This is a genomic window from Aureimonas glaciei (assembly GCF_014643375.1).
GTDB classification, from domain to species: Bacteria; Pseudomonadota; Alphaproteobacteria; order Rhizobiales; family Rhizobiaceae; genus Plantimonas; species Plantimonas glaciei.
Genome location: NZ_BMJJ01000008.1, coordinates 56154 through 111823, shown reverse-complemented (window position 1 = coordinate 111823; position 55670 = coordinate 56154). Strand labels below are relative to the sequence as shown.

Genomic DNA, 55670 nt, shown 5'->3' with positions numbered 1-55670 from the left:
CTTGCCTGCGGGCGGCTCGCCGGCTTACTCGACATCGTTCAGCACCATCTTCAGCGTGTCGACGATCTCGCCGATCTGGTCCTCGGAAATGATCAGCGGCGGCGACAAAGCGATGATGTCGCCCGTGGTGCGGATCAGGAGGCCCTTCTCATAAGCTTTCAGGAAGGCCGAGAAAGCGCGCTTGGTCGGCTGTCCCGGGATCGGCTCGAGCTCCACCGCGCCGATGAGGCCGGTGGTGCGGATATCGATGACGTGGCGCGTTCCCTTCAGCGACTGGATGGCGTCGGCCCAGACCGGCGTCAGCGCCTTGGCCCGCTCGAACAGGCCCTCTTCCCGGTAGGTGTCGAGCGTCGCCAGCGCCGCGGCGGAGGCGATCGGATTGCCGGAATAGGTGTAGCCGTGGGCGAATTCGATCATGTGCTCGGGGCCCTGCATGAAGGCCTCGTAGATCGTGTCGCGCACGAAGACGGCGCCCATCGGAATGACGCCGTTCGACAGGCCCTTGGCCGAGACGATGATGTCGGGCGTCACGCCAAAGTGGTCGGCGGCGAAGGCCGCGCCCATGCGGCCGTAGCCGGTGATCACCTCGTCGAAGATCAGGAGAATGCCGTGCTGGTCGCAGATCTCGCGCAGGCGCTTGAGGTAGCCCTTCGGCGGCGGCAGCACGCCGGTGGAGCCCGCGACCGGCTCGACGATGACGGCGGCGATGGTCGAGGGATCGTGCAGCGTCGCGATGCGCGAGAGGTCCTCGGCGAGTTCCACGCCGTGCTCGGCCTCGCCATCGGAATAGGGATTGCGGACGGGGTCGTGGGTGTGGCGCATGTGGTCGACGCCGGTGAGCAGCGTGCCGAACATCTTGCGGTTGCCGACGATGCCGCCGACCGAGATGCCGCCGAAATTGACGCCGTGATAGCCGCGCTCGCGGCCGATCAGCCGGAAGCGTGCGCCTTCGCCCTTCACCCGGTGGTAGGCGAGCGCGATCTTCAGCGCCGTCTCCACCGATTCCGAGCCGGAATTGGTGAAGAACACGTGGTCCAGTCCGGTGGGCGCGAGGGCAGCCAGGCGCGAGGCGAGCTCGAAGGCCTTGGGATGACCCATCTGGAAGGCCGGGGCATAGTCGAGCTCGGCCGCCTGTTTCGCGATGGCCTCGGTGATCTTCGGCCGGCAATGCCCGGCGTTGACGCACCAGAGCCCCGCGGTGCCGTCCAGCACCTGCCGCCCGTCGGCGGTGGTGTAGTGCATGTCCTTCGCGCCGATGAACATGCGCGGCGCCTCCTTGAACTGCCGGTTGGCGCTGAAGGGCATCCAAAAGGCTTCGAGGTTGTTCGTCGGAACGACGTTGCCCCCCCGGATCGGCGCGCTCTCGTTCATGGCAGGAACTCCCGGTTCGGCGGCGACCCTGGGCCGGCGCGGCCGAATTCTTGACTGTATGGTCAAAATGAAGGCTAGAAGGGCGCTCGGAGCGGGTCAAGCCGCTTCACCGCGGCGCCGCCCCTCTCGTCGGGAATTCCGCGCGGCGCGGGCGACGAAAGACGGTGGGACGATGGACGTCAAGACCGAGACGGCGGTGGACAGCCTGGCGGAGGACGAACGCCAGCCGACACGCATTCAGGCGATCAACCGCGGCATCATTCTCGACGCGGCGCTCGACGTGTTCTCGGTCCATGGCTTCAAGGGCTCGACCGTCGACCAGATCGCCGAGCGGGCGGGCATGTCGAAGCCGAACCTCCTCTACTATTACAGGCGCAAGCGCGACATCTACGCCGCCGTGCTGGAACTGACCCTCGACGCCTGGCTGGCGCCGCTGGAATCACTGGATCCGGACGGCGACCCGATCGAGGAACTCAGGCGCTACATTTCGAAGAAGCTCGAACTGTCGGCGGAGAGACCGGAGGCGTCGCGGCTGTTCGCCAACGAGATCCTGGCCGGCGCCCCGGCGATCGGCGGCTTCCTGTCCACCCGCCTGAAACGTCTCGTCCAGGCCAAGGCGGCGGTGATCGGGCAGTGGGTGAGCGAAGGGCGTCTGGCGCCGGTCGATCCCCATCACCTCATCTTCATGATCTGGGCGACAACGCAGCACTATGCCGATTTCGACGTGCAGGTCAGGGCCATCCTCGGCGAACAGGTCGGCAAACCAGGCTTTCGCGAGCAGACGGCCCAGGCGGTGCTCTCGATCATCCTGAACGGCATCCGACCGCGCCCCTGAGGAGCTCGCGCCCCCCCCCCCGCCGGGTCGCCGCCGGAGGGCGACAGGCGCGTCAGGCGAGGCTGAGCCTGCGCGGCCGGGCGGGGAGCGTCTCCTCCGTCAGCATCGGCCAGTCGAGCGGGATCCGCATCAGCAGGGTCGGCAAGGCGGAAGCCGGCTGCGGCTTGCTGAACAGGTAACCCTGCATCTCGCGGCACCCTTCCCGGTGCAGCAGCTGGTACTGCGCCGGTGTTTCGACGCCCTCGGCGATCACGGCCATCTTCATCGAATGGCTGAGCCCGATGACCGCGCGGATGACGGCCAGGCTCTCGGGCTTGTCGATGTCCCGCACGAAGGACTGATCGATCTTGATCTTGTCGAAGGGAAAGCGGGTGAGGTAGCCGAGCGAGGAATAGCCGGTGCCGAAATCGTCCATCGAGATGCGGGTGCCGAGGCGCCGCAGGGCGGTCAGCGTCGCCAGCACGTCCTCCGCCTGGTCGATGAACAGCGATTCCGTCACCTCCAGCTGCAGCCGCCGCGGGGAAAGGCCGGCATCGCGCAGCGCCGCCGTCACGTCGTCGACCAGCGTCTTGCTCTTGAACTGGACCGGCGAGAGGTTGACCGAAATGGCGAGATCGCCCGGCCATCCCGCGGCTTCGGCACAGGCCGTCTTCAGCGCCCACAGGCCGATTTCTGTGATGAGGCCGATGCTTTCCGCGATCGGAATGAACTGGTTGGGCGGGATCATCCCTTTGACCGGATGGCGCCAGCGCAAAAGCGCCTCGAAGCCCGACACCGCCGCCCTGTCGGCATCGACGAAGGGCTGATAGGCCAGTTCGAGCTCGCCGCGCTTGAGCGCGTGCCGGAGATCGCCCTCCATGGCCCGTCGCTGCAGCAGCTGCTCGCGCAGATGCGGCGCGTAGAAGCGATAGTCGCTGTCCTCGCTGCCCCTGACCTTGGCGTCGTGCAATGCCAGGTCGCAGTTCTGCATCACCGTATCGGCGGTCGCCGCAGCGTCCTGGACACCGCGTGCGTTGACCGAAATGCCCATGCTCAGGCCGATCGTCACCTGCCGCCCGTCGACCTCGAAAGGGATTTCGAAGGCCTTGAGGATAGCGGCGGCCAGATCCTCCGCCGCTTCCGGCTGTACACCGCTGTTCTGGATGATCGCGAACTCGTCCCCCCCGAGCCGGGCCACGCCGTCGCCCAGCGGGACGATGTCGACGAGGCGGCGGCCGACGGCCTGGAGCAGGGCATCGCCGACGAGGTGGCCGAAGATGTCGTTGATCGACTTGAATCCGTTCAGGTCGAGATAGACGACGGCGAGCTGGCCGGAAGCCGCCTTGTCGCCGAGCGCCTCCTGAAGGTTGTCGCGGAAGCGCCGGCGGTTGGCGAGGCCCGTCAGGGCGTCGTGACCGGCGAGGTGCTCGAGCCGCTGGGATGTCTTGTGCTGCTCGGTCACGTCGTCGAAGGTGATCACCAGTCCGCCGCCGCGCACGCCGCGCCGCTTGACCTGGAGCAGCTGCCCGCTCGGCATCTCGTGGACGAACATGCCGGTCTCGTGCGGTGCCAGGAAGTGATGGAACCGCGGATCGGCCAGAACCTCCTGTGCCGGCGCGCCGAGCTTGAAGTTCGAGAACAGGCGCGAGAACGGTTCGTTGAAGACGATGAGGTTCAGCCCGGCATCCAGCATGCACAGACCCTGGGTCATGTTGTTGAGGGCGGCGCCGAACTGGTTCTGGTGGGTCTCGAGGGTGGTGCCGAACGACGTCGCCTGGCTGAGCAGCAGCCGTTCCTGGCTCTGGCTCTGCTGGACGATGCCGGTGCGAAGCGTCTCCAGCGCCGCATGGAGGGCCGCAAATTCCCGCGTCGAATCCGTCGTGCGCTGCCGCGCGAGGTTGCCGCCCGCCATGGCGGCGATCATCGCCGTGGCCTGGCGCACGCGATGCACGAGCGACCGCGACAGAAAGAAGGCCAGGGCCATTACGCCCGCCAGGGTGGCGCCGAGGAAGACGATCTCGTCGCGGCTGGCGGCCTCGAGCCGGGCCGCAAACTGGTCCTGTCGCTCCTCGAGATCCTGGCTGGTCCGGGCGGTAGCAGCGTCGAAGGCCTCTGTGAGCTTGGCCGTCTCGCGCAGCGCCAGGCGCAGCGTCATGTCCCCTCCTGTCGCCTGGAGACGCAGCAAGGCATTGACGATCGTATCCCGCATCGGGGAGGCCTTGCCGTCGACCGCAGCGCCGCCGGCCGCCTGGGCGCTGGCGAGCATGTCCTTCACCGCGTCGTCAACCAGCGCACGGTCGGCATCGGACAGGGCCTGGTCCGGCCCGGTCGCCGCGCCGCGGGAAAGAACGGCCTCGAGGAGGGCCGCCCGTCGCTGTCCGTCCTGCAGATCACGGATCGACTGCTGCCGCGGCGCCAGATCCTGCGCGAAGGATGAATGCAGGTCGACATGGGCGCGCTGGCTGACCACCGCGAACGCAATGGTGAACAGCGCGAAGGCCATGCAACCGAGGATGAGCTTCAGATTGATCGACATCGAGGCCCCTGATGACGCTCGGCAACGATCCTTCATCGGGGCACGCTGCGACCGGTCTCGCCCCAGACCTTAGACTTCAGGCTTTTCCAGAAGGTTAAGTTACGGTCTTCGTACCCGCGCCGAGGCGCCGGATCATTCGGCGGCGAGCTTGGCCATGGGATTGTTGGGATGCATCGTCCAGTTGGCATAGGCGGGCTCGATGGGCTTGCCGGTGCGGGGGTCGATCCCGGCGATCGCTTCCATGGTGATGCAGTCCTCCACCGGGCAGACACTGACACAGAGGTTGCAGCCGACGCATTCCGCATCGATCACCTCGAACCGCCTGATGCCGTCGACGCGGCTGGTGATCGCCTGGTGCGAGGTATCCTCGCAGACGATGTGGCAGCGGCCGCAGGAGATGCATTTGTCTTGGTCGATCCGCGCCTTGGTGACGTAGTTGAGGTTGAGATACTGCCAGTCGGTGACGTTCGGCACGGCGCGGCCGCGAAAATCCTCGATCGTGGCGTAACCCTTCTCGTCCATCCAGTCGGAGAGACCGGAGATCATTTCCTGGACGATCTTGAAACCGTAGGTCATGGCGGCGGTGCAGACCTGCACCGTGCCGCAGCCGAGCGCGATGTATTCGGCCGCGTCGCGCCAGGTGGTGATGCCGCCGATGCCCGAGATCGGCATGCCGCGCGTCGCCACGTCCCGGGCGATCTCGGCGACCATGTTGAGCGCGATCGGCTTCACCGCCGGGCCGCAATAGCCGCCATGGCTGCCCTTGCCGTCGATGGTCGGCGTCGGCGCGAAATTGTCGAGGTCGATGGAGACGATCGAGGAGATGGTGTTGATGAGGGACACCGCGTCGGCGCCGCCGGCTCTCGCCGCGCGGGCGGGATAGCGGATGTCGGTGATGTTGGGCGTCAGCTTGACGATGACGGGCAAGCGCGAATGCTCTTTGCACCAACGCGCCACCATTTCGATGTATTCCGGCACCTGGCCGACGGCCGAGCCCATGCCGCGCTCGCTCATGCCATGCGGACAGCCGAAATTGAGCTCGACGCCGTCGGCGCCGGTCTCCTCGACGACAGCGAGGATCTGCTGCCAGCTCTTCTCCTCGCAAGGGACCATCAGGGAGACGATCATCGCCCGGTCCGGCCAGTTGCGCTTGACCCGGGCGATCTCCTCGAGATTGAGGTCGAGCGCGCGGTCGGTGATCAGCTCGATGTTGTTGAAGCCGAGGAGGCGCCGGTCCGGCCCGTGAATGGCGCCGTAGCGCGGGCCGTTGACGTTGACGACGGGATCGCCCTCGCCGAGCGTCTTCCACACGACGCCGCCCCAGCCGGCCTCGAAGGCGCGCTGGACGTTGTATTCCTTGTCCGTCGGCGGCGCCGAGGCGAGCCAGAACGGATTGGGCGAGGAGATGCCGAGAAAGCGCGTCGAAAGATCGGCCATCGCCATGCTCCTCAGGAAGGTTCTGCGGGGGTGAGACGCGCGACGGCCGACGACAGCGCGCGGCCGAGACTGGCGGCGAGACCCGGCTTCTGGCGGAGCGCCGCATCGATATCGAGCGCGGCGCGCTTGCCATGAGCCACGGCGACGACCGTCAGATCCTCGCCGCCCGTGACGCAGTCGCCGCCGGCCCAGACACCGGCGAGGCTGGTGCGCCCGTCGGCATCGACCTTGATGCGGCCCTTCTCCAGCGCCACCGAGGCCCCGGTCTCGCCGACGGGATCGGCGACGAACAGCTGGCCGACGGCCTTGAACACCTGATCGGCGGCGATGACGAGCGTCTCGCCGGTGCCGACGAGCGTGTCGCCCAGCGTCGTCGTGCGCTCGAATTCGACGCCTTGGACAGAGCCGCCGGTGGTCGCGATCCGCACCGGCCTGATGTTGCAGCGGATCGACACGCCGCGGGTCTGCGCCAGCTCCTGCTCGAAGGCCGAGGCGTTCATCGCCGCCTGGTCGCGCCGATAGGCGACAGTGACCGTCTCCGCGCCGAGCCCCTTGGCCTGCACGGCCGCGTCGATCGCGGTCATGCCGCCGCCGATGACGAGGACATGCCGGCCGATCGGCAGACCGGCGAGATCGTCCGCCTGTCGCAGGCCGGCGATCCAGTCGACCGCATCCTGCATGCCGGACACGTCCTCTTCCGCGATCCCCAGCGCGTTGACGCCGGCAAGGCCGAGGGCGAGAAACACCGCGTCGAATTCCTGGCTGAGATCGGCGAGCGAGAAATCGCGGCCGAGCGCCTTGCCGGTCTCGATGGCGATGCCGCCGATCCCGAGCAGGAAGGCCACCTCGGCCTGCGCGAAATCGTCGACCGCCTTGTAGGTAGCGATACCATACTCGTTGAGGCCGCCGGCCTTGGGGCGGGCGTCGTAGATGGTCACGTCATGCCCCAGCATGGCGAGGCGGTGGGCGCAGGAAAGGCCCGCCGGCCCGGCGCCGACGACGGCGACCCGCTTGCCGGTCACCGCGGCCCGCGTGAAGGGATGGTCGCCCCGCGCCATCAGGTGGTCGGTAGCATAGCGCTGCAGCATGCCGATCTTCACCGGCTTGCCCTCCGCCACCTGGCGCACGCAGACCTCCTCGCACAGCGTCTCGGTCGGGCAGACGCGGGCGCACATACCACCCAGTATGTTAGCATCCAGGATGGTCTTTGCCGCGCCGAGAGGATTGCCGGCCTGGATCTCGCGGATGAACAGCGGCACGTCGATCGAAGTCGGGCAGGCCGTCATGCAGGGCGCGTCGTAGCAGAAATAGCAGCGATCCGCCTCGACGGCCGCCTCGTGCCGGTCGAGCGGCGGATGGAGATCGGCGAAATGCCGCGCGAGCGTTTCGTCATCGAGGCGATGGGCTGAAATATCGGGCCGCGGCAGCGATGCTTCGTTCATCCGAAAACGCCTTTCTTGCCCGGCACGAAACCGGCCGACGGGCTCTCAGATTAGAATGATCGCAAATTTCGCGACCGTCAAATTTTTTGATCATCTGGTCAAGAATGCTTCGATCCAATCCGAACGACGACGGCAGACGATCGATGCCCAGGAACCGTTCCGATGCCGCCGGGCGATTGGCATTTCCCGGCAATGATGGGATGGAACGACAGGGCGTCGTTCGATGTGACCGCCTCGGAGCTCGGCGCGGGACCGATCGTCGACGGGGACCGGAATGAATCAGGAAATGCTCCGCCAATTCGCAGAGCGCGCCGAGGCGATCGGCCGCGATCTGCTCGACTTCTTCCACGAGCCCTCCTCGCTGTTCCAGATGGCGGTCGTCGCCGTCTGCTTCATCCTCGCCACCATATTCGACAGGCTGAGCCGCGGTGCCATCGAGGATCAGGCCCGCCGGATCAAGGGGGCGCCCCGGGTGCTCCGGCTGGTCGCCGCCATCCGGCGGCGCATGCGGCTGGTCTATTTCGTCTTGCTGGTCTGGATGGCCAGCCTCGTCGATGCCGCGGCCGGCGGGCCGGCGTCCGAGATCATCGCCGTCGTCCTCAAGCTGGCGCTGGCCTTTCTCGTTATCGCCGTGGCCTCGCGGATCATCCGCAACCGCCTGCTCGCCCGGCTGATCACCCTCGTCGCCTGGACCTTCGCCGCTTTGTCGATCCTGCATTGGCTGGAGCCGGTCGCCGTCACCCTCGATGGCGCTGCCGTCACCTTCGGCGCCACCCGCATCTCGCTGCTGCTGGCGATCAAGACCGTCGCCCTCCTCGCCGGGACGCTGTGGCTCGCCTCCGTCATCGGCCAGTTTCTCGACGCGCGAGTCCGGCGCAGCGAGGAGCTGACGCCGACGCTGCGCGTCCTCATCGGCAAATTCCTGCGCATCGGCCTCATCCTCCTGTCGCTCACCGTGGCGCTCGCAGTGGCCGGCGTCGACCTGACGGCCCTGACGGTGCTGTCGGGCGCGATCGGCGTCGGCCTCGGCTTCGGCCTGCAGAAGGTCGTCTCTAACTTCATCTCCGGCATCATCATCCTGCTCGACCGCTCGATCAAACCCGGCGACACCATTTCGCTCGGCGAGACCTTCGGCTGGATCCGCGAGCTGCGCGCCCGCTTCGTCTCGGTGGTGACGCGCGACGGCCGCGAGTTCCTGATCCCCAATGAGGATTTCATCACCAATCAGGTGATCAACTGGTCCTTCACCAACGAGTTGGTGCGCATCGACGTCAAATTCGGCGTCGCCTACGACAGCGACCCGCACGCGGTGATCGCGCTTGCCAAAGCGGCGGTCGCCAGCGTGCCGCGCGTCGTCGAGGCCAATCCGGTGGTCTGCTGGATCACGGGGTTCGGGGATTCCTCGATCGACTTCGTGCTGCGTTTCTGGATCCGCGATCCGCAGGCCGGTCTCACCAACGTCAAGGGCGCGGTCTTTCTGGCGCTGTGGGATGCGTTCAAGGCGAACGGCGTCACCCTGCCGTTTCCGCAGCGCGACGTCACGCTCTACGATGCGCGGATGCCCAAGCCCCGCGCGGAGGAGGCTCCCGGCGGCCCCGCTCCGGCTTTTGCGGGCGACGCCCCGCCAGTCGGCGCAAACGACTGACCGGCGCCGGCGATCGTCGGCGCAGCAGTTTAGGCCGCCGGCCCGTCAGCGGGACGAGAGCGTAGAGCAGTACGCCAGCCGCCCCCCATTCCAGCGTCCTTCGCCACTGGCGCGTCGTGCGCCCTTTCCGCGGCCGAAGATCGGAAAGCCCAGGTCACCCGGCCGTCAGCGGACCGCCCGCGGCACGCCAGGCACGCCCGGCAGGCATTCCAGCGCGGCAACATCCCACTTCCCGGCGTCCGCGGCGGCGCGGTAGGTGCTGCCGAGAAAGGCCATCAGCATGGCTTCGGGATCGGCGGCCCGGCGCACCGCGTCGTAGGGCAGGAGAAACTCGCCGAGGGTTTCATGGAAGAAGGCTTCGGCCGGGGCGACGATCGCCTGCGAGAAGCCGGGCGGCGGCGGGTAGGCGTAGGAATAGAAGGCGGGGTAGTCGACGCCCCCGCCGCCCGGCCAGAAGCCGGCCGAGGAGACCTCGTGGCTGTAGGCCTCGCGCGTCACGGCATCGGGCAGCGCCGGCACGCCGCCGGGATGCAGCGGCGCCGGACGGCCGGAAAAGCGCGTCACCGCCAGATCGAAACTGCCCCAGAACAGATGGACCGGGCTGACCTTGCCGAGAAAGCCGGTGCGAAAGCGCTTGAAAACCCGGACGACGGACACGCAGGCGTCGAAGAAGCGCGCGACGGCCTCGCCGTCATAGGGGCGCTCGGCAAAATCCTCGGCGAACGGCACCGGCGCCACCACCTCGTTCGGCCGGCCGTTGAAGACGGGATTGCCGCCGAGCATGGCCAGGAGATCGAGAAACTGCCGGCGAAAGTCGGCGACCGACATCGCCCCCAGCGGAAACTCGGCGCTGCGCCCGTCGGTGGTGATGCCGATCAGCGCGTGGCGCTGGAAGTCGAAGGCGATCTCGATCCCCGGTCCGTCCGGCACCAGCCCCGTGGTCAGCCCACGCGCGTCGACATAGAGCGTCGCGTGCCAGGAATGGTTCATCCAGGGCGTGTTCGCCAGCCGGTATTTGCCGACGATCTGCGACCAGAGATGCAGCGCCGCGCAACTGTCGCGCCAGGGCAGGTAGGGGATGTCGGGCCATGCCTCTGCCATGTCGGAATCTCCTCGGCGACGCCGGCAGCGTCGTCCATCGCGCCCGCCCTGGCAAGCGGTTCCGCTAATCCTTCAGCTCTCCGAGCAGGGTCGGAATGAGCTCCGAGACCGTCGGGTGGATCGGCACGGCGCGCTGCAGCTGCGGATAGAGCGCTCCGGCGTTCATCATATCGAGGACACCGTGGATCGCCTCGTCGCCGCCGACGCCGAGAATGGCGGCGCCGAGGATTTCCTGGCTGTCGCGGTCGACGACGATCTTCATCAGGCCGCGGTCCTCGCCCTTCTCCACCGCGCGCGACACCCGCGTCATCGGCCGCCGGCCGACGGCGATGCGGCGCCCGCTCGCCCGCGCCTCCGTCTCCGTCATGCCGACCCGGCCGAGCGGCGGGTCGGTGTAGAGCGCATAGGCAGGGATGCGGTCGCTGACGCGGCGCTCGCCGCCGTCGAGGAGATTGGCGGCGACGATCTCGAAATCATTATAGGCGGTGTGGGTGAAGGCGCCGCGGCCATTGCAGTCACCGAGCGCGAAGATGCCGGGGACGGACGTCTGCAGATCGTCGTCGACGATGATCATGCCTTTCTCGTCGACCGCGATGCCGGCCCGGTCGAGCCCGAGATCGTCGCTGTTCGGGCGCCGCCCGACCGCCAGCAGCACATGCGAACCGACCACGTCCAGCTCGCCCTCGGTGCAGTCGACGCCGACGGCGATGTCCGTCCCGCGCGGCGCGAACCGGATGCACTCGGCGTGCGTCCTGACGGCGATGCCCTCGGCCTCGAGAATCGACCTGACCGCGTCGGAGACGTCGTCGTCCTCGCGCCCGATCAGGCGCGGCCCCTTTTCGACCACCGTCACCCGGGACCCGAGACGGCGAAAGATCTGCGCGAATTCGAGCCCGACATAGCTGCCGCCGACGACGACGAGATGCGGCGGCACGTGGTCGAGGGCGAGGATCGACGTGTTGGTCAGCGTCGCGACGTCGTTGACGCCCGGAAAATCCGGGACGACGGCCCGGCCGCCGACATTGAGAAAAATCATCGGCGCCGACAACAGGCGCCCCTCCACGTCCATCTCCGTCGGCGAGACGAAGCGGGCGTGGCCGGCGATCACCGTCAGGCCCTCCATCCCCTCCAGCCAGGATCGCACGCCGTCGCGCGAGGCCGCGACGATCCTGTCCTTGCGCGCCATCACGGCGGCCATGTCGACGGCGATCCCGCCCTCGATGCGGATCCCGAAATCGCCGGCCCGGCGCGCCGCATGCGCGGCGGCGGCACTGGCGACGAGCGTCTTCGTCGGCGTGCAGCCGGTGTTGACGCAGGTGCCGCCGAAAAGCCCGCGCTCGACGAGGGCGACCGTCATCCCTGCCCCGGTCAGCCGGCCGGCCAGCGGCGGTCCCGCCTGCCCCGCGCCGACGATGATGGCGTCGAAGCGCTCGGTCATGCCAGCATGCCGACGATCAGGCACGCGCCGCCGATGGCGACGACGTCCTCGACCAGCGCCGCCGGCAGATCGCGCCCGAAAGCCCGCGCCAGCCAGCCGCGCGCCTCGGCCCCGCCGAGCGTGCCGAGAACCGCGCCGATCACGCCCGCGACCAGGCCGCCGAGGAGCGAGCCGCCCGCCGCGCCGAAAGCGGCGCCGCAGAGCCCGCCCATGACGATCCGCGCGCCGAACTGCATCGGCACCTTGCGGCTCGGCGTCGACGGCAGCTGGTCGGTGACGAGTTCGGCCACAGCGAGCAGCGTGAAGATCCAGGGTGTGAAGGTGTAGCCGAGGAAGGCGAGCGGCGTGTCCTGCAGCGGCAGCCAGCCCCAGGCCGCGGCCCAGCTGACGGCGGCCGGCGCCGTCATCGCGCGAAGGCCGGCGACGAGCCCGATGAGCAGGGCCAGCGTAAAGATGGACATGAGCGGGCTCCGGGCTGGGTGTTCACGCAAGCATCCAATCAGGAAATCCGGCTTGCGGATAGGACACGCGCCACCGGAAGCCTGCTCGCGGCGGGTGCCGGGGGCAAGCCCCCGCCGTTCGCCCGCCGCGGGCGCGTGGCGGGCGGCGGGAACAGCGGCGGCGGCGAGCCACAAAGACTTGCGAACAAAACAGGAAACAGGGATCGTCCCCTTCCGATCCCCGGACGATTCGCACCATGCCTGCCGCCTATCTCGACACGCTCAATCCAGAGCAGCGCCTGGCCGCCGAGCATGGCGTCGGCCCCGGCGGCCTGCCCGCCGCCGGGCCGCTTCTGGTCATCGCCGGTGCCGGCTCCGGCAAGACCAATACGCTGGCGCACCGCGTCGCTCATCTGATCGTCAGCGGGGCCGATCCCCGCCGCATCCTGCTCCTCACCTTCTCCCGGCGGGCCGCGGCGGAGATGTCGCGCCGGGTCGAGATGATTTCCGCCGCGGTCATGGGCAAGGACGCGGCGGTGATGGTCGGGGCCTTGAACTACGCCGGCACGTTCCACGGCATCGGCGCGCGGCTCCTGCGCGAGCATGCCGCCGACCTCGGGCTCGATCCCGGCTTCACCATCCACGACCGCGAGGATTCCGCGGACCTCATGAACCTAGTGCGGCACGAGCTCGGCTTCTCCCGCACCGAGACGCGGTTTCCGGCCAAGGCGACCTGCCTTGCCATCTACTCGCGCTGCGTCAACGCCCGCGCGCCGCTCGCCGACGTGCTCGCCCGCAACTTTCCCTGGTGCGGCGACTGGATGGAGGAACTCGCGACGTTGTTCGAGGCCTATGGCGCGGCCAAGGCGCAGCAGAACGTCCTAGACTACGACGATCTCCTGCTCTACTGGGCCGCCGCCGTCGCCGATCCCTTCCTCGCCGAGGAGATGGGCGGGCGCTTCGACCATGTGCTGGTCGACGAATACCAGGACACCAACGGCCTGCAGGCGGCGGTGCTCCTCGGCCTGAAGCCCGACGGGCGCGGCCTGACGGTGGTCGGCGACGACGCGCAGTCGATCTATTCCTTCCGCGCCGCCGAGATCCGCAACATCCTGGATTTTCCCGGCCTGTTCACCCCGCCGGCGGAGATCGTCACGCTGGAGCGCAACTACCGCTCGACGCAGCCGATCCTCAGCGCCGCCAACTCTGTCATCGGCCTCGCCGCCGAGCGCTTCACCAAGAACCTTTGGACCGACCGCGCCGGCAGCGAGGCGCCTGCGATCGTCGTCGTGCGCGACGAGAGCGAGCAGGCGCGCTTCGTCGCCACGCGCGTCCTAGAGAACCGCGAGGCCGGCACGCCGCTGAAGAGCCAGGCCGTCCTGTTTCGCACCTCGCATCATGCCGGTCCGCTCGAGGTCGAACTGACCCGCCGCAACATTCCCTTCGTCAAGTTCGGCGGCCTGAAGTTTCTGGACAGCGCGCACGTGAAGGACCTCCTCGCCGTGCTGCGCTTTGCCCAGAACCCGCGCGACCGCGTCGCCGGCTTCCGGCTGCTGCAGCTTCTGCCGGGCGTCGGCCCGACCGCCGCACAGCGCGTGCTCGACCACGTCACCGATGCCGCCGACGCGATGGCGGCCTTCCATGACGCACCGCCGCCGCCCCGGGCCGGCGCACACTGGGCGGGGCTCCTCGACGCGCTGGGTGAAATCGCCGCCGGGAAAGGCGCATGGCCGGCCGATCTCGGCCGCGCCCGGCTCTGGTACGAACCCCATCTCGACCGCCTGCACGAGGACGCCGCCACGCGCCGCGCCGACCTGCTGCAGCTCGAAATGATCGCGGCGGGCTACCCGTCACGCGAAAAATTCCTGACGGAGCTGACCCTCGACCCGCCTGACGCCACCAGCGACCAGGCCGGCGTGCCGCTGCGCGACGAGGACTATCTGATCCTCTCCACCATCCATTCCGCCAAGGGCCAGGAGTGGAAATCGGTCTTCGTCCTCAACGCCGTCGACGGCTGCATCCCCTCCGACCTCGGGACCGGCACCTCGGAGGAAATCGAGGAGGAGCGGCGGCTGCTTTATGTCGCGATGACGCGCGCCAAGGACGACCTCAGCCTCGTCGTGCCGCAACGCTTCTTCACCCATGGCCAGAGCGCCCGGGGCGACCGGCATGTCTATGCCGCGCGCACCCGCTTCGTCCCCGATGCCCTGCTGAAGCACTTCGCCGTCGTCCCCTGGCCGGTGGTCGACCGGGGCACCGGCCCGCTGCGCGCGCCGCGCGACGGGCCGCGGATCGACGTGCGGGCCAAGGCGCAAGCGATGTGGCGGTAAAGCGTTTGGGTTCGCGCCGGCGCGGCCGCCGGGAACCCGGCGTCCGGTCGGGTATTGTGCTGGGATGACGACCCGATCAGGAACCTCGATCCGCTTTGCCGTCTCCCTCTTGGGAGGTCTCGCTATGGGAGCGCTTGCCATGCCACAGCCCGGATCAGCCGGCCCCCTGGATGCGCTGCGCTGGGAGAAGCGTGCTTTCGTGGTCTTCGCCCGCGACAAGGCTGCCGCGGCGCGCCAACTGGCCGCCCTGCCCGCCCGGGGCCTGGTCGAGCGGGACATGGTCGTCCTCCTCGTTTCGGGCGAGGGCGCCGTGAAGGCGTCGGGAGCCGCCATGGACGAAACACCTTCGTCCGAGGCGCTGCGTCGGCAGTTCGAAGTGGCGCCGGACGTGCCTTTCGTGGCCTTGCTCGTCGGCAAGGATGGCGGCGTGAAGGTACGCGAGACCGCGCCGATCTCGGCCGCAGCGCTGTTCGGACTGATTGATGGCATGCCGATGCGACAGCAGGAAATGCGCTCGCAATAACGATGGGGAGCCGCCCGGCGGCCGAAGGGAACGACGATGACGGAGAAATGGTCGGCGGAAGCCCAGCGCAGGATCGCCGAGATCGCGGCGAAGAACGGCTTCAGCGCGGAGGCGGGCCTTGCCATGGCCGAGGCGATCACGCGCGGGGTCGGCTCGATGGCCCAGTTCAACCACCGCGATCTCGGCGGCCAGGGCCAGTGGGTCAAGGGCGGCATGCTGATGGTCGCCGACATGTTCAACGACGGCCTGAAGGCGCGGGTGCGCTCCCTCGCCGAAGCCCTCGCCGAGGCGGCCCAGCGCGGGGCCATCCAGCCGACATCGCCGGGTGAAAGCGGATCGGCCGGCGCCGCGGGTGCAGACCCCGGCGCGGCGGTGCCGCGCGACTCCGGCGGAGAGACCGGAGGCTCCGTCTCCCGCGACGGAAAGAACGGGGCGTGGTGGCCATCCGGCCTCGGCCAGCCCCAATCGAGCGGTGCACAGAACGGCCTGCGCTACGCCATCTTTCCCGCGGCCCGGCGCGTCGCGATCGAACGCGGCGGCAAAGTGAGCGTGCACGATAGTGGAGAGCACCGCATCGGCGGTATCTCCCAGCAGCAGGGCGCCCATTCCTCGCTCCGCTTCACCAGCCAGCACGGCGAGGTCGGCCTCGACGCTCTGCCCGAAGTGGACGGCGGCGCATCGGCTGGAAGCGCGGCGCCGGGCGATTCCGGCGACCCCGACCGACAGAGACCGTCGGATCCGAAAACACCGCGCGGCGCTGGCGGAAAAATCGAGGCGGGCGCCAGCGAAAGGCCGTCCGTCTCGCCGGAGCATCCGCCATCCCCTGTCCAAGCCGCGCCCGACGCCCGATCAACGGCCCGCGATCCCCTGGAGCTCATCCGCCAGCTCGCCGACTTGCGCGATGCCGGCATCCTCACCGAGGCGGAATTCGCCGCCAAGAAGACGGAGCTTCTCGCCCGCCTGTAGAGCCTGGGGCGTGCGCCTCCCGGCCCTCGCCGCCTGATCGAAGGAACAGGGCGACGCCACTCTCCCGTCCGCGTCGCGAAAATTGAGCCTCGAGCAAAATCGCCGAGCGATGCTGACAAAGGCGTGAGATCGGGAACCCACCGGCGCCCCGCGGCTTGTCTGCGATTGACGCTCTGCGATCCTCCGAACCCAAACGAGACTCCGATGAAACAGCTCCTCGCCGCCCTTCTCGTCCTTTCCACCGCCTCGGTCGCCCTGGCCGACGAGCCGATCCTCGGCAAATGGCGTGCCCCCGGCGGCGGCATCGTCGAGGTGACGTCCTGCAGCGCCGGCTTCTGCGCCACCGTCGTCAGCGGCCAGCATAGCGGCAAGGATGCCGGTGTGATGAACGGCAGCGAAGGCAACTACGCCGGGACGGTGACCGACCCGCGCGACGACAAGACCTATCAGGGCGAAGCGGTGATCGAGGGCGACACGCTGAAGATGACCGGTTGCGTTCTGAAGGTGCTGTGCAAGACGCAGCGCTGGACGCGCGTCTGACGCCCGCGAAAAGGTCAGGCCTCCAGGTCTGAGGTTTCGGCGCTAGGCTTTTGCCAGGGCGGCGGTATGGGCGCGCAGATCGAAGTCGCCCTTTTCGATTTCGGCGCGCGACAGCCGCAGCTCGCCGGACAGCAGACGGCGACCCGCCATGTGGTCGCCGGGACGGTTGACCGTTTCGATCCCCAGCAGCCTGTCGCCTTGAAAACAGTAGGTGATCAACCGGTCTTCCCCGGGCAGGCGGACCGCATGCACATGATCGGCGGCGCTGGTGATGCCCGCGATCTGTAGCTTGTAGGGACCCTGGTCGCTCCAGAACCAGGGCACGCTGTCGTAAGGGGTAGAGCCACCCAGGATCCGCGCGGCCACGCATTTGGCCTGGTCCACCGCGTTTTGTACGGACTCCAGCCGGATCGGGCCATCGGCGTGCCGGCTCTGGAAGACGGCGCAGTCGCCGATCGCGAAGATGCGCGGGTCGTCCGTAGTCATGAACGTATCGACCCGCACGCCGCCGGCCGTCACCAGCCCCGCTGCGCCGGCCAGATCGTCATTGGGTAGAACGCCGGCCGCCATCAGGACGAGGTCGGCGGGATATTCCTCGGTTTGCGTGGCGACGCCCGTCACCCGGCTCTCGCCCAGAATCGCGCCGACCTTCGCGCCGAAGGCGATGGTGGTACCCATGGCGCGATGGGCGTCGAGAAAGAACGCCGAGGTCGCCGGCGAGACGACCCGCCCCATCAGCCGGTCGGCCGCTTCCAGCACCGTCACCTCGATGCCCTTCGCCCGGGCGGATGCGGCGACTTCAAGGCCGATGAAGCCGCCGCCGACGACGACCATGCGCCGCGCCGTCTGCAGGGCCTCACGCAGCGTCTCGGCATCCTCGGCACTGCGCAGGAGATGAACGCCCTCCAGCGCGGCGCCGGGAATCGGCAGCACCCGGTTGCGCGCGCCCGTCGCCAACACGAGATGATCAAAAGCGAGGTGTTCGCCGGAAGCGAGGGCGACCGTGCCGGCGGGGCGGTCGATGGCGGTCACCGTCTCGCCGAGCCGCAGATCGATCGCCTGTGCCGCGTAGAAGCTCTCCGGACGCAGTTCCAGCCGGTCGAAGCCCATCGCCTCCTTCAGATAGGCTTTCGACAGCGGCGGCCGCTGATAGGGAACGCGGTTCTCGCCGGCGACGAGGACGATGGCCTCGGCATAACCGCCCTGCCGCAGGCTCGCCGCCACTTGAAATCCGGCCTGGCCGCCCCCGACGATCACAACACCCATGTCCCGCTCCCTGTCCTCGTCCGGCCCACCGCGCCTGACACGCCGCGGCGACGGCGACGGTGTCGCGGCCATGCCTTCCCGGCCTGGACAGCGCATGGATTAGCTGCAACGGCGCGACGATGCCAGCCGGCTCGGCGCGCCTCGATCGTCCGGGCCACGCGGCCCCGGGCGGATTGGCGCTTCAAGCCGGGACGAAGCCCTGCTAGGCAGGCGCCATCCGCAACAAGGAGAGAGACCATGACCATCCGCCGCATCGAGCCGGGAACGCGCATGTCCGCCGCCGTTGTCCATGGCGACACCGTCTACCTCGCCGGCCAGGTCGGCACCGCCGGCGACGACGTCACCGCGCAGACCATGACGGCACTTGCCGAGGTCGACCGGCTTCTGGCGCTCGCCGGCACCGACAAGTCAAAAATCCTCAACGCCACCATCTGGCTCGCCGACATCGCCGACTTCGGCAAGATGAACGCCGTCTGGGATGCCTGGGTCGACCCCGCCAATCCCCCGGCCCGCGCCACCGGCGAATCGAAGCTCGCGACGCCCGACTATCTCGTCGAGGTCATCGTCATCGCGGCAGTCTGACCATCCGGCCCCGGGACCGCCCAAACGGCTTCGGGGCCGTGGCAGTCAGGCCGCCTCACCCCATGAACTGGCCGCCATTCACCTCGATCACCTGCCCGGTGATGTAGCCCGACAGGCCGTTGGCGGCGAGGAAGAGGTAGGCTGGGGCGCAGTCCTCGGGCGTGCCGAGCCGCTTCAGCGGAATCGCCTCCGCCGTCGCCTTCAGCTTTTCCGCCGAGGAATAGCGCTGGTGGAAGTCCGTGGCGATTGTGCCGGGCGAGACGGCGTTGACGCGGATGCCGTCGGGCGCGAGCTCGCGCGCCAGCGCCCGGCTCCAGGTCGAGACGAAGGCTTTCGCGCCGGAATAAAGCGACGAACCGGCGCTGCCGCCCGTGCGCGCCGAGATCGACACGGTGTTGACGATCGAGGCCCCCTCGGCCGCCCTCAGCGCCGGCAGAAGCGCGGCCGTCAGGGCGACGGTCGAGCGGATGTTGAGATCCAGCACGGTATCGTAGGCGCTGGGCGTGTCGGCGGCGGGAATGCGCCCGCCCATGGTGCCGGCATTGTTGACGAGCACGTCGACCACGGCGCCGCTCTCCAGGACGGCAGCGGCCAGCCTCTCCCCGCTTCCCGGCTCGGCGAGATCGGCGGAAAGGACCGTCAGGCGCGCCAGTGCGTCCGCCGAGAGGCCTGGAGTCAGGTCACGGTCGACGAACGCGTCGCTGCGGCCGGCATGGGCGACGACCGTCGCGCCGCAGCCGAGAAAGGCGCGGGCCACCGCCGCGCCGATGCCCCGTCCGGCGCCGGTGACGATGACGCGGCGGCCGGCGAACAGGTTCTCGTCAAATCCCATGAATTCCCTCTCTGGCATGCAGCTTCTCATGCCGTCGCCGGCGCAGGACGGCGAGGCCGGCGCCGATCGCCACCAGCAGCCATCCCCCGATCAGGATCATGCCGCCGGCCGGCGCGGCGTTGGCGAAGAGCCGGTCGCCGAGAAAGGTTCGGGCCGCCAGATCGCCGGAAAACAAGAGCGTGCCGACAACCATCAGCAGCGCGGCCGGCATAGCGAGCCGCAGATTCTCCGCCGGCACTGCGGCCAGCGCGATCAGGCACGGCGCATGCACCAGCGCGATCGCCGCGGCGATGGCGATCAGCCTGTTGTCGCCGCCATGCGCCGCCAGCGCCGCACCGCCAACGCCTAAGGCGCCAAGAAGCCCTGCCGCCATCAGGACCGCGGGCCGAAAATCACCTGCCATGCGCGCACCAGCCTTTCGCCAGTTCGTCGTCGACCAGGGCCTGCCCGGGTCAGATCTTTCGCCCGCGAGGGCAACACGACCGGTCGCGTCGGCGCAAGCCCTTTACCTCCAAGCGTCGATTTGCCACCACTGGAACAGAGGAGCCCATTGTATGTCCCGCCCGACCGACGCCCCGACCATCGAAACCGACAGGCTGATGACGCGCCTGATCGCCGTGGCGAAGGAGGCTGGCGAGATCGTCCTGGCGGGATTCGGCGCCGACTGCGCGCAGGAGACCAAGGCCGACGCCTCGCCCGTCACCGAATACGACCGGGCCGCCGAGATCCTCATCGGCCGGCATCTCGCCGCCGAGTTTCCGGCCATCGCGATGGTGGGCGAGGAGGAAATCTCGTCGGGACACGTGCCCCCCGATCTCGGCCGGCGCTTCTTTCTGGTCGATCCGCTCGACGGCACGAAGGAGTTCGTCGCCGGCGTTCCCGATTTCACCGTCAATATCGCGCTGATCGAGGATGGGCATCCGGCCTGCGGCGTGGTCCTCGCGCCCGCTCATGGCGAACTCTTCGTCGGATCGCCGGCGGGGGCCTTCAAGAGCCGGCGGCTTCGCGACGGCACCTGGACGGAGTTCCGGCCGATCCGGGCGCGCGTCCGACCCGCAGAGCTCATCGCGCTGGTCAGCCGCTCCCACCGCACGTCGGCGACCGACCGGTTTCTCGAGAAGTTCGCGCTCGACGCCGTCATCCCCATGGGGTCGTCGCTGAAATACTGCCGGATCGCGGAAGGGGTGGCGGATGTCTATGCCGGTCTCGGCCGCACCATGGAGTGGGACATCGCGGCCGCGCACGCCGTGCTGAAGGCGGCCGGCGGCGACATCCGCCGGCTGGACGGGACGTCGCTGACCTACGGCAGGCGCGGCTCGGACGACGAGGCGGACTTCGCCAATCCCTGCTTCGTCGCCTCGGGCCGGGAAATCGCCAGCGTCTCCTGATCGCCGCGGTCGCGGTCGTCGGCAGAACCCGGGCGACGCAGGCGGGCTCCGAGCGGCATTTCGTCCAGCACCGAGCCCTTCCACAGGGGATAGCCCGCGGCATAGGCGGCCTTGGCCAGGAGATGCGCCGAGATCGGCGTCGTCAAAAGGAAGAACAGGATCGCGGCGATGGCGCGAAGGGCCTCGGCCGTCTCGTTGGCGACGAGGGCGAGCGCCAGCAGCATAAGACCGACGCCCACCGACCCGGCCTTCGATGCCGCGTGCATGCGGGTGAAGAGATCGGGCAGGCGCAGGATGCCGACGCCGGCAATCGCCGCGAAGGCGGCACCGGCCAGCACCAGAACGCCGGCGAGGATCGTCAGGAGGTCGCCGATCATGGGGTCGCCTCGCTCTCTGCCGTGCCGTCCCGCAGGCGCCCCGTCGGCTCTTCCGCATCGCGAGGATGCGCCCGCGCCTGCGCCGTGATGAAGCGGGCGAACGCCACGGTGGCGAGGAAGCCGACGAGGCCGAGGGCGATGGCGATGTCGACATAGAGCGTGAAGCCGCTGTCGATCCCGACGACGGCGATGACCCCGGCCGCGAGACTGGTCAGGAGGTCGAGCCCGAGCACCCGGTCCGGCAGGCTCGGCCCGAGGATGATGCGGATCGTCGTCAGCACCAGGGCGAGCGCCAGCAGCGCCAGCGACAGGTCGGTGGCAAACGACAGGAAGGACTGGGCGAAGCCGTGCAGCGTCATCGGAAGGCCTCCTGGATCCGGCGCTCGAACCCTTCCGCGATATCGCGCTTGAGACCGTCGGCATCGGAGCATTCCAGCGCGTGGACATACAGCGTCGACCGGTCCTCGGAGACGTCGACCGAGAGCGTTCCGGGCGTCAGCGTGATCATGTTGGCCAGCAGGGTGATTTCCAGATCGTTCCGGGCGGTCAGGGGATAGGCGAAGATGCCGGGCTTCAGGTCGAGCTTCGGCGCCAGCACGAGCGTGGCCACCCGCCAGGCCGAGAGCACCAGCTCGCGCAGGAAGAACAGCGTCAGCGACGCCACATGGCGGCTGCCGCGGGCGTAGCCGGCCGTGCCGATCTGGTCGCGCGTCAGATAGAGCGCAAAGGCCCCGAGAATGAAGCCGAAGACCAGGTTGACGATGGTGAAGGAGCCGGTGACGACGGCCCAGATCACGGCGAGGACGACATTGATCAGATAGAGCGTCACGGCAGGGCTCCGAAGACCGATCGGACGAAAGCGGCGGAATCGAGCACCGAGGCGGCCGCCGCCCGCGTGGAGGCCGCGAGTGGCTCGGGGTAGAGGCCGGCGGCCACGGCGACGAAGGCCAGGACGACCAGCGGCAGGCCGGCGTAGAAGCGGCCGGGCCGCGGCCGGTCGTCCGCGACGGCGCTGTCAGGACCGACCCCGGCCGGCAAGGGTCGCCAGAAGGCCAAAGCGAAGACGCGCGCAGCGGCGATGGTGAGCATCAGGCCGGAGACCAGGATCACCGCCGCCAGCCATCCCATGCCCCCCGCCAGGGTCGCCCTGACGAGGCCGAGTTTTGGCCAGAAGCCGGAAAACGGCGGCAGGCCCGAGGCGGCCAGCAGCAGCACGAGGACGAGCACGGAAAAGCCGGGAGACCGGCGCCACAAACCGCCCATAGCATGCAGCGAATCCGATCCGGTGCGTCGGACCATCACGCCCGCCGCCAGATACAGCGCCGTCATCACCACGATGGAATGGAGGGCATAGAAGATCGCGCTCGACAAGCCGGTCTCCTGCGCCAGCGTCAGGGCTGACGTGACCGGCGCCGCGGCCACGGCCATGGCTGCAGCGGTGTCCACCGCGGTCGAGACGAGAGGCGGGGAGACCAGCGGTGGCAGCGACAATCCCGCGAGGATCGTGCCGATGCCGGCGATGACGAAATAGTTCAAAAGCCGCCGTATGTCGCTCTGCGCCAGCGCGCCGAAGGCGCCGACGAGCATAGTCGCAGCGGCGATCCAGGCGATCACGGGCGCCAGGCTCGCCTGTTCCGGCGGAAACAGCATGAACAGGATGCGGATCAGCGCATAGACGCCGACCTTGGTGAGAAGGCCCGCAAACAGCGCCGACACGACGAAGCGGGGCGTGTGGTAGGAGGACGGCAGCCAGGCGTTCAGCGGGAAGGCCGCGGCCTTCATGCACAGTGCCGTCAGATAGAGCACGGCGATGGAGACGACCACGCCGTCGACCGGCCGCGCCGCCGCCTTGACCGCGATGTCGGCCATGTTGAGCGTGCCGAAGACGCCATAGAGAAAACCGGTCGCGATGAGGAAGAGCGTCGTCCCGACGAGGTTCAGAAAACAGTATTTCGTCGCCCCGTCGAGCTGCTCGTGCTCGGAGCCGAGGATCATCAGGCCGAACGAACCGATCAGCAGCACCTCGAACCAGACATAGAGATTGAACACGTCGCCGGTCAGGAAGGCGCCGGAGACGCCCGCCATCATCAGGAACAGGAACGGGAAGAAGCCGAAGCGCCGCTGCGTGCCGGGAACCGAGACGACGGCATAGATGCCGCAGGCGAGCGCCACGAGACCGGCGGTCGCCAGGAACAGCGCGCCCATGAGGTCGACGGTGAAGGCGATGCCGAAGGGCGGCTTCCAGGCGCCCATCATCATCGTCCGCGGCCCCCCGTCCGCCACCTGCCAGAGCACGGCGGCATCGATGGCGAAGATAAGGCCGAGGCCGAGAAGGGCGATGGGCGGATGCAGGTGGGTGCGCTTGCGCAGGCACAGGAGCACCGCGCCGAACAGCATCGACAGCACCACCGGCAGGACGAGGAGATAGTCCGCCGGCAGGACCGGCGGCACCATGGCGACCGCCTTGAGGGCGGCGAGATCGGGCGAGACGGCCATCAGTAACCGAGGGGCGGCAGCCCCTCCCCCTCGGGTTCGGCGACGCGCATGCGGTCGGTGTCGTCGGTGCCGAGGTCCTGATAGGCACGGAAGGCCAGAACCAGGAGGAAGGCGAAGAAGGAGAAGGAAATCACGATCGCCGTCAGGATCAGCGCCTGCGGCAGCGGATTGGCCGTGACGCCATCGGGAACCGTCAGCCCGCCCGGGATGATCGGCGGCACGATCGTCGACACGCGCCCGGCGGTGAAGATCGACAGGTTCACCGCATTGCCGAGCAGGACGATGCCGAGCAGCATTCGGATGATGTGCGTCGACAGGAGCAGATAGACCGCGACGGCGAACATTACGGCGACGAGGAAGGCGAGAACGGTTTCCATCAGGCGTCCTCGCTTTCGGCCAGCGTCAGCGCGATCGAGGAGACCGCGCCGAGGACGACGAGATAGACGCCGATGTCGAAGAACAGGGGCGTCGAGATTGCAAAGCCGTCGAGCATGGCGGGAAACGACCACAGGCCCGACAGGAAAGGCATTCCTGCCACGAACGAGGCGCAGCCGGCGAGCACGGCCATGATCAGGCCGACCGCGGCCAGCGTCATCGGATCGAAATAGAGCGCCCGCCGCACCGAGGCGACGCCGCCGGCCAGGCCGTAGATGGCGATCGCCGAGGCCGCGACCAGCCCGCCGATGAAGCCCCCGCCCGGCTCGTTGTGCCCGCGCAGGAGGACGAAGACCGAGAACAGCAGCATGAGGCTGGTGAGGTAAGGCGCCGTGAAGCGGAAGATGACGGAGTTCATGGCGTCGCCTCCGTCGGATCGGCGGCCGTGACCCGCCGCTTGCTGACGCGGATGCGGATCAGCGCCAGGATGGCGAGGCCCGTGGTCATTACGACGGCGATCTCGCCCAGCGTATCGATGCCGCGGAAGTCGACGATGATGACGTTGACGATGTTGCGGCCATGCGCGATCGCATAGCTGTAGCGGGTGAAGAAGTCCGACATCACGGGATCGAACGGCACCTGCGTGATCCTCAGGAGCAGCAGGCCGATGCCGATGCCGGCGACGGCAGCGATCGCCGCGTCGTGAAGCGTCTCGCGCAGCGGCCGGCGGTCCTCGACCCAGAGCTTCAGGCGGGTCATAACCAGCGCCAGGATCACCACCGACAGCGTCTCGATCATGAACTGGGTGAAGGAAAGATCCGGTGCGCCCAGAAGGATGAACAGCAGCGCCACAGCAAAGCCCTGGATGCCGAGGGAGACGATCGCCGTCAGCCGGCTGCGCGCGACCACGACCGAGACCAGGCCGACGACGAGGAGCGCCGACACCGCCCATTCCGACACCGTCAGCTGCGGCATCGCCGGCACCGAGGGCCACGCGCCGGTCACCGCCATCGGCACCAGCAGGGCGGCCGCGATAACGACGAAGGCCGTGGTCATGTAGCGGTCGAGCCGGCCGGACTGGAGTTTCGCCGTCACGGCGAAGGAGAGCTTCAGGAGCCCCCGCATCGCCTGGTCAAAGCCTCGGTCCGGCCCCCAGCCGATCCGCACCAGCGCGCCATCCACCGCGGACCGGATCGGGCCCGCGGCGAGGTAGAGCCCGGCGCCGATCGCGAGCGTCAGCATCGACAGCGCGAAGGCTAGGCCAAGATGCGGCACGGCCGAGATCGTGATCGCCACCGGCGTGCCGATGACGGCCGACGCCATCGGGCTCGTCAGCCACTCATGCGTCGTGCCGGAAACGAGCGCGGCGAAAAGACCGGCGAGACCAAGCACCAGGGGCCCGATCCAGATCAGCACCGGCCCCTCGTGCGGATGGTCGAGCGCCGCCGGCTTCTCCCCGACGAAGGGTTTCAGCGCCACGAGAAACGCGGCGGCGAACATCAGGGCATTGCCGGCGATCGCCGTCAGCGTCAGGACGATGCCGCGCCAGTCGGCGGACGCCGTCGCTTCGTAGATCACTTCCTTGGCGAGAAAGCCGAAGAACGGCAAAACGCCGCCCATGGAGAGCGCGGCCAGGAGGGCCGCCGCGAAGGTGATCGGCATCGCCCGGCGAAGCCCGCCGAGCTTGAGGAGATCGCGGCTACCCGCGCCATGGTCGACGCTGCCGGCGACCATAAACAAGGCGCCCTTGAACAAAGCGTGGGCGACGAGATAGAGCACCGCCGCCTCGAGCGCCAAGGCGCTGCCGACGCCGATCAGCATCACCAGAAGGCCGAGCGAGGCAACCGTCGTATAGGCGAGGATCAGCTTCAGGTCAGTCTGGCGCAAAGCGAGCAGCGCGCCGCCGACGAGGGTCACGCCGCCGAACAGCGGCAGGATCGTCTCCCACAGAAGCGTCTCGCCGAGCGCCGGGTTGAGGCGCATCAGGAGATAGACGCCGGCCTTCACCATGGTGGCGGAGTGCAGATAGGCCGAGACCGGCGTCGGCGCCTCCATCGCGTTGGGGAGCCAGACGTGGAACGGCATCTGCGCCGACTTCGTGAAGGCGCCGCCGAGAACGAGCAGGAGGATCGGCAGGTAGAAGGCACTGTCGCGCAGCGCGTCGCCGGAAGCGAGAACCTCCGTCATCGACGTCAGGCCGAGGATCTCGCGGATGAGGACGAGCCCGGCCATCAGCGCGAGGCCGCCGCCGCCGGTGATCACCAGTGCCTGGATCGCCCCTCGCCGCGCCCGCTCGCGCTCGTGATCGAAGCCGATCAGCAGGAAGGAGGTAATCGAGGTCAGCTCCCAGTAGACGATGAGCGTCATCAGGTCGTCGGACAGGACGAGCCCCAGCATCGCCGCCATGAACAACAGGATGAAGGTGAAGAACCGCCCGAGATCGCGGTGTCCGGTGAGGTAACCGCCTGAGTAGAGGACGATCAGCGTGCCGATACCGGTGATCAGCAGGCCGAATACCAGCGACAGCCCGTCGAGGCGAAAGGAGAAACGCATGCCGTAGGAGGGGATCCAGTCGAAGCCGGACAGGAGCACCGCGCCCTGCCGCACCGCATCCGCCTCGCCGCAGAGGATCAGGAAGGCGGCAGCGGGGAAGAGGGCGAGGATCCAGGCGGCGCGGCTGCCGAGGAGGCGCGCGAGCGGCGCGGCCAGCAGCGCTCCGGCAAGCGGCAGACCGAGAAGCAGGAGGGTGAGCAGACCGGACAGGGAGGCGTCGGGGGATGGCAGGCTGGCTGTCATTCGTTCCGGCTGTCCTTCTGGCACCTTCATCGGGAGGATACGCCGTCACGGCGCCGCATCCGGTGTGATCCATCCGTCTTAAGCAAGCCTGCCGTCCCTCGCAACCCGAGGGCCGCCCATTTGGCGCACGCTGCGGCGGGACGCCGCGAAATCGGCGCCAGCGCGGAGTCCGCGACCGGCGCGCCCAAGGCCGCCGGGTTGCCTCTCCGTGAACAAAGCCTGTACAGTCGGGCCGGGACGATCAGACCAGAGGCCCGCGTGCCTCGCAGACGGAAATGACATTCTTGACCGACACGACCGCCGACACGACCGCCGACAGGCCGACGCCCCCCGCAGCCCGTGACGCCGCGACCGCCCCGCGCGCCGAAAGGCGGATCGAGCGGTTCGAGACGCACGGCCGCGAGCGGCAGGACGACTATGGCTGGCTGCGCGCCGGCAACTGGCAGGAGGTGTTCCGCGACACGGCGGTGCTCGATCCCGCGATCCGCGCCCATCTGGAGGCCGAGAACGCCTATCACGACGCGATCATGGCACCGCTGGCGCCGCTGCGCGAAGCGCTGATCGCCGAGATGCGCGGCCGTATCAAGGAGGACGATTCCTCCGTGCCGGCGCCGGACGGCCCCTTCGCCTACGGCATGTCCTACGAGACCGGTGCCGAATATCCCCGCTTCGTCCGTCGCCCGCGCAATGGCGACGACGCCAGCGAGACGGTGATCCTCGACGGCCAGAAGGAAGCGGCAGCGCGCAGCTACTTCTCGCTCGGCGGCGTCGCCCATTCTCCGGACCATGCCTGGCTCGCCTGGTCGCATGACGACAAGGGGTCGGAGTTCTACGCCATCTCCGTGCGCGACCTCGCCACCGGCGAGGACATCGGCGAGAGGATCGAGAACACCAGTGGCAGCGCCGTCTGGGCGGGGCGCTCCAAGGGCTTCTTCTACACCCGCCTCGACGGCAATCATCGCCCGAGCCGCGTCTACTACCACCGCCTCGGCACCGATCCGGCCGACGACGCGCTGATCTACGAGGAGACCGATACCGGCTTCTTCATGGGCGTCGGCAAGACCCAGTCGGGCGAGTTCGTCGTTATCCACATCCACGATCACGAGACTTCGGAGGCCTGGCTCATTCCGGCCTCGAACCCGGCGGCGGAGCCGCGGCTTCTGGCCGAGCGCGAAACCGGCGTCGAGTACGACGTCGACGAGGCCGAGGGCACGCTGTATATCCTGACCAATGCGGGTGGGGCGCGCGACTTCAAGATCGTCACGGCCCCGACCGATTCGTCGCGGTCGAGCGAATGGACGGACTACGTTCCGCACGAGGACGGCCGGCTGATCCTCGGCCACATGGTGCTGAAGGCGCATCTCGTCTGGCTGGAACGCCGCGACGGCCTGCCGCGCATCGTCGTCAAGCGCCTGTCGGACGGGGCGGAGCATGTCGTCGCTTTCGACGAGGAGGCCTATTCGCTCGGCCTTTCCGGCACCTACGAGTTCGACACCACGCTGATCCGCTTCACCTATTCCTCGCTGACGACGCCGACGCAGACCTTCGACTACGATGTCGAGACACGCGAGCGCACGCTCCTGAAGACGCAGGAAGTCCCCTCCGGCCACAACCCGGAGGACTATGTCACCCGCCGCATCTTCGCGCGGGCGGCCGATGGCGAAATGGTGCCGGTGTCGCTGCTCTACCGCCGGGACACGCCCCTCGACGGCACGGCGCCGCTGATGCTCTACGGCTACGGCGCCTATGGCATCGCCATTCCCGCCGCCTTCAACACCAATTGCCTGAGCCTCGTCGACCGCGGCTTCATCTGGGCCATCGCGCACATCCGCGGCGGCAAGGACAAGGGGTTCGCCTGGTACGAGGCCGGGCGGCGCGAGTACAAGGAAAACACCTTTTCCGACTTCATCGCCGTCGCCGACCACCTCGTCGCCGAACGCTACACGCGCTACGACAGGATCGTGGCGCAGGGCGGCTCGGCCGGCGGCATGCTGATGGGCGCCGTCGCCAACATCGCCCCGGAAAAGTTCGGCGCGGTGATCGCCGTCGTCCCCTTCGTCGACGTTCTCGCCACCATGCTCGACGACACCCTGCCGCTGACGCCGCCGGAATGGCCCGAATGGGGCAACCCCCTCGCCTCGCCCGCCGACTACGACCGCATCGCCGGCTACAGCCCCTACGACAATGTCGAGGCAAAGGCCTATCCGCCGATGCTGGTGCTCGCCGGCCTCACCGATCCGCGCGTCACCTATTGGGAGCCGGCGAAGTGGGTGGCGAAGCTGCGCGCGGTGAAGACCGACGCCAACCCGGTCCTCCTCCACACCAACATGGACGCCGGCCACGGCGGCGCCTCCGGCCGCTTCAACCGCCTCGACGAGGTCGCAACGATCTACGCCTTCTCGCTGATGGTGACGGAGAAGGCTTAGGGGCGCAGATTGCTCGACAGGCAGCACGAGACGCCGCGGTTCCGGGGCGGCTCTCCCCTCGCGTCGTCATCCCGGGCTTGACCCGGGACCCATGCCGAGACGGTGTCGCTGCCAAACCGGTTCAGGTGTCGGTCCTCCGCCCTCGATGTCGTCCGGCGATTTGGAATGGATTCCGGATCAAGTCCGGGATGACAAATCTGGACGACCGTCGGCACCACGCTCCGGGTACGAATACCCCTACAGCGCCGGCACCGCCTTCAGATAGGCCGCGATCGCCGCGCGGTCCGCGGCCGGCAGTTTCGCGAGGTTCTTCTGCACCTCGACCATGGCACCGCCGACCGAGTCGAAGTCGGGCGTAAAACCGCTCTCGAAATAATAGGCGATGTCCTCTTGCGACCAGGCGCCGATCCCGTCGTCGGACGGCGTGATGTTCGGTACCTTGCCCTCGCCCTCCGGGTTCGGCCCGCCGGCCAGCCACTTTGCCTTGTCGAGCCCACCAGCGCCGCCGTAGAGCCGGGGCGTGTGGCATTCGCCGCAATGGCCGGGGCCCTCGGCGAGATACTGACCGCGTTTCACCTGGTCGGACGCGTCGGCCGGCAGAGCCACGACTGGCGCCGGATCGAGGAAGGCGCGCTGCCAGAGGCCGACGCCGCGGCGGATGTTGAAGGGAAAGGACAGGTCGTTGTCCGGCGCGGCGCCCGGGACCGGCGGCAGCGTCTTCAGGTAGGCGAAGAGGTCGGCGATGTCCTCCTTCGTCATGCGGGCATAGGAGGTGTAGGGAAAGGCGGGATAGAGCGGCGCGCCTTCGTCGTCGATGCCGCGCTGCATGGCATTGGCGAAATCGGCAAGGCTCCAGCCGCCGATGCCGTCCGCCCTATCGGGCGAGATGTTCGGGGCGTGGAAGGTGCCGAACGCCGTCACCAGCGGCGCGCCGCCGCCGAGGCGCAATTGGGCATCGCCCTCGGATTTGGCCGGCGCATGGCAGGAAACGCAGCCGCCGGCCCAGAACAGAGTTTCCCCGCGCTTGGCATCGCCGCTGCCCTCGGCGGCGATCTCGTCCGCGGCCAGGGGCTGCGGCATGGTGAGGCCATAGAAGGCGCCGGCGCCCACCACGGCCAGCGCCGCGACGCCCAGAACAATCCGCTTCACCATCATGGCCTCATCAACATTTCGGCGCTCGCCGCGACCGGATGGCCGCTGTCGCCGGCGGGCCCGGCGATGGGCGCCCCGGTGCCAGGCTTATTTGTCGACGCGGAATTCCTCGTGGCAGCCCTTGCAGTTCTGCGCGACGCCGCCGAAGGCGGTCTTGAAGGTTTCGAGGCTGTCCGGATTGGTGGCGGCCGCCGTGTCGATGTCGCCCTCGAACTTGACGAGCTTGGCCTTGAATTCCTCGGGCTTGGCCCAGATCGCCGGGGCCGCCTCGGTCTCGCCGCCGGTCTTGCTGTCCTCCGGAAAGGACTTGCCGAAGATCTCGGCATTGGCGGCCATCACGGTGAACACCTCGGCGGCCTTGGCCGCGTCGAAGGCGGCCTCGCCCTTCAGCATCTGCCCGGCGGACTTCGCGGCGCCGCCGATCTTTTTCATCGCCTCCTGGCGCTGCTTGATCACGTCGACATTCTGCGCGCCGGCCGGGAGGACGGAGACCGCGCCGACCGAACATCCGATGAGCGCGGCGACAAGGGAGAGACGACGAAGGTTCATGGGACTTCTCCATAGGACCGTCCACGGCGCGGACGTCTGACCCGCAGCATGGATGCCATGTTTGACCGCGTGCGCAAGCGATCCGGAGCCTCACTTTGGAGTGATAATAAGCTGGCCGACCCGACATCCGCACCGGGTGCGCGCGGCGGCCGGGCATCGCCGTTTGCGCCCCGCGATCGCTTCGGCCGCCGCAGACGCAGAAGGCCCCGGCGCAGGGCGCCGGAGCCTTCCAAATTGGCTCGAAAGCTCGTAGTCGCCGAAGGCTCAGGCCTTGGAGCCTTCGTAGAGCTCCAGGACATGGTCCCAGTTGATCAGGCTGTCGACGAAGGCCTCGAGGTATTTCGGCCGGGCATTGCGGTAGTCGATGTAATAGGAATGCTCCCACACGTCGACGCCGAGGATCGGCTTGGCGCCGTGCACCAGCGGGTTCTCGCCGTTCGGCGTCTTCATGATCGACAGCTTGCCGTCCTTGACCGCAACCCAGGCCCAGCCCGAGCCGAACTGGCCCTTGCCGGCTTCGATGAAGTCGGTGCGGAACTTGTCATAGCCACCGAGGTCGCTGTCGAAGGCGGTCTGCAGCGCGCCGGGCAGGCTCTTGCCGCCGCCGCCCTTCTTCATCCACTTCCAGAAATGGATGTGGTTGTAGTGCTGGGCCGCATTGTTGAAGAGCGGCTGGTTCTTGCCATAGGACTGCATCACCACCTCTTCGACCGAGGCGTCGCCCATGCCGGCTTCGGCGGCGAGCTTGTTGCCCATCTCGACATAGGCGTTGTGGTGCTTGTCGTGATGGTATTCGAGCGTCTCCTTCGACATGAAGGGAGCGAGCGCCTCGTAATCGTAGGGCAGTTCGGGAAGCGTGAAAGCCATGCGGTGTCTCCTTCTCAGATGATGCGGATCTCGTGGGCCGCGTGCGCCCGCCGTCCGGCGTTGCCGGGCCCACTGGAAGCACGCGTTGTTAGCTAGGGTCTAGACCGGCAAAAGCCATGCGGCGAGGCCGGTCGGGTGCAAAGATTTCCGTGCCTGTTGTCTCTCATGACGCCGCTGTCAGCGTGCCGCGTGCGAAAGTCCAGTAGAGTTCGCGCGCGCGTTCGGCCACCGGCCCCGGCTGTAGCGACCGCCCCTCGATGCCGATCACCGGCACCACCTTGGAATGGTTGCCGGTCGAGAAAATCTCGTCGGCCCCGAGGAAATCCTCGACCGTCAGCGTGCACTCCTCGACGATCGCGCCGTCGGCGCGCAGGAGCGCGATGATCCGCTGCCGGGTAATGCCGGCGAGAAACGTGCCGTTCGGCACCGGCGTCTTCACGATGCCGTCGCGGGTGATGAAGACGTTGGAGGTCGCCGTCTCCGCGACATTGCCGGTCATGTCGCGGATGAGGGCGTTGTCGAAGCCGCGCGCCTTCGCCTCGAGGATCGCCCGCCCGCTGTTGGGATAGAGGCAGCCGGCCTTGGCGGCGGTCGGCGCGGTCTCCGGCGTCGGGCGGCGGAAGGGCGAGATGCCGAGGGTGAAGCCCGAGGACGGGATCATCGGCGATTCGTAGAGGCTGAGGGCAAACCGGGTCGAGACGGCATCGGCCGGCACGCCCATGTAGCCGCCGTCCTCGGCCCAGTACATCGGCCGGATGTAGACGGCGGTCTTCCCGTCGAATTTCGCCAGGCCTTCCTGCGTCAGGCGAATGATCTCGTCCACCGCGACGGTCGCCTGGAGGCCGAGCGCCAGCGCCGAGCGGTTCACGCGCGCGGCGTGGCGATCGAGGTCGGGCGACATGCCCTCGAACCAGCGCGCGCCGTCGAAGACGGTGCTGCCGAGCCACATCGCATGGCTGCGCGGACCGATGAGGCCGGGATTGCCCTCCAGCCATTCGCCATCGACGAAGGTGAAGGTCGGGCTGAGCTGCTGTGCCATGCTTGATCCTATCCTCGGTCGAGGTTCCCGGGCCGCGACGGCGCTCCTTGGCCAGAGCGTCGGACCCTTCCGGCAGGAACGACCGATGGATGCCGTCATGACATGCGGCCATCGCCGGGAAAAGCCCTTCCTCTCGCCCATGTTTCAACTATGACAGGGCGGCGCGTGGGCACTTTGGAGGAATTCGCTGTGCATTCGGTCTATGTTTTCGACGCCTACGGCACCTTGTTCGATACCGGCGCGGCGGTCGCCCGCCATGCCGCTGATCTCGGCGAAGAAGGACGCCGTCTCGCCGAGATCTGGCGGCGCAAGCAGCTGGAATTCTCCTGGATCCGGACGCTGATGGGCGACAGTTCCCGTGATTTCTGGACCCTGACCGAAGACGCGCTCGACCATGCCCTGGCCAAGATTCCGACGATCGACCCGTCGATCCGCGGCCGCCTGCTCGAAGCCTATCGCGACCTCGACTGTTTCGAGGAGGTGCCGCAGACCTTGCGCATCCTGAAGGAAGGCGGCGCGCGACTGGCGATCCTGTCGAACGGCTCGCGCCGGATGCTCGACCGCGCCATCCGCTCCGCCGGGATCGACCATCTCTTGGATGCCGTGCTCTCGGCGGAAGATGTCGGCCGCTACAAGACCGCGCCGGAAATCTACGATCTCGTCACCACCACCTTCCGGCTCTACCCCGATGCCGTCTCGTTCCAGTCGTCCAATCGCTGGGACATTGCCGGGGCGACGCGCTTCGGCTTCAACACGGTATGGATCAACCGCGGCAACGAGCCCGACGAATATCTGGATCTGCAGCCGAATGCCGTCCTGCCCGATCTTCGCGGCCTGGCCGGCATGCTCTGACGCCGGCGGAGGCCTGGCGACTTCGCGCTTTGCTCTTCGGGAATCGGGGTGCCGGCGGGCGTGAGCGTTGCCGCACTGCAACAGCTGGGCAACAACAGCCCGTGACCGGCGCAACCATCCGGCCTGCCGCCATGTTCGCTCCCTAAGCGACACAATCGATCCCCCGATCGCCCAGCCGCTCAGCTGCAAAATTTCCGGAACAGGCATATCATGAACGATCAGACCCCCGCTCGCGGCTTGACGCGACGCCATATCCTCATGGGCCTCGGGCTCCTGGCCACGACGGCCATGGCCGGCTGCACCGGTGCGGGGTCGCGCGCGCGCATCCTCGAAGGGCGGGTCGGTTCCGGCACGGGTTCCGTCGACCCGTCCTATCTCAGCATGTACGGCCCGATCGAGGACGGCGGCTATCTCATTCCGGGAATCGACTTCAAGCTCGTCGACCCGATGTTCTTCCGCCAGGAAGTCGCCAACATGACCGGCGAGGCCCCGGGCACCATGGTCATCGATACCGCCAACCGCTTCGCCTATTTCACCCAGCCCGATGGCCGCGCCATGCGCTACGGCGTCGGCATCGGACGCGACGGGTTTTCCTGGAGCGGCCGCGCCGTGGTGCGCTACAAGCGCAAATGGCCGACCTGGACGCCGCCTTCGGAAATGATTGCCCGCCAGCCCGAGCTGGAAGTCTATCGCACCGGCATGGAGCCCGGGTTGAAGAACCCGCTGGGCGCCCGCGCGCTCTACCTCTTCCAGAACGGCGAGGACACGCTGTACCGCCTGCACGGCACGCCGGAATACTGGACGATCGGCAAGGCGGTTTCATCGGGCTGCGTGCGCTTCATGAACCACGACATCATCGATCTTTACAACCGCGTGCCCGACGGCACGCCGGTGGTCGTCATTCAGAGCGGCATGGTCTGACGGACCGTCTGGCCGGCGCCAAGAGCGCCGGCCTTTTCCGGCTCAGCCGCGCATGACGGAGCGCTCGCGCTCCATTCTGTCGATCCGGCTTTCCAGCGCGCCCTCACGCAGCATCGAGGGAATCAGGAACAGGTCGATCAGCTGGCCGATGCCGAGCAGGCCGAAGGTCAGGAGCCACAACAGCCCGGTCCACGGCCGGCCGAGATAGAAACGGTGCAGTCCGAACAGGCCGGCAAAGCACAAGAGCCAGAGGATGAAGGCGGCCGGGGCGGAGCGCATAGGGCGAGAGTCCACAGTGTTGGTCATGTCCCGCATATAGGATCGCCCGGCGCGGTTTTTCAGACCTTGGCCGGATTTCCGCGCGGGTCGCCTACCGCCCTCTCTTCAGGCTGCCGAGCACGCCGCGCAGAATGGCGCTGGTCACGGTCGAGGCGACCGTGCGGCCGACTTGTTTCATCACCGTTTCCGTCAGAGTCTGTCGCTGGTAGCCGGAAGATTGGCGCCGTGGCGCGGAGCGGCGACGGGGCGCCTCCTCTTCCGCTCTCTCCTCGACCTCCTGCGCGTCGTCGCGGCCGTCGCCGCCGAGGCCGAAATCGGGCAGCTGGAATCCGGTGCGCGTGCGTTGGACCGGCGCCTCGGCCTCGGCTTCCTCGGCACGGCGACGGGCGCCCTCGGCGCGGCGTTCGGACTCGGCGCTGCGCGTTCTCGCCTTCTCCGCCGCCTCGAGCCGCCGCTGCTCCTCCTCCCGGCGCAGTTCCGCCTCGGCCCGGCCGACCAGCATCTCATAGGCCGATTCCGGATCGATGGTTTCGTCGTAGAGACCGGCGACGGGGCTTCTCGCCATGATGCCGGCGCGCTCCTCGTCGGTGATCGGGCCGAGGCGGCCGGCCGGCGGGCGGATCAGCGTGCGTTCGACGATCGAGGGAACGCCGCCCTTGCCGAGCGTGGAGACGAGCGCCTCGCCGACGCCGAGCTGCGTGATCGCTTCGTAGACGTCGAAAGCGGGATTGGCGCGAAAGGTCTCGGCCGCCGTCTTCACCGCCTTCTGCTCGCGCGGCGTATAGGCGCGCAGGGCATGCTGCACGCGGTTGCCGAGCTGGGCGAGGACGCTGTCCGTCATGTCGAGCGGGTTCTGCGTGACGAAGTAGACGCCGACTCCCTTGGAGCGGATCAGCTTGACCACCTGCTCGATCCGGTCGGTGAGGATTTTTGGCGCGCCGTCGAACAGGAGATGCGCCTCGTCGAAGAAGAAGACGAGTTTCGGCTTTTCCGGATCGCCGATCTCCGGCAGCTCCTCGAACAGCTCCGACAAGAGCCAGAGCAGGAAGGTGGCGTAGAGCCGTGGATTCATCATCAGCCTGTCGGCGGCCAGCACGTTGACATAGCCGCGGCCGTCGCGGTCGGTGCGCATCAGGTCGGTGATCTTCAGCGCCGGCTCGCCGAAGAAATCCTGCGCGCCCTGCTGCTCCAGAACCAGGAGCGAGCGTTGGATGGCGCCGACCGACTGCTTGGCGACATTGCCGTAGAGCCGGGAGATCTCCTCGGCATTCTCCGCGACGTGACCCAGCATCGCCTGGAGGTCTTTCAGGTCGAGAAGCAGCAGCCCCTCCTCGTCGGCGATCTTGAAGGCGATGTTGAGCACGCCCTCCTGCGCCTCCGTCAGGTTCATCAACCGGGCCAGCAGCAGCGGCCCCATCTCGGCGACGGTCGCCCGGATGCGGTGGCCCTTCTCGCCAAAAATGTCCCAGAACATCACGGGATAGGCGTCGTTGTAATAGGGGTCGAGGCCGATCACCCGCGCGCGCTCGGTGAGAAAATCCTTCTCTTCCCCGCGCATGGCGATACCCGAGAGATCGCCCTTGATGTCGGCGCAGAACACCGGCACGCCGGCCTCGGAAAAGCCTTCCGCCAGGATCTGCAGCGTCACCGTCTTGCCGGTGCCGGTGGCCCCCGTCACCAGGCCGTGACGGTTGGCGAGCTTCAGATGCAGATACTCGCCCTGCGCGGCCAGATCGCCGCCCGTGTGGCTGGCGCCGAGGAATATCTTGCCTTCTTCGAGCATCGTTCTCTCCCATGCCTTGCTTCTGCTAATAAGCAGAGCCGGCCAAGCGAAACAATCGGGCGCCGCCGCCCATCCACCGGCCGGGCCGTGGTTTGCGATTGCCTCGGCACGGCGGCTTTGCCATGGTCGCCAGAGATTCGGGCGCGCGTCGCCGCCAACAAACGAAGGAATTGCCAGAGATGCAGGACGTCCTCAACCGTATCGCCGCCGAAACCGGCCTGACGCCGGAGAAGGCGATGGAGGCCGTCGGCCACATCCTGAACTACATGAAGAACGAGGCGACCGACCCGGCGGTCGAGACGATGATCGCCGAGACTCCCGGTGCCGAAGCCGCCATGGCCTCGGCCGGCGGCGGCGGCATGATGGGCAGCGTGATGGGCGCCTTCGGCGGCGGCATCATGGCGCTGGGTGCCAAGCTGATGGGCATGGGCCTCGACATGGGCCAGATCCGCATGATCGCGACCGAACTCGTCACCTATGCCAAGGCCAATGCCGGCGCCGAGACGGTCGACCGCGTCATCGCGACGACACCGGGCCTGTCGCAGTTCGCCTGATCGGGTGAGGCCGGCCGGCGGCGTGGAGCCGCGGCTGCCCGACGATCGCACCAGGCGGGAGCCGCGCCGCGATCGGCGCATTCCCGTGGTCCTCCGGCGGAAGGGCTTTGCCCCGGCGCCGGAGCGGATCTATAAGCAATGATGCTTCTTTCTCCTGCATCGCGTGACATGCACCGGGCTCATCCTGGCCCGGGAACGACAGGTCGATCCCAAAAATGACGACCGAGCCGACCACGACGCGGCCGCGACAGGGCCGCATGCGGAACCTGCGCCTCGGGCGGCTGCTGCGACGCCCGCCGCTGCTCGTGCATCTGGCCGCCTTCGCGCTGACCGTGCTGATCCCGGCGCTCCTGTTCAGCGCCTTCCTGATCCTGCAATTCTCCGAGCAGCAGAAGGAGATCGCCGCGTCCCGCGTTGCCGACACGGCCGAAATCATTTCCGATGCGATCGACCGGGAGGTCTACGGCCTCGTCACGGCTGCCAAGGTGCTGGCCTCCTCCTCGCTCATCGACGATGCCAACCTGCCGGAATTTCACCGACGCACCGTCGCCGCGCTCGGCTCGGCGAACACGGACGCCCTTTTGATCGACCCGGCGCTGCACGTCGTCCTCGACACACGCATGCCGGTCGCGGCGGCGCTCCCCGGCTCCGTCGACACCACCGCCGCGGAGGCGGTCTTCCGGTCGCGGCTGCCGGTCATCTCCGACGTCCTGTTCTCCCGGCAATCGAACGAACTCGTCTTCCATGTCGCCGTCCCTGTCCTGCGGGGCGACAAGGTCGTCTACGTCCTCGCCATCATCAAGAAGGCCCGGGACCTCAGCACCGTCCTCACCGATCGGAAGCTGCCCGCGGCATGGACCGCGATCATCCAGGACCGGTCCAACCGCAAGGTCATTGCCGCCCGCGCCAGCAACGGGCAGATGCGCGAAAGCGAGACGGAATCGCATAATCCCTCGATCGCCGAACTGCTGGGCAAGGACATGACCGGCGACCTGATCGAAGCCTCCTATGCCTCGATCCTGACCGGCTGGCGGACGACGGTCGCGGTTCCCGACCGGGTCATCGGCCAGCCGATCATGCGCTCCTGGCTGCTCCTGGTCGGGATCGGCGTCCTGCTCCTGGCTTTCAGTGCCGGGCTTGCCGTCTTCGTCGGCCGCCGGATCGCCACGCCCATCCTTCGCCTCGCCGACCAGGCCAAGGCGATCGGCAAGGGCGGACCGGCGCTGCCGATCCACACCAATATCGAGGAGATCGGCGAGGTCTCGAAGGTCCTCGCTTCGGCATCGCGCGAGCGCCGGGAGGCCGAGGAGCAGAACCAGTTCCTGATGCGCGAGATGAGCCACCGCGCCAAGAACCAGTATGCGCTCGTCGCCGCGATCGCGCGGAGGGCCGCCAAGGAAAGCGCCAGCACGAACGAGTTTCTCGAAACCCTGTCCGAGGCGCTGAACTCGCTGGCCCGCTCGGCCGATCTCCTCGCCGGCAAGGGCTGGGAAAGCGCCTCGCTGGACGATCTCGTGACCAGCCAGCTGAAGGCCTTCGGTGCCGGCAACAGCGAGCAGATCGAGATGCACGGCCCCGTCGTCAACCTCAGCTCGGCCGCCGCCCAGACGCTGGGCCTCGCGCTGCACGAGCTGGCCACCAATGCCGCCAAATACGGCGCCCTCTCCGTCGAGGGCGGCTATATCAGGATCGACTGGTCGCTCGGAGAGAATTTCGTCCTGAACTGGAGCGAGCATGGCGGACCGCCGGTGGTCGAGCCGAAGCGGTCGGGCTTCGGCACGCTGGTGACGCAGAAGATGACGGCCCGCGGCCTCGGCGGCGAGGTCGCCATGACCTATGCGCCGACCGGCGTGGTGTGGAAACTGACGGCCCCCTGCGAGTCTGTCCTGCCGCACTAATAGGCGTTGGATGGCAGAAGCCGTCAAAGGATCCGGCAGATTTCGACCCGTTGCGGACACTCCATCAGCCCTGCGTTGGTTCTGGAAGCGGACATACCCACCTGATGGATCTGCAACGTCAAGAGACCCCGCAGGAAGGTGAGAATGTTCGCAACAGCCGTGCCCATGTGATGATGACGCGGTGGTGACTACGGAAGGGCTGGGCGGCAAGACCTATCTGGATAAAGCGCTCTGGTTCCGGCATTAGCAACGTTGCATCTGTGCTTTGTAGCGCTCTGCCATATCGGCGGCTCGTTTTGCGCCGCGCAGCGCCTCTGGGCGGTTACGCCAGGCGCCGCGTTCGTAGCCGGCATGCCCCGAGTGGTAGGCGAGATACAGGCGGTAGGCGTCCGACTTCGCGACCCCTAGTCGTCGATTGCTGTCAGCATGGTACCAGCCGATGAAGCGGATGGCGTCGGCGAAATCGTGTCGGCGGGCGCCATGCCGGCCAGTGCGACGCTGGTATTCGTCCCATGTGCCATCGAGCGCCTGTGCGTAGCCGAACGCGGTCGAGGCTCGTTTGCCGGGGATGATGCCAAGGAACCACCGCCGCGGCGGACGTGCCTTGCCGTCAAAGTTCGATTCCGCCTGGATCGTCGCCATCAGCACAGGGACCGGCACGCCGTACTCGACAGAGACTTGCTCGGCGTCGCGACGCCAGTTCGTAAGAAGCCCGCTTTTCTGTTCGAAGATGGCGCAGGTGTTGCCGGTGCTTTTGGGAGGCGTCGCGCAGCTCGCCAGCAGCAGCACGGCGAGAACGGGGAGTAGGCGCGTTGCAGGTCTCGTCATGCGTAGGAGGGCTAAGAGAACATCGTTGACGAAGCGTTACTGCGGTCGACAAGCGTACCCGATCGTTTGTCGTATCCTGTAAACGTGACCGGACGTGACCAATTCTCATAAGCGGACCGACTGCAAACCACCCGCGTCAGCCATTCGCTTCCAGCTTCGGACCCGGCGCCCGGCTCGATTGAAGGTATTTTCTGCCGAATGCGGCACTGAAAACCGGGAACCGGCGCCGCAGACGGCGCTGTAGGCCGAAGGAAGCGTTTCCGCCGGCGCTGGCTTGCCGTATGTCTGAGCAGGGAGGACGTGCCGATGTCAGACAGGGGTGAGGGATTTGCCTTGCGCAGCGAAGCCGACTGGCGGGCGCTGGCCGAAAAGGCATTGGCGGGTGCGGGCTTCGACACCCTGACGGCGCACACCGACGACGGCATCGCCTATGGTCCGCTCTATCCGCGCCGGACGCCCGCGACCCCGATCGCCACGCGCGCCGCCGGCTGGATGATCGCCCAGCGCCTCGACGATCCGGACCCCGCGCGCGCCGCGGCCCAGGCCCTGGTCGACCTCGAGGCCGGCGCCGAGGCGCTGGCGCTGTGCTTCGAGGGCGCAGGCGCCGCGCGGGGTTTTGGTCTGCCGGCGACGGAAGAGGCCCTCGCCGCCGTGCTTCACGGCGTCATGCTCGACATCGTCCACCTGCGCATCGAGCCGCACCCGCAAGGCGCGGCCCTGGTCGCCGCCCTCACAAAGCTCGCCGCTGGCCAAGGGCTGGCGCCCGCGGCGCTCAGTCTCGACGCGGGCATCGACGCCATCGGACCGCTCGCTTTCGCCGGCCGCTTCCCGGACGACGACGTGAAGCTGCGGGCCGAATGCGGCGCGCTCGCCGTTTCGAGGGCCGCGGAGGGTTTTGCCGGCCGCATGGTCGAGGCAGACGGCCGGATCTATCACGACGCGGGCGCCAGCGAGGCGCAGGAACTCGGCGCGACGCTCGCCACCGCCGTCTACCACCTGCGCGCTTTGGCCGATGCCGGCATGCCAGTGGCGCACGCCGCCGACGCCATCGGCTTCACCCTCGCCGCCGACCAGCAACAGTTTCTCGTCACGGCCAAGCTCCGGGCCCTGCGGCTGCTCTGGCGCCGCGTGCTGCAGCTCTCGGGGCTGGCATCCCCCGCTCCCACCCGGCTGCATGTCGAGACCTCGTACCGGATGATGGCCGCGCGCGATCCCCACGCCAACATCCTGCGCACGACGATCGCCGCCTTCGCCGCCGCGACAGGCGGCGCGGATTCGCTCAGCGTCCTGCCGTTCACGGCGGCCAACGGCCTGCCCGAGGAGCGCGCCCGGCGCCTTGCCCGCAACACGCAGCTGATCCTGCGCGAGGAATCGGGGCTCGGGCGCGTCGCCGATCCGGCCGCCGGCTCCGGCGGTATCGAGGCCCTGACCGACGCCATGGCCGAGGCCGGCTGGCGGGAATTCCGGCAGATCGAAGCGGAAGGCGGCATCTTCCAGAGCCTGAAGGCGGGGCGCCTGCAGGCGAGGATCGCGGCGACGCGGCGGGCCCGCGACGCGGAGATCGCCGCGGGCCGCCGGCCGATCATCGGCGTGACGCTCTATCCGCTCGGCGACGAGCGGGCGCCGCCGGTTCTGATCGCACGAGACGAGACGCGCGAGACCGGCGAGACGCCTACCGAAGGAACGTCCCTGAAGGCTCACAGGCTGGCGGAAGAGGCGGAGGCCGCGGCATGAACACGATCCCCGATTTCACCGGACTGGACTGGCAGCGTTCGGACGCCGAGCCGCCAACCGCGTCGGGGCCTGGCTTCGAGACGCCGGAAGGCCTCGTGCTGAAGCCCGTCTATGCCGAGGCGGATCTGGCGGACTTGCCCGCCCTCGACACGTTTCCGGGCTTTGCCCCCTACATCCGCGGCCCCTACCCCACGATGTTCGTGCAAAAACCCTGGACGATCCGGCAATATGCCGGCTTCTCCACGGCCGAGGCGTCGAATGCCTTCTACCGGCGCAATCTCGCGGCCGGCCAGAAAGGCCTCTCCGTCGCCTTCGATCTCGCCACCCATCGCGGTTATGATTCCGACCATCCGCGCGTCGCCGGCGATGTCGGCATGGCCGGCGTCGCGATCGATTCCATCATCGACATGCGCCAGCTCTTCGACGGCATTCCGCTGGGCGAGATGAGCGTGTCGATGACGATGAACGGCGCGGTGTTGCCGGTGATGGCGCTCTACATCGTCGCCGCCGAGGAACAGGGCGTGCCGCAGAAGGCGCTGTCGGGGACCATCCAGAACGACATCCTGAAGGAGTTCATGGTCCGCAACACCTACATCTACCCGCCCGCCGCCTCTATGCGGATCGTCTCGGACATTTTCGCCTACACCTCCGAGCACATGCCGAAGTACAATTCGATCTCGATTTCCGGCTACCACATGCAGGAGGCCGGAGCGACGGCCGACCTCGAGCTCGCCTATACGCTGGCCGACGGGCTCGAATACGCCCGGGCGGGCGTCGCCGCGGGGCTCGACATCGACCGCTTCGCGCCGCGCCTGTCCTTCTTCTGGGCGACGGGCATGAACTTCTTCATGGAAGTCGCCAAGATGCGGGCGGCCCGCCTCGTCTGGGCGCAGCTGATGCAGAAGAATTTCCGGCCGAAGGACCCGCGGTCGCTGTCGCTGCGCACCCATTCGCAGACCTCCGGCTGGTCGTTGACGGCGCAGGACGTGATGAACAACGTGGTCCGAACCTGCGTCGAGGCGATGGCGGCGACGCAGGGGCACACGCAGTCGCTGCACACCAATTCTTTCGACGAGGCGCTGGCCCTGCCGACGGACGTCTCGGCCCGCATCGCCCGCAACACCCAGCATGTGCTGGCGCGCGAGAGCGGCACGACGCGCATCATCGATCCCTGGGGCGGTTCGGCCTATGTCGAGAGCCTGACGCACGCGCTGGCGGAAAAGGCGCTCGCCCACATCGCCGAGGTCGACGAACTCGGCGGCATGGCCAAGGCGATCGAAAAGGGCCTGCCGAAGACGCGCATCGAGGAGGCCGCCGCCAAGACGCAGGCGCGCATCGATTCCGGCGCGCAGGTCGTCGTCGGCGTCAACCGCTACCGCGCCGGCAGCCTCGACGACATCGACGTGCTCAGGGTCGACAATGCCGACGTGCGCCGACAGCAGCTGGAAAAGCTCGCGCGGCTCAAGGCATCGCGCGATCCGGGAGCGGTTGAGGCCGCGCTCGAGGCGCTGACGCGGGCCGCGAAAGATGGCCCGGGCAATCTGCTCGCTTTGTCGATCGAGGCGGCCCGCGCGCACGCCACGGTCGGCGAGATGGCGATGGCGCTGGAAAAGGCTTTTGGCCGCCACGTCGCGCAGTCCCGGGTGATATCGGGCGTCTACAAGCGGGAGGCCGGCGCCATGTCGGAGCGGATCGAGGCGATGCTGAAGCGGACGGCGGCTTTCGCCAAGGCCGAGGGGCGACGTCCCCGCATCCTCGTCGTCAAGATGGGGCAGGACGGCCACGACCGCGGCCAGAAGGTGATCGCCTCGGCCTTCGCCGATCTCGGCTTCGACGTCGACATCGGCCCGCTGTTCCAGGCGCCGGAGGAGGCGGCGCGCCAGGCGGTGGAGAACGACGTCCACATCGTCGGCGCCTCCTCGCTCGCCGCCGGCCACCTCACCCTCGTGCCGGCGCTGAAGGCGGCCCTGGAGGCGCAAGGGCGCGGCGACATCATGATCGTCGTCGGCGGCGTCATTCCGCCGCAGGATTTCGACGCCCTGCGCGCGGCCGGCGCCAGCGCCATCTTCCCGCCCGGCACGGTGATCGCCGAGGCCGCCGAACAGCTGCTCGACGAACTCGCCCTCCGCCTCGGCCATGGCAGCCTCGCCGCCGAATAGGCGGCGCCGGAACAGGCGGGGCGGCCTTGCGCCCTCCCTGCCTCGGCATGGACGGCGGCCTGGGCTGACGAGGGCCGCGGGGCTTGCGCGGCCTGCCGGTGCGGTGCATGCAGCTTCGGCCCGTCCATGCTGCGATGCGGCGGGTGCAGGAGTTTGCCGATGCTCGAGATCTACCGCCCCGACCCGTCCGGCCAGATGCATGCCGAGAGGATCGACGACGACGTCATTCCCGCCGACGCCATCTGGATCGACCTGATCAATCCGAGCAAGGCCGAGGAACGGCTGGTAGAGCGCTTCGCGTCGATCGAAGTGCCGACGCGCGAGGAAATGCGCGAGATCGAGGTCTCGAGCCGTCTCTATTCCGAGGGCGATGCCGACTTCATGACCGCCTCGGTCGTCTTCGGCCTCGACACCGGCTCGCCCGCCTTCGCGCCGGTGACCTTCATCCTCACCGGCAAGCGGCTGGTGACGCTGCGCTATACCGAGCCGAAATCCTTCGTCATCTATTCGGCGAAACTCTGCCGGGACGCCGGCGAGGCGATGTTCCAGCCGGGACCGTCGGTCGAGGGCGAAACCTCGGCGCAGGTTCTGGGCAACGGCAACGGCAAGGCGCCCAAAATACCGACCGCCGACGCGATCCTGATCGGCCTGGTGGAGACGGTGATCGACCGCGTCGCCGACATGATGGAAGCCATCGCCGCCGATCTCGACCGCATCGCCGCCGATATCTTCTCGGCCTCCGGCAACAAGCGCCCGACCGCCAATGCCGACTTCAAGTCGCTGCTGCGGCGCATCGGCGCCGCCGGCGACCTGATCTCTCGCACGCGCGAGAGCCTCGCCACCCTCGACCGGATGATGCCCTATCTGCAGTTCGTGCTCGACCGGCGGAAAGGCCCGAAGGATGCCAAGGCCCGGGTCAAGGCAATGTCGCGCGACATCACCTCGCTGAACGACTTCGTTTCCTTCCTGTCGAACAAGACGACCTTCCTGCTCGACACCACGGTCGGCATGATCTCGATCGAGCAGAACGCCATCATCAAGATTTTTTCGGTCGCGGCCGTCGGCTTCATGCCGCCGACGCTGGTTGCCTCGATCTACGGCATGAACTTCAAGTTCATGCCGGAACTCGACTGGCACCTCGGCTACCCCATGGCGATCGGCCTGATGGCGATCTCGGCCGTGCTGCCGCTGATCTTCTTCCGCTACAAGCGCTGGCTGTAGCCGGCACAGTCGTCGCAAACGACCGGCGCGCATGGCCAGGACAAGCAGTTGCGTGCGCGTCTCGCTGACGGACTCCAGTGTTCGTTGACCAGTTCGGGTGCCGCGCTGACCTCCGTCCGCTGAAGCCCTTGATGATTGATTATCACAGGCCTCGTGCCGACCCTCGTCCTTCGACAGGCTCAGGATGAGGGTGATGGGTGAGCGGTCGGCAGCCAGCCGCGAAGTCTCGTCATGTCAGAAAGTTGGTCGCCCCTCCCCCCCAAAACCCTCATCCTGAGCCTGTCGAAGGGCGAGGGTCGGCACGACGCCTGAACTGCCGGCCTTGTGGCCCGGAAAGGGTGGCAGCCAACGGCCTATTGGAACCGGCGGAGGTGGCGGCGGCAATCGAAGGTGAATTCATCGCAAGGCGGCAAGCCACTGCGCGCTCGACTCTTGACGTCGGCCTCATCCACAGCGAGCAGCTTCTCCAGCGCGCCGAGGTCAAGGCGAAAGCAATGACCGGCCGCTCGATGCCCCGGAACCGAACGTACTCTGCATCCTGTTCGTCGTTCGGGCCTTGAACCCCGCCGCACCTATCGCGCCGTCAGCCCCGGCTGAAGGCGCGGTAGGTCGCCGGCCCCGGCGATTCCATGGCCGATTCGGTGACGGCGATGTCGCCGAGCTCGGTGTGGAAGGGCGACTTGATGCAGGCCGGGTCGGTGTTGCGGGCGTCGCCCGTCAGCGCCAGCGCCTGGCAGCGGCAGCCGCCGAAGTCGATATGCTTGCGCTCGCAGGAGCGGCAGGGCTCGGGCATCCAGTCGGTGCCGCGATAGGCCTCGAAGGCCGGCGACGACGCCCAGATGTCGGCGATCGAATGGTCGCGCACCGACCAGAAGTCGAGATGCTTGATCGTCTGCGCGGCATGGCAGGGCAGCGCGAAGCCGGCTGGCGTCACGGAGAGCGTGCGCTGGCCCCAGCCGCCGTTGCAGGTCTTGGGATAGCGGGCGTAGTAGTCGGGAAACACCGCGTCGATGACGAGCACGCCCTTCAGCCGAACGCGCGCCTCCTCCACCTCGGTGATGGTGCGGTCGACGTCCTCGCGCGCCGGCATCAGCTGCGCCCGGTTCTTCAGCGCCCAGCCGTAATACTGCGTGTGCGCGATCTCCAGCCGCTTCGCCCCGAAGGCGACGGCCTTGTCGATCATCTGGGGCACCTGGTGGATGTTCATCCGGTGGATGACGGCGTTCAGCGTCAGCGGGAAGCCGCGCTTCACGACCTCGGCGGCAAAGGCCTCCTTGCGCTCGAAGCCGCCCTTGTAGCCGCCGACCAGCTCGGTCACGCCGGCGTCCGCGCCCTGCAGCGACAGCTGGATATGGTCGAGGCCGGCGGCGTGCAGATCGTCCAGCATGGCCGGGCTGACGCCGATGCCGGACGTGATGAGGTTGGTGTAGAGCCCGACCTCGGCGGCATGGCGCGTCAGCTCGACGATGTCGCGCCGCGCCGTCGGCTCGCCGCCGGAGAGGTGAATGTGGATGACGCCGAGCTCCGCCGCCTCGGTGAAGACGCGCTTCCAGGTCTCGGTATCGAGCTCGGCGGAACGGGCGTCGAGCTCTAGCGGGTTGGAACAGTAGGTGCAGCGCAGCGGGCAGCGGTGCGTGAGTTCGGCCAGGAGTCCGATCGGTGGCGGCGGGACGCGGCGGGTGACCGGCTCGGCCTCCGTCAGGGGGGCTGCGGGCGTTGGGAAGACGATCTCGTTCATAGCTCCACCATCTGCTTGCCCTGAAGGTCGAGAAGAAAGCTCTCGACATCGGGGCGGATGACCGAGAGATCGGCGGTGAAGACGAACGCCAGCGCCGCCAGGAGATCGTCGAATCGTGTCTTTCCGTCGATGCGCTTCAGGATCTCGACCGACACTTCGTCGGCTTGAAAGATGCGCTCGGGCGCGACGAGAATGAAGGTGCCGCGCGCCTTGTCCTCGCGGAATCGCACGCCATGCGGAAATTTTGGCACGACATCGTCGGCGATGCCGGTCACGTTCCCGCGCCCCTGGCCGGCGCGGCCGCAGCGGATCCGCCCATGCCTGGCCGGGCTTCACCCGTCCCGGGCTGCCAGACGTCCGGCGGCGGCATGATCGGGTCGACATAGGCGTGATGCAGCGCATCGAGCTGGGCCCAGAGTACGGTGCATTTGAAGCGCAAGGCGTTCAGCACCGCCCGCTGCTCTTCCGGCCGCCGCGCATGCTTCAGGCAGTAGTCCAAAGCGAAGTCGGAATCGCGCTTGGCCTGCACCGGCCGCTTGTCGAAATAGGCGAGCGTCTCCGGCGAGATGAAGTCGTAATGCTCGAGCATGCCCCGCACGCGGGCGCCGATCGCCTGCGGCGAGAACAGTTCCGTCAGCGACGAGGCGACGGCTTCGAGCAGCGTGCGCTCGCGCACGAAGGTCACATAGGCGTCGACGGCAAAGCGGGTGCCGGGCAGGATGCCCTCGCCGGACAGGACATAGTCGCGGTCGAGGCCGACGCCGTCGGTGAGCGCGATCCACTTCTCGATGCCGCCGCGATTCTCTTCGTCGCCGTCATGGTCGATGATGCGAGAGCGCCAGTCTCGCCGGAGCTCCGTCGTGCCGAGCCGGGCGAGGATGTAGCTGTCCTTCACCGGGATCTGCGACTGGTAGTAATAGCGGTTGAGCGCCCAGGCCTGGACCTGCGCCTTCGTCAGCTCGCCGGCATTCAGCTTCTGCTGGAAGGGGTGGAGATGGTGATAGCGCGTCGCGCCGATCTCGCGCAGCGCGGAGACGAAGTCGTCGGGGCTCATCATCGTCATGGCACGATCTCCATCCCGTCATGGGCGACGCGCCAGCCCGCCGCCTCGATCGCCCGACGTTCCTCCGATCCTTCGATCAGCACCGGGTTGGTATTGTTGATATGGATATAGACGCGGTCCTTCACATCCCGTCCGTCGAAGGCATGGATGCTGCCGCCCTCGCCGGTCATCGGCATGTGGCCCATGCGACGCCCCGTCTTGGCGCCGACACCGGCCTTCTGCATTTCATCGTCGACGAACACCGTGCCGTCGAAGAGCGCAAGATCCGCCCCTGCCACGCGCGCGGCCAGATGCTCCGGCACGAAGGCGCAGCCCGGGATATAGTAGGCGGTGCGCCCGCCCGCCGAGAGCTTGACGCCGACCGTCATGTCGCCTTCGGCGCCGACATCGACCTCACCGCGTTCGAGATAGAGCGGCACCTTGCCGGGCACCGAAAAGATTTCGACCTGGAGCCCGGGGACGGGCTCGAAAGCCTCGTTCATCCGCACCGGCCGCGTCGTCACGCAAGAGGTATCGAGCACGCTGTAGACGGGATTGTCGGCGATGACGCCGAGAACCCCCTCGGTTCCGAAGAGACTGAAGGCCTGCTTTTCGCGCAGCGTCAGAAGGCCGGCGACATGGTCGACGTCGCCATTCGTCACGAGAACCGCCGAAATCGGCGAGGCGCGCCGCGCCGCGTCATCGGCGCCGCAGCTGGGCATCAAAGGGGGCGAAGCCATGATCTGGGCCCGAAGATCGGGCGAAGCGTTGAGGAGCAGCCAATGCTCACCGTCGGCCGTGGCCGCGATCGAGGATTGCGAGCGCGCCGAAACGCGCGGGTCACCCGACCAATAGAGACGACAGACCTGGCAGAGACAATTCCATTGCGGGAAACCTCCCCCCGCGGCCGACCCGAGAATGAAAAGCCGCAGGCGGGATTGGCCCCGCCCGCGGCTGTCAGATGCTGTCACGATTTAGAATTCGATCGGCATGTAGCCGTTGATTTCCATGGCGACGCAGACTTCGACGAGAACGGGTTTCTTCCAGGCCATTTTGTAGCTCCCAATTGACGGCCGGCTTGGCGCCAGCCTTGTTGATCGGTGCCCACTAGAACTTCAGCATATACGCTCCGGCACCCTCCTAGAAGTGGGGTCGGAATTAAAAATGTGTAAGGTCAAAGCCGGCTTAAAGGGACGCCGCGACCGCAATTTCCGCCTTTCGGCGGCTTCGCGGGCCTCTCGACAGGCCCTCGCCCGCGGCCTAGACGCAGAGGGGATGACGAAGCCCCAGCTCGACCCGAAAGACTTGGCCAGGCGGATCGCAACAGGCGACCGCACGGCGCTGTCGCGCGCGATCACCCTGGTAGAATCGACTCGCGGCGACCACCGGGCGGCCGCGACCGCGCTGCTCGACAGCCTGGCGGGCCGCACCGGGCGATCGATCCGGATCGGCATGACCGGGGTTCCCGGCGTCGGCAAGTCGACGCTCATCGACGGTTTCGGCACGATGCTGACGGCCATGGGCCGGCGGGTCGCGGTGCTCGCCGTCGACCCGACCTCGGTGCGCAGCGGCGGCGCGATCCTCGGCGACAAGACGCGGATGGCGCGGCTCGCCGTCGATCCCGCCGCTTTCGTGCGTCCCTCGCCCTCCTCCGGCACGCTCGGCGGCGTCGCGGCGAAGACGCGCGAGACCATGCTCCTGTGCGAGGCCGCCGGTTTCGACGTGGTGATCGTCGAAACCGTTGGCGTCGGGCAGTCCGAGATCACCGTCTCCGACATGGTCGACCTCTTCGTCCTCCTGATGCTGCCGGGCGCCGGCGACGAGCTGCAGGGCATCAAGAAGGGCATCGTCGAGGTCGCCGACATCATCGCGGTGAACAAGGCCGATGGCGAGAATGCCGCAAGGGCGCGGCTGGCCGCTGCCGAACTCCGCGCCGCGCTGAACATCCTCGCCCCCCGCGATCCCCTGTGGTCGCCGCCGGTGCTGACCGTCTCCGGCCAGACCGGCGAGGGTCTGGACGCGCTCTGGGCGGCGATCGAGCGGTTCCGCGCCGTTTCGCAAGAGACCGGCAGCTTCGCCGGAAGGCGGGCCGGCCAGAACGTCCGCTGGATGTGGTCGATGCTGGACGAGGCGCTCCGCCGCGCGCTGATCGAGCACGACGGCGTCGCCGCCGCCATCGCCGCGGGCGAGGCCGAGATCGTGCGCGGCACCCGCGCCCCGACGGCGGTCGCGGCCTCGATCCTGGACCTGTTTACCCGCCGCTAACCGAAACCGGCGGATTTCTTCGCCCCGGCCGGCGCTGCGGCCCTGTGCCTCGGCGGCGATACCCCGTCTTAAGCCGGCAGTGCCAGGCTGCCGCCATGACCCTCCGCCCCCTCCTTTCCCGGCGCGCCGTCATGAGCGGCCTGATCGGACTTGCCGCCGCGCCGTTTCCGGCCGTCGCCCAGACGCGCGACGGCCTCGGTGCCGCCGGCCTGCGCGGGACGCTGGATGCGACGGCGCGCGGCCTGACGCCTTCCGGCGGCGGCGACCAGACGCGGGCGCTGCAACGGCTCCTCGACGAAACCGCTTTGTCCGGCGAGACGCTGTTCCTGCCGCCGGGGGACTATTTTGCCGGCGAGTTGCGGCTTCCCGCGGTCACGCGGCTGGCCGGCGTGCCCGGCGCCTCGCGGCTTCTCGGCCCCAGCCTCGCTTTGCAGTCGGGCGGCGCCGAACGCATTTTCCTCGACGGCCTGACGATCGACGGACTGGCTCTTCCCACGGGCGGGCCGGGCCGCGCGCTCCTCGACATCGCGGACTGCCCGAACCTCATCATCACCGGATGCGAGATCGGCAATGCCGCCGGCAATGCGCTCGACCTCAGCCGCAGCGGCGGCCGCATCGAGGCCTGCGTCATCCTGCGCGCCGGGTTGGCGGCGGTTCAGTCGCGCGATTCCTCGGGGTTTCGCATTGCCGGCAACCGGGTCGAGGACTGCGGCAATGGCGGCATCCTCGTCCACCGCAGCGCGCCCGGCCTCGACGCCTCGCTCATCACCGGCAACCGCCTGGCCCGGATCCGGGCGGACGCCGGCGGGACCGGCCAGAACGGCAATGGCATCAACCTCTTCCGGGCGCATGGCGTCACCGTCTCGGACAACCAGATCGACGACTGCGCCTTCTCCGCCATTCGCGCCAATGGCGGCTCCAACGCCATCATCGCCGGCAATCAGTGCCGCAATTCCGGCGAGACGGCGCTCTACGCCGAGTTTCAATTCGAGGGCGCAGTGATTTCCGGCAATCTCGTCGACGGCGCGGCGATCGGCATCTCCATCGCCAACTTCAACGAGGGCGGACGCCTCGCCGTCTGCACCGGCAACCTCGTCCGCAATCTCCGGACGGAAGGGCCCTACACGGCGGACTCGCCCGGCTTCGGCATGGGCATCTCCGTCGAGGCCGACACGGTGGTCTCCAACAATGTCGTCGAGGGCGCGCCGCTGTACGGCATCAAGCTCGGCTGGGGTCCTTACCTCCGGGACGTCGCGGCCACCGGCAATGTCCTGCGCGATTGTCCCGTCGGCATCGCCGTCACCGTTGTGGAGGGTGCGGGGAAGGCCGTCATCTCCGGCAATGTGATCGCCGGTGCCGAGCGTGGTGCAATCCTCGGCTACCACTGGGCCGAGGCGGTGACGGAAGACCTTGCGGGCCCCGGAGCCGACGTTCCCGGCCATCTCACCCTCGCTGGCAACGCAGTCTGACGGCCCTTTTCTGCCCTCTCCCGACGCCTCCGGTGAAAAAGACCTGTCGGAAAGCCGCTACCGGCGCTATGTCCGAAGGAAATTTCTAGGGGTAAGACCATGAACGACACCCGATCCGCGCGCCTTGCGGTGCTCATCGACGCCGACAACGCGTCCGCCAAGATCGCCGACGGGCTGTTCGAGGAGATCGCCAAGATCGGCGAGGCGAGCGTCCGGCGCATCTATGGCGACTTCTCGACCCAGCGCATGAAGGGCTGGACGGACATTCTCGCCCGCCACGCCATCATCCCGCACCAGCAGTTCGCCTACACCACCGGCAAGAACGCTTCCGACATCACGCTCGTCATCGACGCGATGGATCTTCTCCATTCCGGCCGGTTCGACGGCTTCTGCCTCGTCTCCTCCGACAGCGATTTCACGCGGCTTGCCTCGCGCATCCGCGAGCAGGGCGTCAACGTCTTCGGCTTCGGCGAGCAGAAGACGCCGGAAAGTTTTCGCCAGGCCTGCCGCCGCTTCATCTACACCGAGAACCTCCTGCCCCAGCGCGTCTCGCAGAGCCGCGATTCGGTCGAGGCGGTGCAGGCACCGCTGCGCGAAAAGGCCGACGCGCTGCCGATGCTGTCGCGCGTCATCGACCAGATGGAGAGCGAGGACGGCTGGGTGAACCTCGGCACCTTCGGCAAGCAGCTGCAGAACCTCTATACCGACTTCGATCCGCGCACCTATGGCGAGCGCAAGCTCTCCGACCTGGTGCGCCGCACCCATGCCTTCGAGATCAACCATCCGGAAGGCGGCAGCCTGCTCATCCGCCTGAAGCAGCATGCCACGCCGAAGCCGGCCGGCCTGCCGGTGGCGCCCGCCATCGCCGAGGTGCCGGAAACCTCGCTGGAGCCGGCAGAGGCGCCCAAGCCCGCCGCGCGCCGCCCGGCGGCCCGCACGGCCTCCGGCAAGCCCGCCACGTCGCGGCGCAGCGCCGCGAAGCCGGCGGCGGAAAAGACGATGGCCGAAAAGCCGGCGGCAAAGCCGGAGACGAAGGCCGCCGCATCCACCCCGCGGAGCCCCGCGGCGCCGGCACCGACCGCTCCGGCTCCGGCGCCCGCGGCTCCCGCCCCGGCTCCGGCCGCAACGCGCACGCCGGCGGAAACGGCTGCGCCGGCCCCCAAGCCCGTCCCGATCTTCGCGGCCCCGGCCCCCGAGACATCCCGCCCGGATGCCGCGGCGGCCGAGTCTGCCGCGCCGAAACCGCGCCCCCGCACGCGCCGGCCGCTCGGAACGCCGCGCGGCTGAGTTCTCGCCGGATCGTTCTCGTCGATCCGGCCGCCGGATCGGGTTTCGGTCCGGCCGGCCCTCAGGCCTTGGCGGCGCGCAGCTCGCCGACGACCATGCCGTTCCAGTTCTTCAGCGTCTTCTGCGCAAGGCCGTCATAGCGGCTCGCCATTTCCGGATCGCGATCGCGAAAGATCTGCGCGAGCGTCGCGGCGGTCGAGATTTCGGCGGCCCGCCCGGCGCCGTCGTCGATCTTCAGCGCGAAGCCGAGACCGAGCTCCGGCACCGCGCCGCAGAACACGCCCTCCGCGCCGGTCTTGACGAAGACCCTCCCCGCGCCGGCCTCGATCAGCGCGACGCAGGCCCGGCCCGTTCCCGCCATGTACCAGGGTTCCGCCACGCAGGCGGCGATCAGCCGTTGGCCGGCCGCCGCCCGCTCCGCCGATACGCCAGTGCCCGAGACGAGCTTGGCGAATCCTTGCGCGAAGGACTGCAGGGGCGCGGCATAGGTCGGGATGGAGCAGCCGTCGATGCCACTCAAATCCTCGCCGAAGCTTGTCCCCGTGAGATCCTCCATCGCCGCCTTGGCCCGCGCCTGCACCGGGTGTTCGGCGCCGATGTAGCCTGCAGTCGCCTCGCCCATCGCCACGGCCGTGCAGAGGAAACCGGTGTGCTTGCCGGAACAGTTATTGTGCAGCGGGCCGGGCGTCCGGCCCTGACGCGCCAGGGCTCGGGCGGCACTGGAGTCGGACGGCCAGTGGCAGCCGCATTCGAGCGCCCGCTCGTCGAGACCGGCGCGGCGCAGGAGATCGGCGGCGAGCGCGACATGGCCCTCCTCGCCGGAATGCGAGGCGCAGGCGAGCGACAGCTCCTTGTCGCCGAAGCCGTAGCGGTCGGCCGCACCGCTCTCGATCAGCGGCAGCGCCTGCATCACCTTGATCGCCGAGCGCGGAAAGACCGGCGCGGCGACGTCGCCGAGCGCATGGACGATTCCCCCTGCGGCGTCGACCACCGCGACGGAGCCGCGGTGCCGGCTTTCGACGCGGCTGCCGCGCGTCACTTCGACCAGGATGGGATTGCTCATTGCTGCGTCCTCATTTTCGCCGCTCTGCACCATGAGCCTGCTCTATCAGTGCAGCGAGGGCTTCACCATATCCCGGGATATGGCGAAGTCCTCGCCCTCTTCCGGGAAGCTTATGCGATTGCTCAAGATCCTGCTGCTCGGCGTGGCCGTCGTCTACGTCGCGCCCGTCCTTCTGTCGGCCCTTCTGTTCTGGACCGGCGATCACCCGGCCTCCTGGCATGCCGCCGACTGGACGAGCGCCAAGGTGCTGCCCGCTCCCGCGGCCTCGGAGGCGGCGGCGGTCTACGTCATGTCGGCCCGGACAGGCGGGCTCAAGGGCGCCGTCGCGACGCATTCCTGGATCGTCGTCAAGGAGAAAGGCGCGACGCGCTACGAGCGCTGGGACAAGGTCGGCTGGGGCCAGCCGGTGCGCCACGACGCCTATCCCGCCGACGGCCGATGGTATTCCAACCTGCCGGAGATCGTCGTCGGCCGGCACGGCGCGGAGGCGGAAGCGCTGATCCCGGCGATTCGCGCGGCGGTCGCGGCCTATCCCTTCGCCATGCGCGGCGGCTACCACATCTTTCCCGGTCCCAACTCCAACACCTTCGTCGCCTTCGTCCTCGCCCACACGGCCGGGCTCGCGGCGACCCTGCCGCCGGTCGCGGTCGGGCGCGACTATCCCGTCGAGCGGCAGATGATCGCCCTCGACCGGGACCGGGGCGAGTTGCGCCTGTCGCTGTTCGGCTATGCCGGGGTCACGGTCGGCCGGCTGTCGGGGTTCGAGGTCAATCTGCTCGGCCTCGTCGCCGGCTTCGACCCGGCGCGCCTCGCCATCAAGATCCCGGCTTTCGGAACCCTTTCCCTGCGGTCCCCCACGGTCTGAGCGAAATCGATTCGGGCAGTTCCAGCCGGCGAATTTTCCTGCTAGCGCGGGTGGCGGGGCGCGGGGCGCCGGTGGAAAAGGGAAAAGCGATGTTCCTCAGCTGTGGCGATGCCCTGTTCGACGTCTTTGCCGAGCCGGATGCCGACGTCTCGCGCATTGGCCTTCGAGCCGTCGTCGGCGGCTCGCCGCTGAACGTCGCGCTGGGTCTTGCCCGGCTCGGCCATCCCGCCGGCTTTTTCACCAAGGTGTCGAGCGACCTGTTCGGGCGGCGGCTGCGCGACTTCATGAGCGCCGAGGCGATCGACCCGCGCTTCCTCATCCCCACCGACCGCAACACGACGCTCGCCATCGTCTCGCTGGCGAAGAGCGGCTCGGCCGAATATTCCTTCTACATCGACGGAACCGCAGACCGCTCGATCGAGCCGGACGAGGTTCCCGCCGATCTGCCGAGGGAACTGGATGCCATCCACGTCGCCTCCTATTCGACGGTGACGGAACCGACCGCTTCCGCCCTCGTCCGGCTGATCGCGCAGGAGAAGGACCGGCGCTTCATCTCCTACGATCCCAACATTCGCGCCTCGATCGAGCCCGATCTCGACATCTGGCGCGCCAAGGTCGCCGAGATCGTTCCCTCCGCCGCGCTGGTCAAGGCGAGCGACGAGGATCTGGCGCAGCTCTATCCCGGGCGCGCGCTGGAGACCGTCCTCTCCGACTGGGTCTCGGCCGGGGCGAGCCTAGCCATCGTCACCCGCGGTGAGAAGGGGGCGATTGCGCTGTCCTCGAGCGGCGTCGGAGCGACCATGGACGGGCTGGCGGTGAACGTCGTCGACACGGTCGGCGCTGGCGACACGTTCCAGGCCGCGACGCTTGCCAAGCTGAAGGAGGACGGTGCCATGAGCCGGGCCGGACTGGCCGCGCTGGACACGGCCGGGCTGCAGTCGCTCCTCCGCTTTGCCGTCCGCGCCGCGGCCATCACCTGCGGGC

Annotated in this window: 49 protein-coding genes and 2 pseudogenes (2 of these 51 cut by a window edge); 21 read left to right on the top strand and 30 right to left on the bottom strand. The window is 68.1% G+C overall.

Annotation, left to right across the window (positions count from 1 at the left end):
* A protein-coding gene (locus tag IEX88_RS16450; protein WP_188852675.1) for a cupin domain-containing protein crosses the window boundary here: on the bottom strand, positions 1 to 35 show its 5' end (the start). Its footprint begins 271 nt before the window's first position; the window shows 35 of its 306 coding nt (coding positions 1–35); it begins with the start codon at positions 33 to 35; the stop codon falls past the left edge of the window.
* The gene (aptA, locus tag IEX88_RS16445; protein ID WP_188852673.1) at positions 25 to 1371 is read right to left on the bottom strand and encodes an omega-aminotransferase AptA; all 1347 of its coding nucleotides are present in this window, start codon (positions 1369 to 1371) and stop codon (positions 25 to 27) included. Before aptA ends, IEX88_RS16450 begins: the two co-directional genes overlap by 11 nt.
* Positions 1372 to 1543: 172 nt before the next feature.
* Between aptA and IEX88_RS16440 the strand changes: the two genes are divergently transcribed.
* Positions 1544 to 2206 (top strand): TetR family transcriptional regulator C-terminal domain-containing protein, encoded by a 663-nt coding sequence (locus IEX88_RS16440; RefSeq protein ID WP_188852671.1) that lies wholly within the window; start codon positions 1544 to 1546, stop codon positions 2204 to 2206.
* A gap of 52 nt (positions 2207 to 2258) precedes the next feature.
* Here the strand turns inward: IEX88_RS16440 and IEX88_RS16435 are convergent, their stop codons facing one another.
* From IEX88_RS16435 to IEX88_RS16425, 3 genes are all read right to left on the bottom strand, one after another.
* On the bottom strand, positions 2259 to 4721 hold the full coding sequence (locus tag IEX88_RS16435) for a GGDEF domain-containing phosphodiesterase (protein ID WP_188852669.1): 2463 nt from the start codon (positions 4719 to 4721) through the stop codon (positions 2259 to 2261).
* A 132-nt stretch (positions 4722 to 4853) separates the two neighbouring features.
* Entirely contained in the window at positions 4854 to 6158 is a 1305-nt protein-coding gene (gene preA, locus IEX88_RS16430; RefSeq protein ID WP_188852667.1) for an NAD-dependent dihydropyrimidine dehydrogenase subunit PreA, read from the bottom strand.
* 11 nt (positions 6159 to 6169) lie between these two features.
* Entirely contained in the window at positions 6170 to 7600 is a 1431-nt protein-coding gene (locus IEX88_RS16425; RefSeq protein ID WP_188852665.1) for an NAD(P)-dependent oxidoreductase, read from the bottom strand.
* A 286-nt stretch (positions 7601 to 7886) separates the two neighbouring features.
* Here IEX88_RS16425 and IEX88_RS16420 point away from each other — a divergent pair, with 286 nt between their 5' ends.
* Positions 7887 to 9245, top strand: a complete 1359-nt coding sequence (locus IEX88_RS16420) for a mechanosensitive ion channel family protein (RefSeq protein ID WP_244640255.1) — start codon at positions 7887 to 7889, stop codon at positions 9243 to 9245.
* A gap of 165 nt (positions 9246 to 9410) precedes the next feature.
* On the opposite strand, the gene IEX88_RS16415 is transcribed toward IEX88_RS16420, so the two are convergent.
* The 3 genes from IEX88_RS16415 to IEX88_RS16405 all read right to left on the bottom strand — a co-directional run bounded on the left by IEX88_RS16415 (position 9411) and on the right by IEX88_RS16405 (position 12245).
* A complete protein-coding gene (locus IEX88_RS16415) occupies positions 9411 to 10346 on the bottom strand; it encodes a DUF5996 family protein (RefSeq protein WP_188852661.1) in 936 nt (311 codons plus the stop codon).
* A gap of 64 nt (positions 10347 to 10410) precedes the next feature.
* Positions 10411 to 11784, bottom strand: coding sequence for an FAD-containing oxidoreductase (locus IEX88_RS16410; RefSeq protein ID WP_188852659.1), 1374 nt, complete (start codon positions 11782 to 11784; stop codon positions 10411 to 10413).
* Positions 11781 to 12245, bottom strand: coding sequence for a DUF4126 domain-containing protein (locus IEX88_RS16405; protein WP_188852657.1), 465 nt, complete (start codon positions 12243 to 12245; stop codon positions 11781 to 11783). Before IEX88_RS16405 ends, IEX88_RS16410 begins: the two co-directional genes overlap by 4 nt.
* A 236-nt stretch (positions 12246 to 12481) precedes the next feature.
* Between IEX88_RS16405 and IEX88_RS16400 the strand changes: the two genes are divergently transcribed.
* The 4 genes from IEX88_RS16400 (at position 12482) to IEX88_RS16385 (ending at position 16583) form a co-directional block, all read left to right on the top strand.
* Entirely contained in the window at positions 12482 to 14554 is a 2073-nt protein-coding gene (locus IEX88_RS16400) for an ATP-dependent helicase (RefSeq protein ID WP_188852655.1), read from the top strand.
* 139 nt (positions 14555 to 14693) lie between these two features.
* Positions 14694 to 15077 (top strand): DUF4174 domain-containing protein, encoded by a 384-nt coding sequence (locus IEX88_RS16395; RefSeq protein ID WP_244640253.1) that lies wholly within the window; start codon positions 14694 to 14696, stop codon positions 15075 to 15077.
* 36 nt (positions 15078 to 15113) lie between these two features.
* Complete coding sequence (locus IEX88_RS16390; RefSeq protein ID WP_188852651.1) at positions 15114 to 16043, top strand: SHOCT domain-containing protein; 930 nt, start codon at positions 15114 to 15116, stop codon at positions 16041 to 16043.
* A 204-nt stretch (positions 16044 to 16247) separates the two neighbouring features.
* Entirely contained in the window at positions 16248 to 16583 is a 336-nt protein-coding gene (locus IEX88_RS16385; RefSeq protein ID WP_188852649.1) for a DUF2147 domain-containing protein, read from the top strand.
* A 42-nt stretch (positions 16584 to 16625) separates the two neighbouring features.
* Here the strand turns inward: IEX88_RS16385 and IEX88_RS16380 are convergent, their stop codons facing one another.
* On the bottom strand, positions 16626 to 17849 hold the full coding sequence (locus tag IEX88_RS16380) for an NAD(P)/FAD-dependent oxidoreductase (RefSeq protein ID WP_188852647.1): 1224 nt from the start codon (positions 17847 to 17849) through the stop codon (positions 16626 to 16628).
* A 237-nt stretch (positions 17850 to 18086) separates the two neighbouring features.
* Here IEX88_RS16380 and IEX88_RS16375 point away from each other — a divergent pair, with 237 nt between their 5' ends.
* On the top strand, positions 18087 to 18431 hold the full coding sequence (locus tag IEX88_RS16375) for a RidA family protein (protein ID WP_188852645.1): 345 nt from the start codon (positions 18087 to 18089) through the stop codon (positions 18429 to 18431).
* 55 nt (positions 18432 to 18486) lie between these two features.
* On the opposite strand, the gene IEX88_RS16370 is transcribed toward IEX88_RS16375, so the two are convergent.
* Both IEX88_RS16370 and IEX88_RS16365 read right to left on the bottom strand, forming a co-directional pair.
* On the bottom strand, positions 18487 to 19281 hold the full coding sequence (locus IEX88_RS16370; protein ID WP_244640251.1) for an SDR family NAD(P)-dependent oxidoreductase: 795 nt from the start codon (positions 19279 to 19281) through the stop codon (positions 18487 to 18489).
* Positions 19253 to 19666: a DUF423 domain-containing protein gene (locus tag IEX88_RS16365; protein ID WP_188852643.1), complete on the bottom strand. Its 414-nt coding sequence runs from the start codon at positions 19664 to 19666 to the stop codon at positions 19253 to 19255. The genes IEX88_RS16370 and IEX88_RS16365 overlap by 29 nt, the downstream gene beginning before the upstream one ends.
* A 151-nt stretch (positions 19667 to 19817) precedes the next feature.
* On the opposite strand from IEX88_RS16365, the gene cysQ reads away from it, so the two are divergent.
* Positions 19818 to 20651, top strand: coding sequence for a 3'(2'),5'-bisphosphate nucleotidase CysQ (cysQ, locus tag IEX88_RS16360; protein WP_188852641.1), 834 nt, complete (start codon positions 19818 to 19820; stop codon positions 20649 to 20651).
* Here cysQ and mnhG read toward each other — a convergent pair.
* The 7 genes from mnhG to IEX88_RS16325 are packed head-to-tail and all read right to left on the bottom strand — an operon-like array spanning position 20564 to position 26695.
* Entirely contained in the window at positions 20564 to 21028 is a 465-nt protein-coding gene (gene mnhG / locus IEX88_RS16355) for a monovalent cation/H(+) antiporter subunit G (protein ID WP_188852639.1), read from the bottom strand. The genes cysQ and mnhG overlap by 88 nt on opposite strands.
* A complete protein-coding gene (locus tag IEX88_RS16350) occupies positions 21025 to 21387 on the bottom strand; it encodes a cation:proton antiporter (RefSeq protein ID WP_188852637.1) in 363 nt (120 codons plus the stop codon). The genes mnhG and IEX88_RS16350 overlap by 4 nt, the downstream gene beginning before the upstream one ends.
* Complete coding sequence (locus tag IEX88_RS16345) at positions 21384 to 21857, bottom strand: Na+/H+ antiporter subunit E (protein WP_188852635.1); 474 nt, start codon at positions 21855 to 21857, stop codon at positions 21384 to 21386. The genes IEX88_RS16350 and IEX88_RS16345 overlap by 4 nt, the downstream gene beginning before the upstream one ends.
* Positions 21854 to 23524, bottom strand: coding sequence for a proton-conducting transporter transmembrane domain-containing protein (locus tag IEX88_RS16340; protein ID WP_188852633.1), 1671 nt, complete (start codon positions 23522 to 23524; stop codon positions 21854 to 21856). The genes IEX88_RS16345 and IEX88_RS16340 overlap by 4 nt, the downstream gene beginning before the upstream one ends.
* On the bottom strand, positions 23524 to 23901 hold the full coding sequence (locus IEX88_RS16335; RefSeq protein ID WP_188852631.1) for a Na+/H+ antiporter subunit C: 378 nt from the start codon (positions 23899 to 23901) through the stop codon (positions 23524 to 23526). The genes IEX88_RS16340 and IEX88_RS16335 overlap by 1 nt, the downstream gene beginning before the upstream one ends.
* Positions 23901 to 24317 (bottom strand): Na+/H+ antiporter subunit B, encoded by a 417-nt coding sequence (locus tag IEX88_RS16330; protein WP_188852629.1) that lies wholly within the window; start codon positions 24315 to 24317, stop codon positions 23901 to 23903. The genes IEX88_RS16335 and IEX88_RS16330 overlap by 1 nt, the downstream gene beginning before the upstream one ends.
* The gene (locus tag IEX88_RS16325) at positions 24314 to 26695 is read right to left on the bottom strand and encodes a putative monovalent cation/H+ antiporter subunit A (protein WP_188852628.1); all 2382 of its coding nucleotides are present in this window, start codon (positions 26693 to 26695) and stop codon (positions 24314 to 24316) included. Before IEX88_RS16325 ends, IEX88_RS16330 begins: the two co-directional genes overlap by 4 nt.
* Positions 26696 to 27069: 374 nt before the next feature.
* Between IEX88_RS16325 and IEX88_RS16320 the strand changes: the two genes are divergently transcribed.
* Complete coding sequence (locus IEX88_RS16320) at positions 27070 to 29121, top strand: S9 family peptidase (protein WP_244640281.1); 2052 nt, start codon at positions 27070 to 27072, stop codon at positions 29119 to 29121.
* Between the two features lie 237 nt (positions 29122 to 29358).
* Here IEX88_RS16320 and IEX88_RS16315 read toward each other — a convergent pair whose 3' ends face one another.
* The 4 genes from IEX88_RS16315 to IEX88_RS16300 all read right to left on the bottom strand — a co-directional run bounded on the left by IEX88_RS16315 (position 29359) and on the right by IEX88_RS16300 (position 32728).
* The gene (locus tag IEX88_RS16315; protein ID WP_188852624.1) at positions 29359 to 30273 is read right to left on the bottom strand and encodes a c-type cytochrome; all 915 of its coding nucleotides are present in this window, start codon (positions 30271 to 30273) and stop codon (positions 29359 to 29361) included.
* A gap of 87 nt (positions 30274 to 30360) precedes the next feature.
* Positions 30361 to 30822, bottom strand: a complete 462-nt coding sequence (locus IEX88_RS16310) for a c-type cytochrome (protein WP_188852622.1) — start codon at positions 30820 to 30822, stop codon at positions 30361 to 30363.
* A gap of 264 nt (positions 30823 to 31086) precedes the next feature.
* On the bottom strand, positions 31087 to 31689 hold the full coding sequence (locus tag IEX88_RS16305) for a superoxide dismutase (protein ID WP_188852620.1): 603 nt from the start codon (positions 31687 to 31689) through the stop codon (positions 31087 to 31089).
* A gap of 163 nt (positions 31690 to 31852) precedes the next feature.
* Entirely contained in the window at positions 31853 to 32728 is an 876-nt protein-coding gene (locus tag IEX88_RS16300) for a branched-chain amino acid aminotransferase (protein ID WP_188852618.1), read from the bottom strand.
* 189 nt (positions 32729 to 32917) lie between these two features.
* On the opposite strand from IEX88_RS16300, the gene IEX88_RS16295 reads away from it, so the two are divergent.
* Both IEX88_RS16295 and IEX88_RS16290 read left to right on the top strand, forming a co-directional pair.
* Positions 32918 to 33580 carry a haloacid dehalogenase type II gene (locus IEX88_RS16295; protein ID WP_244640249.1) on the top strand — a complete coding sequence of 221 codons (663 nt, stop codon included), beginning with the start codon at positions 32918 to 32920 and terminating at the stop codon, positions 33578 to 33580.
* A gap of 210 nt (positions 33581 to 33790) precedes the next feature.
* A complete protein-coding gene (locus IEX88_RS16290) occupies positions 33791 to 34501 on the top strand; it encodes a L,D-transpeptidase (protein WP_188852614.1) in 711 nt (236 codons plus the stop codon).
* A 42-nt stretch (positions 34502 to 34543) separates the two neighbouring features.
* Here IEX88_RS16290 and IEX88_RS16285 read toward each other — a convergent pair whose 3' ends face one another.
* Both IEX88_RS16285 and IEX88_RS16280 read right to left on the bottom strand, forming a co-directional pair.
* Positions 34544 to 34780 carry an NINE protein gene (locus IEX88_RS16285; RefSeq protein ID WP_188852612.1) on the bottom strand — a complete coding sequence of 79 codons (237 nt, stop codon included), beginning with the start codon at positions 34778 to 34780 and terminating at the stop codon, positions 34544 to 34546.
* 91 nt (positions 34781 to 34871) lie between these two features.
* A complete protein-coding gene (locus tag IEX88_RS16280; protein WP_188852610.1) occupies positions 34872 to 36563 on the bottom strand; it encodes a helicase HerA-like domain-containing protein in 1692 nt (563 codons plus the stop codon).
* A 179-nt stretch (positions 36564 to 36742) separates the two neighbouring features.
* Here IEX88_RS16280 and IEX88_RS16275 point away from each other — a divergent pair, with 179 nt between their 5' ends.
* Both IEX88_RS16275 and IEX88_RS16270 read left to right on the top strand, forming a co-directional pair.
* Entirely contained in the window at positions 36743 to 37117 is a 375-nt protein-coding gene (locus tag IEX88_RS16275; RefSeq protein WP_188852608.1) for a hypothetical protein, read from the top strand.
* A 215-nt stretch (positions 37118 to 37332) separates the two neighbouring features.
* The gene (locus IEX88_RS16270; RefSeq protein ID WP_188852605.1) at positions 37333 to 39015 is read left to right on the top strand and encodes a sensor histidine kinase; all 1683 of its coding nucleotides are present in this window, start codon (positions 37333 to 37335) and stop codon (positions 39013 to 39015) included.
* A gap of 243 nt (positions 39016 to 39258) precedes the next feature.
* Here the strand turns inward: IEX88_RS16270 and IEX88_RS16265 are convergent, their stop codons facing one another.
* Positions 39259 to 39843 (bottom strand): transglycosylase SLT domain-containing protein, encoded by a 585-nt coding sequence (locus tag IEX88_RS16265; protein ID WP_188852603.1) that lies wholly within the window; start codon positions 39841 to 39843, stop codon positions 39259 to 39261.
* A gap of 306 nt (positions 39844 to 40149) precedes the next feature.
* On the opposite strand from IEX88_RS16265, the gene IEX88_RS16260 reads away from it, so the two are divergent.
* The 3 genes from IEX88_RS16260 (at position 40150) to IEX88_RS16250 (ending at position 44957) form a co-directional block, all read left to right on the top strand.
* Positions 40150 to 41577: a methylmalonyl-CoA mutase family protein gene (locus IEX88_RS16260; protein ID WP_188852601.1), complete on the top strand. Its 1428-nt coding sequence runs from the start codon at positions 40150 to 40152 to the stop codon at positions 41575 to 41577.
* Positions 41574 to 43736, top strand: coding sequence for a methylmalonyl-CoA mutase (gene scpA, locus IEX88_RS16255; protein WP_188852599.1), 2163 nt, complete (start codon positions 41574 to 41576; stop codon positions 43734 to 43736). Before IEX88_RS16260 ends, scpA begins: the two co-directional genes overlap by 4 nt.
* Before the next feature lie 159 nt (positions 43737 to 43895).
* Complete coding sequence (locus IEX88_RS16250) at positions 43896 to 44957, top strand: magnesium transporter CorA family protein (protein ID WP_188852597.1); 1062 nt, start codon at positions 43896 to 43898, stop codon at positions 44955 to 44957.
* A 583-nt stretch (positions 44958 to 45540) separates the two neighbouring features.
* Here the strand turns inward: IEX88_RS16250 and pqqE are convergent.
* From pqqE to pqqA, 4 genes and pseudogenes are all read right to left on the bottom strand, one after another.
* A complete protein-coding gene (pqqE, locus tag IEX88_RS16245) occupies positions 45541 to 46695 on the bottom strand; it encodes a pyrroloquinoline quinone biosynthesis protein PqqE (protein ID WP_188852595.1) in 1155 nt (384 codons plus the stop codon).
* Positions 46692 to 47758 (bottom strand): annotated as a pseudogene (gene pqqC, locus IEX88_RS16235) (pyrroloquinoline-quinone synthase PqqC). Before pqqC ends, pqqE begins: the two are co-directional and overlap by 4 nt.
* The gene (gene pqqB, locus IEX88_RS16230; RefSeq protein ID WP_188853027.1) at positions 47755 to 48669 is read right to left on the bottom strand and encodes a pyrroloquinoline quinone biosynthesis protein PqqB; all 915 of its coding nucleotides are present in this window, start codon (positions 48667 to 48669) and stop codon (positions 47755 to 47757) included. The pseudogene pqqC and the gene pqqB overlap by 4 nt, the downstream one beginning before the upstream one ends.
* A 42-nt stretch (positions 48670 to 48711) precedes the next feature.
* Entirely contained in the window at positions 48712 to 48789 is a 78-nt protein-coding gene (gene pqqA, locus IEX88_RS27300; protein ID WP_156381978.1) for a pyrroloquinoline quinone precursor peptide PqqA, read from the bottom strand.
* 223 nt (positions 48790 to 49012) lie between these two features.
* Between pqqA and meaB the strand changes: the two genes are divergently transcribed.
* The 3 genes and pseudogenes from meaB to IEX88_RS26860 all read left to right on the top strand — a co-directional run.
* Entirely contained in the window at positions 49013 to 50002 is a 990-nt protein-coding gene (gene meaB / locus IEX88_RS16220; protein WP_188852589.1) for a methylmalonyl Co-A mutase-associated GTPase MeaB, read from the top strand.
* Between the two features lie 95 nt (positions 50003 to 50097).
* Positions 50098 to 51471 (top strand): TIGR03808 family TAT-translocated repetitive protein, encoded by a 1374-nt coding sequence (locus tag IEX88_RS16215; RefSeq protein ID WP_188852587.1) that lies wholly within the window; start codon positions 50098 to 50100, stop codon positions 51469 to 51471.
* 99 nt (positions 51472 to 51570) lie between these two features.
* A pseudogene (locus IEX88_RS26860) lies at positions 51571 to 52288 on the top strand (NYN domain-containing protein); the annotation flags it as partial.
* Between the two features lie 531 nt (positions 52289 to 52819).
* Here IEX88_RS26860 and IEX88_RS16205 read toward each other — a convergent pair.
* The gene (locus tag IEX88_RS16205; protein WP_188852585.1) at positions 52820 to 53821 is read right to left on the bottom strand and encodes an asparaginase; all 1002 of its coding nucleotides are present in this window, start codon (positions 53819 to 53821) and stop codon (positions 52820 to 52822) included.
* 112 nt (positions 53822 to 53933) lie between these two features.
* Here IEX88_RS16205 and IEX88_RS16200 point away from each other — a divergent pair, with 112 nt between their 5' ends.
* Entirely contained in the window at positions 53934 to 54686 is a 753-nt protein-coding gene (locus tag IEX88_RS16200) for a DUF3750 domain-containing protein (RefSeq protein ID WP_188852583.1), read from the top strand.
* An 89-nt stretch (positions 54687 to 54775) separates the two neighbouring features.
* Positions 54776 to 55670: the 5' portion of a carbohydrate kinase family protein gene (locus IEX88_RS16195; protein WP_188852581.1), read on the top strand. Its footprint extends 53 nt past the window's final position; the window shows 895 of its 948 coding nt (coding positions 1–895); the start codon lies at positions 54776 to 54778; its stop codon lies beyond the right edge, outside the window.

Bases quoted from the DNA above. Each gene is read 5' to 3' on its own strand.
- aptA (WP_188852673.1), bottom strand. From the start codon at position 1,371: ATGAACGAGAGCGCGCCGATCCGGGGGGGCAACGTCGTTCCGACGAAC.
- IEX88_RS16440 (WP_188852671.1), top strand. From the start codon at position 1,544: ATGGACGTCAAGACCGAGACGGCGGTGGACAGCCTGGCGGAGGACGAA.
- IEX88_RS16435 (WP_188852669.1), bottom strand. From the start codon at position 4,721: ATGTCGATCAATCTGAAGCTCATCCTCGGTTGCATGGCCTTCGCGCTG.
- preA (WP_188852667.1), bottom strand. From the start codon at position 6,158: ATGGCCGATCTTTCGACGCGCTTTCTCGGCATCTCCTCGCCCAATCCG.
- IEX88_RS16425 (WP_188852665.1), bottom strand. From the start codon at position 7,600: ATGAACGAAGCATCGCTGCCGCGGCCCGATATTTCAGCCCATCGCCTC.
- IEX88_RS16420 (WP_244640255.1), top strand. From the start codon at position 7,887: ATGCTCCGCCAATTCGCAGAGCGCGCCGAGGCGATCGGCCGCGATCTG.
- IEX88_RS16415 (WP_188852661.1), bottom strand. From the start codon at position 10,346: ATGGCAGAGGCATGGCCCGACATCCCCTACCTGCCCTGGCGCGACAGT.
- IEX88_RS16410 (WP_188852659.1), bottom strand. From the start codon at position 11,784: ATGACCGAGCGCTTCGACGCCATCATCGTCGGCGCGGGGCAGGCGGGA.
- IEX88_RS16405 (WP_188852657.1), bottom strand. From the start codon at position 12,245: ATGTCCATCTTTACGCTGGCCCTGCTCATCGGGCTCGTCGCCGGCCTT.
- IEX88_RS16400 (WP_188852655.1), top strand. From the start codon at position 12,482: ATGCCTGCCGCCTATCTCGACACGCTCAATCCAGAGCAGCGCCTGGCC.
- IEX88_RS16395 (WP_244640253.1), top strand. From the start codon at position 14,694: ATGCCACAGCCCGGATCAGCCGGCCCCCTGGATGCGCTGCGCTGGGAG.
- IEX88_RS16390 (WP_188852651.1), top strand. From the start codon at position 15,114: ATGACGGAGAAATGGTCGGCGGAAGCCCAGCGCAGGATCGCCGAGATC.
- IEX88_RS16385 (WP_188852649.1), top strand. From the start codon at position 16,248: ATGAAACAGCTCCTCGCCGCCCTTCTCGTCCTTTCCACCGCCTCGGTC.
- IEX88_RS16380 (WP_188852647.1), bottom strand. From the start codon at position 17,849: ATGGGTGTTGTGATCGTCGGGGGCGGCCAGGCCGGATTTCAAGTGGCG.
- IEX88_RS16375 (WP_188852645.1), top strand. From the start codon at position 18,087: ATGACCATCCGCCGCATCGAGCCGGGAACGCGCATGTCCGCCGCCGTT.
- IEX88_RS16370 (WP_244640251.1), bottom strand. From the start codon at position 19,281: ATGCCAGAGAGGGAATTCATGGGATTTGACGAGAACCTGTTCGCCGGC.
- IEX88_RS16365 (WP_188852643.1), bottom strand. From the start codon at position 19,666: ATGGCAGGTGATTTTCGGCCCGCGGTCCTGATGGCGGCAGGGCTTCTT.
- cysQ (WP_188852641.1), top strand. From the start codon at position 19,818: ATGTCCCGCCCGACCGACGCCCCGACCATCGAAACCGACAGGCTGATG.
- mnhG (WP_188852639.1), bottom strand. From the start codon at position 21,028: ATGATCGGCGACCTCCTGACGATCCTCGCCGGCGTTCTGGTGCTGGCC.
- IEX88_RS16350 (WP_188852637.1), bottom strand. From the start codon at position 21,387: ATGACGCTGCACGGCTTCGCCCAGTCCTTCCTGTCGTTTGCCACCGAC.
- IEX88_RS16340 (WP_188852633.1), bottom strand. From the start codon at position 23,524: ATGGCCGTCTCGCCCGATCTCGCCGCCCTCAAGGCGGTCGCCATGGTG.
- IEX88_RS16335 (WP_188852631.1), bottom strand. From the start codon at position 23,901: ATGGAAACCGTTCTCGCCTTCCTCGTCGCCGTAATGTTCGCCGTCGCG.
- IEX88_RS16330 (WP_188852629.1), bottom strand. From the start codon at position 24,317: ATGAACTCCGTCATCTTCCGCTTCACGGCGCCTTACCTCACCAGCCTC.
- IEX88_RS16325 (WP_188852628.1), bottom strand. From the start codon at position 26,695: ATGACAGCCAGCCTGCCATCCCCCGACGCCTCCCTGTCCGGTCTGCTC.
- IEX88_RS16315 (WP_188852624.1), bottom strand. From the start codon at position 30,273: ATGGTGAAGCGGATTGTTCTGGGCGTCGCGGCGCTGGCCGTGGTGGGC.
- IEX88_RS16310 (WP_188852622.1), bottom strand. From the start codon at position 30,822: ATGAACCTTCGTCGTCTCTCCCTTGTCGCCGCGCTCATCGGATGTTCG.
- IEX88_RS16305 (WP_188852620.1), bottom strand. From the start codon at position 31,689: ATGGCTTTCACGCTTCCCGAACTGCCCTACGATTACGAGGCGCTCGCT.
- IEX88_RS16300 (WP_188852618.1), bottom strand. From the start codon at position 32,728: ATGGCACAGCAGCTCAGCCCGACCTTCACCTTCGTCGATGGCGAATGG.
- IEX88_RS16290 (WP_188852614.1), top strand. From the start codon at position 33,791: ATGAACGATCAGACCCCCGCTCGCGGCTTGACGCGACGCCATATCCTC.
- IEX88_RS16285 (WP_188852612.1), bottom strand. From the start codon at position 34,780: ATGCGCTCCGCCCCGGCCGCCTTCATCCTCTGGCTCTTGTGCTTTGCC.
- IEX88_RS16280 (WP_188852610.1), bottom strand. From the start codon at position 36,563: ATGCTCGAAGAAGGCAAGATATTCCTCGGCGCCAGCCACACGGGCGGC.
- IEX88_RS16275 (WP_188852608.1), top strand. From the start codon at position 36,743: ATGCAGGACGTCCTCAACCGTATCGCCGCCGAAACCGGCCTGACGCCG.
- IEX88_RS16270 (WP_188852605.1), top strand. From the start codon at position 37,333: ATGACGACCGAGCCGACCACGACGCGGCCGCGACAGGGCCGCATGCGG.
- IEX88_RS16265 (WP_188852603.1), bottom strand. From the start codon at position 39,843: ATGACGAGACCTGCAACGCGCCTACTCCCCGTTCTCGCCGTGCTGCTG.
- IEX88_RS16260 (WP_188852601.1), top strand. From the start codon at position 40,150: ATGTCAGACAGGGGTGAGGGATTTGCCTTGCGCAGCGAAGCCGACTGG.
- scpA (WP_188852599.1), top strand. From the start codon at position 41,574: ATGAACACGATCCCCGATTTCACCGGACTGGACTGGCAGCGTTCGGAC.
- IEX88_RS16250 (WP_188852597.1), top strand. From the start codon at position 43,896: ATGCTCGAGATCTACCGCCCCGACCCGTCCGGCCAGATGCATGCCGAG.
- pqqE (WP_188852595.1), bottom strand. From the start codon at position 46,695: ATGAACGAGATCGTCTTCCCAACGCCCGCAGCCCCCCTGACGGAGGCC.
- pqqA (WP_156381978.1), bottom strand. From the start codon at position 48,789: ATGGCCTGGAAGAAACCCGTTCTCGTCGAAGTCTGCGTCGCCATGGAA.
- meaB (WP_188852589.1), top strand. From the start codon at position 49,013: ATGACGAAGCCCCAGCTCGACCCGAAAGACTTGGCCAGGCGGATCGCA.
- IEX88_RS16215 (WP_188852587.1), top strand. From the start codon at position 50,098: ATGACCCTCCGCCCCCTCCTTTCCCGGCGCGCCGTCATGAGCGGCCTG.
- IEX88_RS16205 (WP_188852585.1), bottom strand. From the start codon at position 53,821: ATGAGCAATCCCATCCTGGTCGAAGTGACGCGCGGCAGCCGCGTCGAA.
- IEX88_RS16200 (WP_188852583.1), top strand. From the start codon at position 53,934: ATGCGATTGCTCAAGATCCTGCTGCTCGGCGTGGCCGTCGTCTACGTC.